The sequence below is a fragment of the Thermoanaerobacterium sp. PSU-2 genome, from assembly GCF_002102475.1.
Lineage (GTDB): Bacteria > Bacillota > Thermoanaerobacteria > Thermoanaerobacterales > Thermoanaerobacteraceae > Thermoanaerobacterium.
In genome coordinates this window covers 288,356-346,026 of sequence record NZ_MSQD01000001.1, presented here as the reverse complement: position 1 = coordinate 346,026, position 57,671 = coordinate 288,356, and the positions used below count along the sequence as shown (strand labels likewise).

The window sequence follows — 57,671 nt, the reverse complement described above, 5'->3', positions numbered from 1 at the left end:
CATAGAGCAAATGTATCAAGCGATCTAAATAAAATGTACAAGGATGGCAAGATAGATAAAATCGAAGGAAAGCCTGTCTTATTCAGCATAAGGCAAGATGAATTGACCAAAAATCTTAATACAGTGGAAGATGACGCTTTTAAAAAGATAATTGGTTCAAATCTAAGCCTTAAAAATGCTGTTCAACAAGCAAAAGCGGCTATCATGTATCCTCCACATGGACTTCATACATTAATATTAGGTGAAACGGGTACAGGCAAGTCGATGTTTGCGGAAACAATGTACGAATACGCCAAAGAGATAGGCAGGATCAAGACAAATGCTCCATTTGTGGCTTTTAACTGTGCTGATTATGCCAACAATCCACAGCTTCTCATGGCGCAGCTATTTGGAGTGAAAAAAGGGGCGTACACTGGTGCAGATAAAGACAAGATAGGGATAGTGGAGAAAGCGGACAAAGGAATACTATTTCTCGACGAAGTTCATAGATTGCCACCAGAAGGACAAGAGATGCTTTTTTATCTTATAGACAAAGGGATGTTCAGACACTTAGGTGAAACAGACGCACAGCATAAAGTGGATGTGCTTATAATATGTGCGACTACAGAAAATGTGGAATCAATACTTCTTAAGACTTTTACGCGGCGAATCCCGATGGTGATAAATTTGCCATCATTAAAAGAAAGAACTTATGAAGAGAGATTTGAAATAATAAAGAATTTTATGATTGACGAGGCATCTATAATCAAAAACGACATATCAATAACATCAAACGCATTGAAAGCATTTCTGCTTTATGATTGTCCAAACAACATAGGGCAGCTAAAAAGCGACATAAAGCTTTGTGCGGCAAAAGCATACCTTGGATTCATGATGAATAGGGACAAAGAAGTTGTTATACACACAGAAGATCTTCCACAGTATATAAAAAGAGGGCTTTTCAAATACAAAGAGGAAAAAGATAAAATCGATAAATTTGTAAAAGACGATAAAATAATGTTTTCTATAGACAAAATGGACATCATTCCATCTGAAGATAGTAAATCATTCAACTTTTACGAAGCGCTGGAAGAGAAGCGTAAATCTCTGGAGAAAAAAGGTATAAATGAAGATGACATAAAACTCATAATGAATTTGGATATAGAAACTTATCTAAAAAGGTATATTGATGAAGCTAAAAGGTACAATTTAGAGGAACTTTATAAAGTTGTCGACAAGAGAATTGTTGATATTGTGGATAATTTTCTGAATCATGCAGGAAAAATGTTAAAAAGAGAGTTTAGTGAAAAGACACTGTATGGTCTTTCTATGCACGTTGCCAGCTCAATCGAAAGGATATCAAGCGGTAAGAAAATAGAAAACCATCAATTAGACGATATAAAAAGGATATACAAAGATGAGTTTGAAGTTTCTAAAGAGCTTAAAAAATTGATAGAGAGAGAATTTGACATAGAGGTTCCAGAAGATGAAGTAGGCTTTATAACCATGTTTTTGTGCCTCGACATAAAACAAGAAAAAGATGAAGAAAAGGTCAGCGTCATAGTTGCAATGCATGGTGAGTCTACGGCTACATCTATAGCAGATGTTTCAAATAGATTGCTGGGGGAAAATTTTGTCGTAGGGTACAATATGCCACTTGACCAGAAGCCTGAAATCGCTCTTAACAACCTATGTGACCTAATTAAGAAGACGAATAAGGGAAAAGGTGTATTGCTTCTTGTAGACATGGGTTCATTAGTTTTCTTTGGTGATATGGTATACGAAAAAACAGGTATTCCAGTCAAGACGGTTGAAATGGCATCAACACCTATGGTATTAGAAGCAGGAAGAAAAGCATTATTAAATGCATCACTTGATGAAGTTTACGATTCTGCGCTTAATTTAAGCCCTTATATAGGAAGGATATATAAGGACAACTTTGAGATGCAAAATGGATTTAAAAATGACGTCATAATAACTGCCTGCATCACAGGTGAAGGCACAGCATTGAAATTAAAATCCATCTTAGAGAAAAAACTCGATCTGAAATCAGCAGGCATTGACATCATACCTTTAAATATAGAAGACAAAAGAGAATTTAAGCGAAAGCTACAGAATATAAAAAGGGAAAAGAATGTATTAGCAGTAGTAAGCGCATTTGACCCAGGCGATGATACAGTTAAATACATTTCAACTACTGATGTGTTTGACAACCGTAAATTAAGATCTTTAAAAGCTATGATTGATTCAAGAGATGCACTTGAAACCATAGACAACATGAAAGAGATAATCGCAGAAAACGTAAATATTGATGCGGGAAAATACATCAATGCGTTTAAAGAATTTTATCTAAACATTGCAGAAAACAATGTAACTCTCGATAATGACAAAATAATCGGTCTAATACTTCATCTTGCTTGTGCAATAGAACGTGTATTAAATGATGGCGAATTAATACGGATCAAAAACTGTAAATCAATCATAGAAAACAACACATCAAAATACGAAATGATAAAGACTGCCGTAAAACCAGTAAACGAAGCTTTTGACATGGCTTTATCAGATGATGAATATGTGAGCATAATGATGATAGTTTTTTCGCTTTAATACACATATGTGTATTGATTACGGTTACAAACAATACAGGTTAATACACATAGACATTAATAAGTGAAAAGGCTTACTGATATTGCAATTGCATAATTAATTTTAATTTGGCATGATTTTTGCATAAATAAAAAGCAAAGAAATCATTATTGAAATATTTTTGATAGTGATTTTGTCTTAAGAGACATAACTTTACTATGAAAGTGAGGGATAATATATGGATGACGAAATCAGCTTAGTGTCGATGACAATCATTGCAAACTCAGGAGATGCGCGTTCTTTTGCATTTCAAGCATTAAAAGAAGCCAAAGAAGGAAATTTTGAAAAAGCAGAAGAATTATTATCTAAATCAGAAGAGGTAGCACATGTGGCACACAAAGCGCAAACTGAGTTGCTATTTAAAGAGGCTAATGGGGAGAAGCAAGAAATTAATGTATTGCTTGTACATGCACAAGACCATTTTATGACAAGTATGCTTGCGTATGAACTTATTAAAGAAATTATATTTCTTTACAAGAAACTGTATGACGAGGAAAAGGTAAAATAATTAGGTATTTAAAAATATCGTGATAAGTATGTTTATAAATATGTAAAATATTAAAAATTTGTAAATTAGTAAAAAAGAGTAAAAAAGGAGGAGAAAAGTATGAAAATTTTATTAGTGTGCGCTGGTGGGATGTCAACAAGCATTTTAATGAAAAAAATGGAAAGCTATTGGAAGCAGGTTGGAGAAGAACTTGATATTAAAGCCGTAGGATTGGGGGAGTATCAAGATGTATATCAAAATTATGATATAATTTTGGTTGGCCCTCAAGTGTCATACCGCTTACAAGAAATAAAGGAAAATACAGGTTTGCCATGTGCTGCAATTCCGTCATTTGATTATGCTGTTGGTAACTGCCCTAATATTATGAAAATAGCTAAAGACCTATACTCAAAAAGATAAATTGAATTTTAAGCAAAAAAAGAAAAAGACATGAACAATATAAAATTATCATAAAAAAAACGTAAATTGGTTATTAAAAGCTTGTTTTATAAGGATACCTCCTATGTCTTCTATGTGTTAATATAACACATTATATATTGAATGTCAAAATTGGAGGTTAATCCTTTATAAATAAAGCAAAACTCGATACTAAATAAGTATAGAGTTTTGAAGAACAAAAATATAAAGGGGAGTGGTATAATGGAACATCTATTAGAAAACAAATTTATGATTAAACTTCAGGACTTTGGACAGAAATTAGGAAAAAACAGATTTTTAACTGCATTACAAGCTACTATGATGTCGTTAATGGGTATCATCATGGTTGGCGCTATATTCCAAATTCTTTCTTCGGTAGGCAGTGAAAGTATGTTAAATCTTTTTAGCACAAAAAGCAAGATTTATTCAATTCTATATCTGCCGTATCAATTTACAATGAATTCATTATCACTGTGGGTTGTTGCAATATTGGCATATAATTATGCTAAAAATTTAAAAATGAAATCACCTATAATGAACGCTGTTGATGCATTGGTAAGCTTTCTATTGGTATCTGGAACTTTAATTACAAATAAACAAGGAATTACAGGCATTGATATGACTTATCTTGGTGCTCAAGGAATGTTTATTGGCTTTGCAGTTGTATTTATATCTGTACACATTGAAAAATTCTGTGCTGACAAAAATATTCGCATAAAAATGCCTGATGTTGTACCTCCATTCCTACAAGACGGTTTTGCATCAATTATACCATTGTTATTCAGTGTCATTTTCTTCTTATCAGTGTCTACGATTGTTTCAGCAGCTACTGGAGGGGCTTATAATGTGTGTTCTGGATTTATGAAAGTATTAGAAATTCCTTTAAATGCTTTGACTTCACTTCCAGGTATGTTTATTCTGGGTATTTTCGCTGCATTATTATGGACTTTTGGAATTCATGGCACAATGATTGTTATTTCGATTATTTTACCTTTAATTATTCAAGCGGCAGCTTCAAATGCTGCGTTACATCAAGCTGGCAAACCATTAGTATTTTATCCAGTCACATTATTTTTAACAATAGCTATTGCTGGTGGTACAGGAAATACTTTACCTCTTGTATTAATGGGATTACGCTCTAAATCAGAACAAATTAAGGCGGTTTCAAAAATTGGTGCTGTTCCTGGATGGTTTGGAATTAATGAACCTGTTACATTTGGTATGCCAATAATGTACAATCCTATTCTTGCCATTCCTTATGTATTAAATATACCAGTTGTTATGTTTTGCACATATCTGGGATATAAATTTGGTTTCTTGCAACCCGCATGGATACCTATCACAGCTTTGCTTCCAATGGGATTTGGTTCATATTTATCGACATTAAGATGGCAAAATGCGATTTGGGATTATTTAATGTTGATTCCTTCTGCGATTGTTTGGTATCCGTTCTTTAAGATTTATGAAAAGCAATTAGTGGCAAAAGAAAAAGCTGCTGCTTTAGAAGAAGCAAAATATGAAAATATGGATAGTTAGAGAAAACTTTAAATAAAAGCACCAGCTCTGCTGGTGCTTTAGAATAAGAAATGATAGGAGGAATATATCATGGAAGGTTTTCCTAAGGATTTTTTATGGGGCGGTGCAACTGCTGCCAATCAGTATGAAGGCGGATGGAATGAAGGAGGGAAGGGGGTTACCACTGCAGACGTCATGACAGCGGGTTCTATTGCGGTTCCTCGTCGAGTGACTTATAAAAATATAAAAACTGGTAAAACAGGGTCAGTGGTTGCTTTGGGAGATGTAAAATTTCCTAAAGATTGTATTCCTGCAGTTATTGATGGTGAATACTATCCAAGCCATGTTGCAAGTGACTTTTACCATCGTTATAAAGAAGACATCGCATACATGGGCGAAATGGGCTTTAAGGCTTTTCGTTTAAGTATGAGCTGGGCACGTATTTTTCCCAATGGTGATGATGCTGAGCCTAATAAAGAGGGTTTGAAATTTTATGATGCAGTTTTTGATGAATGTGCAAAATATGGCATTGAACCACTGGTAACATTATCACATTATGAAACACCTCTTCAATTAACAATAAAATATGGCGGCTGGTCCAACAGAAAATGTATAGATTTCTTTGAAAATTATGCAAAGACAGTTTTTAAACATTATGAAGGAAAAGTAAAGTATTGGCTAACCTTTAACGAAATTAATTGTATGGAGTTTGCTCCTTTTCTTGCGGGTGGATTGTCTGATCCATCACCTCAAAACAAAGCACAAGCAGCTCATAATCAATTTGTGGCTAGCGCAAAGGCTGTGAAAGCTGCACATGAAATTAATGAGAATATAAAAGTAGGACAAATGCTGGCGTATCAGCCAATTTATGCCTATACATGTGATCCTAATGATCAGTTAAAGGTTATGGAAATGATGCAGGCAACATTATTCTATGCAGATGTACAGACGGGTGGACATTATCCGGCGTATCGGTTGAAAAAATATGAAAGAGAAGGTATTGTATTGGATACAGAACCTGAAGATTTTGAGCTTATTGAAAAGTATACAGCCGACTTCCTAAGTTTTTCTTGTTATGGTTCAACTACAGTTACAACACACGAAGATGTTGCTAAAAGTGGTGGTAATTTTATGATGGGAGTAAAAAATCCATATTTAGAGACAAATGCATGGGGATGGGCTACTGATCCAGCATGTTTGAGAATTGCATTAAATACTTTATATGATCGTTACCATAAACCTTTATGGATTGTAGAAAATGGCATTGGATGGGATGATAAAAAAGAGGAAGATGGAAGCATACATGATACTTACCGTATCGATTATTTGCGCAAAAATATTAAATCAATGAGAGATGCTGTGAATATTGACGGTGTTGATTTGATGGGATATACAATGTGGGGATGCATTGACTTGGTTTCTGCTGGAACTGGAGAAATGAAGAAAAGGTATGGATTTGTCTATGTTGTTCGTGATGATTTGGGAAATGGGACATTGGAAAGAAGCAAAAAAGACAGTTTCTATTGGTACAAAAAGGTAATTGAGACAAATGGGGAAGATTTAGATTAGCTGGGAAGGAGATTTATAATGAATCACTCAAAATTAAAACCATTTCCAAAAGATTTTCTGTGGGGAGCATCCACATCAGCATATCAAGTAGAAGGGGCATGGGATGAAGACGGAAAAGGACCTTCTGTCATTGATATGGGAAAGCATCCTGAAGGAACATCAGATTTTAAAGTAGCAAGCGATCATTATCATCGATACAAAGAAGATATAGCTTTATTTGCAGAAATGGGTCTTAAAGCTTATCGCTTCTCTATTGCATGGACAAGAATTTATCCAAAAGGTACAGGAGAAATAAATGAAAAAGGTATCGCATTCTATAACGATTTAATTAATGAATTGCTGTCACATAATATTGAACCTATTGTCACCATGTACCACTTTGATTTGCCTTATGCATTGCAAGAAAAAGGTGGTTGGTCAAATGGAGAAACGATAGATGCTTATGAGAACTATGCTAAAACATTGTTTAAATACTTCGGTGACAGAGTAAAATACTGGTTAACAATTAATGAACAAAATATGATGATTTTATACGGAGCAGTTCTTGGAACTGTTGATTCTAAAATAGAAAATCCACAAAAAGAATTGTATCAGCAAAACCATCACATGCTTTTGGCCCAGGCAAAAGCTATGAAGCTATGCCATGAAATGTGCCCAAATGCAAAAATTGGTCCTGCACCAAATATCATATCAATCTATCCGGCTAGCTCTAAACCAGAAGATGTAATTGCTGCTTCAAACTTTTCGTCAATTCGCAACTGGCTGTACTTAGATGCTGCTGTGTTTGGGCGATACAATAGTATAGCATGGAGCTACTTGGAGGAGAAAGGATATACACCTGTCATTCAAAAAGGAGATATGGAAATCTTAAAAAGCGGAAAGCCTGACTTTATAGCTTTTAATTATTATTCAACATCAACTGTAGCTGAGAGCAAAAATGATCTATCTGACAAGAATTCAACTGGAGATCAGCAGATAGCCATTGGAGAACAAGGTGTGTATAGAGGAGTTTCTAATCCTTATTTAGAAAAAACACAATTCGGCTGGGAAATTGATCCAGTAGGTTTTCGCAGTACATTGCGGGAAATAAATGAAAGATATAATCTTCCGCTGTTGGTAACAGAGAATGGATTAGGTGCTTATGACAAATTAGAGGAAGGCGATGTAGTAAATGATGATTACAGGATTGATTTTTTACGCAAACATATAGAACAAGCTAAGCTGGCGATAACCGATGGTGTAAACTTAATAGGATATTGCCCTTGGTCAGCAATTGATCTTGTCAGTACGCATCAAGGTATAAGTAAGCGTTATGGCTTTATCTATGTCAATAGAGACGAATTTGATTTAAAGGACTTAAGAAGGATAAAGAAGAAGAGCTTTTACTGGTACAAAGATGTTATAGAATCTAATGGGGGAAAGATATAATTAATTGCAAACAAGAAACATTGAATTTTTGATTTATTCTGCAAAAGGCGTAAAATAACCGTAGGATCAAAAATAACTACGGGAAGGAGAGTTCTTTAAATGTCTAAAAAAGGTTTGAAAATAGCCACCATAGGGGGAGGTTCAAGTTATACGCCTGAATTGGTGGAAGGATTTATAAAAAGGTATGATGAGCTGCCTGTAAAAGATTTATACCTTGTGGACATCGAGGAAGGAAAAGAAAAATTAGAGATTGTGGGAAATCTCGCAAAGCGAATGGTGGAAAAGGCTGGTGTGGATATTAATATTCACCTGACTTTAGACAGGCGTGAGGCAATAAAAGATGCAGACTTTGTGACGACACAGTTTAGAGTTGGACTTTTAGATGCTCGAATTAGAGATGAGAAAATACCTTTAAGATATGATGTGATAGGACAGGAGACGACAGGTCCTGGTGGGTTTGCAAAAGCTCAAAGGACGATACCGGTGATACTCGATATATGCAAGGATATAGAAGAATTATCTCCAGATGCATGGCTTATTAACTTTACAAATCCGTCAGGTATAATTACAGAAACAGTTTTAAAGCATACAAAGGTGAAAGTGATAGGCCTATGTAATGTTCCAATAGGTATGGTATATGGCGTTGCAGAAATGCTTGATGTAGATGTAAAGCGGGTGTCAATAGATTTTGCAGGGCTTAATCATCTTGTATGGGGTACCCATGTGTATTTGGATGGTGAAGACATAACAGAGAAATTGATAGATAGCTTTGCAGGTGGCAAGTCTATGTCTATGAAGAATGTGCCTGACTTACCATGGGAACCAGAGTTTATCAAATCTCTTGGAATGTATCCGTGCCCATATCACAGGTATTATTATCTTACAGATAAAATGCTGGAGGAAGAAAAGAAAGATGCAGCAACGATAGGGACAAGGGGTGAACAAGTCAAAAAGCTTGAAAAAGAGCTGTTTGAATTGTATAAAGATCCAAATCTCAATGTAAAACCACCACAACTGGAGAAAAGAGGTGGAGCTCACTATTCCGATGCAGCATGTTCACTGATAAACTCAATATACAACGATAAAAAAGACATTCATGTGGTAAATGTCAAGAACAATGGCACAATTTTAGATTTGCCAAATGATGTGGTTATTGAGACAAATGCCGTGATAGATAAAAATGGTGCACATCCAATAAATATAGGGCATGTACCGACAAAGATAAGAGGTTTGATGCAATCAGTGAAAGCTTACGAGGAATTGACAATAGAAGCTGGTGTGACAGGCGATTACTATACTGCACTTCAAGCTTTAACAATACATCCGCTTGTACCATCATCAACAGTAGCTAAAAAAATCTTGGACGATATTATCAGAGAAAACATAGATTACTTGCCACAATATAGGTAACAAAAAAAGCCGGGTTTTCCGGCTTTTTATAGACATTTTGTGAAACTAAATTACAAAATAATAAAATACACTTGAAATTTTATTTCACATGTAATATAATTATAAATAGGAAGAGGTGAAAACATTAACATGGCAGGAGATATAGAAAAAATTAAAGCAGTTATAAATAATCTAAAGCCGTCGGAAAAGAAAGTTGCAGAGTATATAATAAAAAATGCTGATAAAATTTCGGAACTATCTATAGGTGAACTTTCGAAAAATAGCGGTACAAGCGAGGCAAGTGTCGTAAGATTTTGCAAAAATCTTGGATACAAAGGTTATCAAGATCTTAAAATAAAAATTTCAGCAGATTATACATATAAAACAAAAAGCATTCAAGGTTTTGTAAATATAAACGATGATATAAATTCTATCGTTGTTAAAATATCAAAGAATAATATGCAGGCAATAGAAAAGACGATGGATATGCTTGATAGAGATGAGCTGCAAAAAGCTGCTGATGCTATATTAAATGCTAATAGAATAGATATTTATGGTGTTGGAGCATCTGCTATTGTTGCACAAGATATGTTACAGAAATTTATGAGAATAAATAAATCTTGTACAGCTTACAGCGATTCTCACATGCAACTTGCATCTGCTGCAAATCTAAGCAATGGGGATGTTGCGGTAGGAATATCTTATTCCGGTGAAACAATGGATACTGTAGATGCTTTGAAAATAGCGAAAAATTCAGGTGCTACGACAATTTGCATAACAAGATTTGGAAATTCATCCATAACAAATGTTTCAGATATCAAACTTTTTGTATATTCTACGGAAGCGATTTTTAGAAGTGGTGCAATGGCATCACGTATAGCACAATTAAATGTCATAGATATACTGTTTTCTGTAATTGCTTGTAGAAAATATGAAGATATAATTAAATATTTAGAAAATACAAGTGAAGCTGTTTCATCAAGAAAATATTGAAGGAGGATTTTATGTTAAATATATTCAGAAAAAGTTGCAGAAGATTATTGATAAAGGCACCAGTTGATGGCGAGATAGTAGATATAGTAGAAGTTCCAGATGAAGTATTTGCTCAAAAGCTTGTAGGCGATGGAGTAGCCGTAAATCCTAAATCGGATATTTTTGTATCACCAGTTGAAGGTGTCATAACAACTGTTTTCCCAACAAAACATGCAATAGGCATCAAGACAATAGAAGGAATCGAGATAATGATACACGTTGGTGTAGATACCGTAAAATTAAACGGAGAGGGGTTTACGACATTTATAAATGAAGGCGATAAAGTAAAAGTTGGAGATAAATTATTGCAAATAAATAAACTGATTTTAGAATCAAAGGCAAAGTCGCTCATATCGCCAATCATCATAATAAATACGGAGCGAATTAAAGAGATGAATAAAATCATTGGTAGTGTAACTGCTGGAGAAACAGATATTATAGAAGCAGTTATTTAATTGTTTAATCATGAATTAAATTTTCATAAATATAATTTATTTATGAAGTAATGTAACATGAAAGGGGGATAGTAAAGAATATCAAGTTTTCAAAGATAAAAAAAAGGAGGATGAAAAATGTCAAGAGAAAAAGACATAGCCGAAAGTATCATTAGGGAATTGGGTGGCAAAGAAAATGTCGTATCAATCACTAATTGTATGACAAGATTAAGAGTGTTAGCAAGGGATTATGACAAAATCAATTATGAATCACTTAAAAAAGTCGAGGGCGTCATTAAAGTCAACGAAGAAGGAGGAGAGCTGCAGATTATTTTAGGACCAGGATTGGTGTCAAAAGTAGCAGGTGAGGCATCTAAAAAAATAGGAATTAAATTGGGAGATGCACAAGAAATCAAAGCTGCAATAAATGAAAAAAACAAAACACCCTTTAAACTTCTTTTAAGAAGAATTGCCAGCATATTTATTCCTTTGATTCCAGGATTAATAGGTGGTGGATTAATACTTGGCATAACCAATGTTGCCACAAAGTTTAACTGGATTGCTGATAAAAATTTGCTGGCTATGTTAAGTTTGTTTGGAAGCACAATTTTCACTTATATGGGCATAATGATAGGCATGAATACTGCTAAAGAATTTGGAGGTTCACCTACGCTTGGTGGTATACTTGCGGGTATCATCTATAATCCTGTTTTGGCGGATATAAAAATAGGCGGCAGTGCACTTGTTGTCGGTAGAGGTGGAATAATCTCTGTATTAATTGCAGCCGCATTTGCAAGTTGGCTTGAAAAAAACATTAGGAAGAGGATGCCAAACAGTATAGAATTACTTGCGACTCCTTTATTGACAATTTTGATAGCAGGCTTTGCAACACTTTATGTATTGCAGCCACTTGGTGGGTTTATAGCCGATGCCATAGGCAAAGCTGTGACAGTTGCGATTGCAGGTAAAGCTGGTATATTTACAGGATTTATACTTGCAGGTACTTTCTTGCCGTTAGTTATGACAGGTTTACACCAGGGGCTTACGCCTATACACATGCAGCTTATTCAATCTACAGGTGTTACAATACTGCTTCCAATTTTAGCAATGGCAGGTGCTGGGCAAGTCGGTGCGGCAATTGCAGTATATGTCAAAACAAAAAGCAAACAGCTTAAAAAGATTATAGAAGGTTCAATACTTGTTGGAATTTTAGGTATTGGTGAACCACTTATTTACGGCGTTACTTTACCTCTCGGACGACCTTTTATAGGAGCATGTATTGGGGCAGCTTTTGGAGGTGCATTTGAAGCATTAAAAGTTGTAGGAGCAAGAGGATTAGGAATATCTGGTATACCTCTTGCTGCTTTAATAGAACCAAATAAAATAATTTATTATATTATCGGTTTAATTATATCATATATTGCAGGATTTATAGCAACTTATTTGCTGGGATTTGAAGATCCAGTAGATGAAGAGATAAAAGATACTCAACCATTTAGTTTTGATGCATAAAAAAAGGGGCGTTTTGCCCCTTTAAGGAGTTGATTGTATGGCATTTGGCGTATCTGTTTATACTACGGATGACTTTTCAAGTCAAAAAAATAAAGAATATATTAAAATGGCAAAAGGTTTGGGCATATGTTCTGTATTTACATCAATGCATATTCCGGAGATAGAATATGGAAGAAAAATAAATGAGATTAAAGATTTAGTGGAGTATATTAAATTATTAGACATGAAACTTACAATAGATATTTCACCTGTTACTATGAATATATTAGGGTCGTCACCAAACAACCTTAAATTATTTTATGAGTTAGGGATAAATTGTTTAAGGCTTGATTATGGATTTACGATAGATGAAATTGTTGAAATGACTAAAAATGAATATGGCATAAAAATCGAATTAAATGCAAGCACGATAACAAAACAACAAATAAATGATTTGATAAATAGGAATGCTGATTTGAAAAATTTAAACGCTTGCCACAATTTTTATCCTAAACCATATACAGGGCTTTCGTACGAGTTTTTTAGAGAAAAAACTTTGATGATAAAAAGCTATGGACTTAAAGTTTCGGCATTTATTCCATCTCAGAAAGGTAAACGAGGTCCAATATATGAAGGATTACCGACTCTTGAAATTCATAGAAATATAAAACCAGATATAGCCGCAAAACATTTAATCTATTCAGGGATTGATGATGTATACTTTGGAGATGCGTATGCATCTTTTGATGAGATGAATGATGTTACGTCAATTGATAATAATGTCATTGAATTAAAAATTAATTTAGTTAATGATATTATAGATTGTGAAAAAGATTTGATTTTTAATTGTATCCATACAAATAGGTCTGATTCATCAGAATATATTGTAAGATCAGAAGAATCAAGAGGATATGCAAAAATTGGAATGAAAATAAAATCCCATAACTGTATCGATAGAAAAAAATACTGTGTAACAATAGACAATGAAAATTTCAAAAGGTATTCTGGAGAGCTAAATATCTGCATGGTTGATTTACCTAAAGATGAAAGGGTAAATGTAGTAGGATATATATCTGAAGAAGAGCACATTCTAGCAGATTTAATCAAACCAGGCGCAAAATTCAAGTTTAGAAAGGGCTGATATCATGAACTTAGAAGTACTAATGACCGAAGGAAGGAATCCGGATACAGTGGATATAGATAAGTTAAGCACAGAGGATATGTTAAGAAAAATAAACGAGGAAGATAAAAAAGTTCCGATGGCTGTAGAAAAAGAAATACCAAATATTGCAAAAGCTATAGATATTGCAGCGGAAAAATTAAAAAAGGGCGGAAGGCTTATATATATTGGTGCTGGTACAAGTGGCAGGCTTGGAATACTTGATGCTTCTGAATGCCCTCCTACATTTGGCGTATCTCCAGAAATGGTACAGGGAATTATCGCGGGTGGAGACATAGCTATAAGAAAAGCTGTTGAAGGCGCAGAAGATAATATAGAACTTGGCAGATTGGACTTGATTGAAAGAAATTTATCGAACAATGATGTTGTGGTAGGAATTGCAGCCAGTGGAAGAACACCTTATGTTTTAGGATCACTTCATTATGCTAAAGAAATTGGAGCAGCGACAATAGGCATATCGTGTAATCCAAACTCTGAGATGAAAAATCTAGTTGATATAATGATAGCACCTGTTGTTGGACCTGAAGTTATTATGGGGTCCACTAGGATGAAAGCGGGAACTGCTCAGAAGCTTGTATTAAATATGATTTCTACGGGAGTTATGATAAAGATTGGTAAAGTGTACAGCAATTTGATGGTTGATGTACAGGCGACAAACGAGAAATTAATTCACAGGGCAAGGAGGATAGTTAAACTTGCAACAGGAGCTGATGACGTTGCTATTGAGAAGATATTAAATGAGACAGGCTATGATGTTAAATTGACTATACTAATGATACTTACAGGCCTTAAAAAGCCTGAAGCTCAGGAACTTTTGGAAAAGGCAGAAGGTCATATAGAAAAAGCGTTGAAAGAAAATAGGTTGAAAAGAAATTTTACTATCAATGCATAATGCAAATATGATGTATAGCGTTGTTTTTAGCTGAAGAAAATATTTTCTTCAGCTTTTAAATTCATAGCAAATTGGAATAATTTTTTAATATTGAGAGGATTTTTAAGATATATGTACATAAATTTTGGATAGAAGCAATTTTTGGGGTTTGTAATTGTTTTTATAAAGATATAAAATTATATTAAAAGTTGTCTGACATCTGATATATTACAATTAAAATCTTACACAAGTTTAAGTTTACACGGTCTTAACGCTTGCTTAATAATAACTTTACAATTGTCTGTTATATTAATCTTGTAAGAAGTTGCACCATTCATCAAAGCAGCTAAAATTTCTTGACTTTAAGTTAATGCACATCTACGTTTCCAATGCATCAGTGTTTAAACGAATATGACATAAGGGGGGATTGTGTTTATACTTAAAAATATTTTCAAATAATAAGAGGAGTAGGAGGGTTCATATGTTGAAAGGTAGAGGCAAAGTTTTAAGTATCATTTTGACATTTGTGATGGTATTTGGCATGGTATTTTCAAGTATGCCTCAGATATCATACGCAGCTACTTCAAAGACATTTGATTTTGTAGAAGTCACTGATTTCCATGGATATCTGCAAGCATCAGGCAAATTAAGCGATGGAACGCCTATCACTCAGGAGAGAGGATCGGTACTGGCAAAAAGGATAAAGGACATAAAGGCAGCAAATCCTGATACTGTCATACTATCTGGCGGAGATATGTTTCAGGGTACGCCTCTTTCAAACGTTTTGAAAGGGCAGCCTGTCATCGATATGATGAAAAGCATAGGCTTTGATGCGATGGCATTAGGAAATCATGAGTACGACTGGGGCATTAATTCTGTCATCGATACAGGAAACGCAGTCTTAAAAGGATCCACGATACCTGTTTTAGCAGCTAATGTATACGACAAAACTACAGGTAAACCTGTAAGTTACACGAAACCATACGTTGTAATTGAAAGAGATGGAGTAAAGATCGGCATCATCGGCATTGTTGATAACAAAGAATTCCCGTCTATAATTTTGCCATCTCTTATAACCAATGTGGATTTTAAAGATCCTGTGCCAATCGTAAATAGTCTTGCACAGCAGTTAAGAAATGATGGCGCGCAGATTGTAGTCGTCTTAGCACATATGGGAGCTACGACTGATAAGAATACAGGTGAGACAACAGGCAATCTCATTGATTTTGCAAAGAGCGTAAAAGGCGTAGACGCCATATTTGGCGGTCATACACATACGATTGTCACAACGAGAGTAAATGGAATTCCTGTAGGTGTCGCCAACAATGCAGGTATGGGCTTTATAGATCTTAAGATAACAGTAAATAGTGATGGAACTGTAAGCACAGGAGATATGGTTTACAACGATGATTACAGCTATTACAATACGAAGACACCGATAGTTGACGAAGATGTTCAAAGCATAGTCGATAAAGCCATACAAGATGCTGGACCACTATTTAGCCAAGTAATTGGCACTGCAGATGTAGATTTGACGAGAACTCAAAGTGCAAATCCTTTTGGAGATTCGATTTTAGGAAATTGGACGTCAGAAGTCGTTAAGGATGCTGTAAATGCAGATTTTGCTTTTGGAAACAATGGTGGCTTAAGAACAGACGTATTAAAAGGCGACATTACTGTTGGAACAATGTATACGTTGATGCCATTTGACAATACCATTGTTACAGTCAGCATGACAGGTGCAGAGATTAAGAAAGTATTGGAACAAGCTGTTCAGGATGGTGGCAAAGGGATTCAGGTTGCAGGTCTTTCATTTAAGTATGATCCAAATAAGCCATCTATGAATAGAGTATTTGACATGAAGAAATCTGATGGTACACCAATAGATATGAATGCAAGATATCTTGTAGCGACCAATAATTTCATGGGAACTGGAGGAGATGGTTTTACAGAATTTACTGATCCCGATGTACAGAAATCTTACATAGATACGCAGAAATTGGTGAGAGATGCATTTATCGATGCTGTAAAAGCACAAGGTCATATAACGGCAAAAATAGACAATAGGATATCTCCAGCTACAATGATAGCTTCTAATGAGACGACTATAACAGTCTTAGCCACATCTGACGTACATGGGAATCTGGTACCATGGGACTACAGCAGTGCAAAAGAAGCTAATCAGGGCCTTGCGAAAGTGGCAGGTTATGTTGACAAAGTAAGGTCTGAAAATCCAAACGTCGTATTAGTAGACAATGGTGATACGATTCAAGGCACGCCACTTTCATACTACTACGATAAAATTGACACGAAGACTGAATATCCGATGGCAAAAGCTATGGGTGCTATGCACTACGATACGTGGACATTAGGCAACCACGAATTTAATTATGGATTGGATGTATTAAACAGAGTAATCGCTGATATGGAGAAAGAAAACATTCATGTCTTGTCTGCAAATACTTACAAAGATGATGGTGCCAACTTTGTAGAGCCGTACTACATCAAGACGATAACTACACCTATGGGCGATGTTAAAGTAGGCATATTAGGACTTACAACAAAAGAAATTCCTTCATGGGAGGACAAATCTCATTATGCAGGGCTTAAATTCAATGATCTTGTAGAAGAGGCAAATAAATGGGTGCCTAAAGTGAGAGCTGCTGGCGCAGACATAGTTGTTGTTGCTATGCACTCCGGTGAGGAGAGCCCATCAGATACTATACCGGAAAATCAGGTAAAAGCTGTAGCTCAAGGTGTAAATGGGATAGATGCGATAATAGCGGGCCATACACATGCTGTAATACAAATGGATACATTTAAAAACCCAGAAGGCAAAGATGTAATAGTGACAGAGCCAGGCAAATGGGGGCAATACGTTTCAAGGATAGATTTCAACTTATCTAAAGATGAAAATGGGAAATGGGTAATTGACAGCAAGACAAGTAAAGCTGTCGCAATGGATAGCTCTATACAGCCTGATGAAAACATAATGCAGCTTGCAGAGCCATACCAAGAAGCGACGCTCAAATACGTAGGAACAAAGATAGGCACAGCTTCTGGTGACTTCTTAGGGAAAGATCAGTTGACAAAGGAAACGGCCTTGATGGATCTTATAAACAAGGTGCAAAAATACTATGCAAAGACAGATCTTTCAATAGCTGCACCATTAAGTAGCACTGCTCAGATATTAAAAGGCGATGTTACAATACAAGACATGATGAGTGTATATGTGTTTGAAAATTATTTATATGGAATAAAGATGACTGGCAAACAGTTAAAGGATTGGATGGAATGGTCTGCCCGCTATTATCAGCAGGTTAAATCTCCAGATGATCCTATAACAAAGGATAAGACCCTCAATATACCGGATTACAACCTTGATCAGCTTTATGGAGCAAGTTACACGATAGATCTTACACAGCCTGTCGGAAACAGGATTAAGAACCTTACGGTAAATGGTAAACCGGTGAAAGACGACGATGTGTTTACAGTTGCAATAAACAATTACAGATTTAATGGCGGCGGAGGTTTCATGAAGGCAGCAGGCATAACAAATCCTGTGATAGTCTTTGACTCAGCTAAAGCTTATGGTGATGATGGACAGGTAAGAAACTTGATGATAAGTTATATAAAGATGAAAGGAACTATAGATCCCGTTGTCGACAATTACTGGACGATATCTAAGACACCAGTTTCAGAAGGAAATGTTGTAAGTAAAGGCATTGTCACAGCGTCAGCTTTAAATGTGCGCTTAGGTACTGGTACAAATTACAAAGTTATAGGCGTATTAATGGCTGGACAATCTATCAACATAGTAGGCGAAAATAATGGCTGGTATCAAATTGACTACAATGGAAAGACAGGTTATGTATACGGCAAGTATGTAGCTTCGTCCCCAGATTTATCAAATGTAACCGTATTAAAATCGGTGAAGGTGACTGCTAAAGACGGACTTAATGTCAGATTAAATAATTCCATAAGCGCGTTAAAAATAGGAGCAGTACCGTACGGCTATGAATTAAAAGTAGTCGGCGAATACGACGGATGGTATAAGGTTCAGTATAACGGCATATACGGATTTGTTTACGCAAAATACACAAAATAGAAAGATAAACTTAGCAAAAAGGGAAAGCTTTAAGATGGCAGCTTTCCCTTTTGCCATACATAAACAGCATAAAAGTCAGTTGGATAGTGACAAATATAATGATAGAATAATAGGAGAATAAATATGATAATGTGGACTTAGCAAGAAGGGAATGAAGAGGAAGTTGTACATAGGAGACGTAGAAATCAAAAACAATGTGTTTTTGGCGCCTATGGCAGGTGTCACAGATAAGCCTTATAGGCGTATATGCAGTGAGATGGGTTGTGGATTTACATACACTGAAATGGTCAGCGCTAAAGGCCTTTACTATGGCAGCGAGAATACAGAATTCCTTACAGACATAGATGATGATGAAAATGTGGCGCTTCAGATATTTGGTTCTGATCCCTATATAATGGGTGAAATAGCAAAAAGATTAAATACATCAAGTGCAAAGGTGATAGATATAAACATGGGCTGCCCAACGCCTAAGATAGTAAAAAACGGTGATGGTTCGGCTTTAATGCTTAAACCTGATTTGGCAGAAAGCGTGATTAAAGCGGTAGTGAAAAACTCTATTAAGCCTGTAACTATAAAGATAAGGAAAGGATGGGACGATGCGCATGTAAATGCTGTTGAGATTGCTAAGATGGCTGAAAATTGCGGCGTAAAAGCTGTAGCGGTTCATGGCAGAACGAGAGAACAGTTTTACTCAGGCAATGCTGACTGGGATATAATAAAGAAAGTCAAGGATAATCTAAAAATACCTGTAATAGGCAATGGAGATGTGTTTTCACCGGAAGATGCAAAAAGGATGATAGACGAGACAGGCTGTGACGCAGTGATGGTTGGCAGAGGGGCAGAAGGGAATCCATGGATTTTCAAAAGAATACTTTACTATCTAAATACAGGTGAAATTCTGCCAGAGCCGACCGTAAGTGAAAAGATTGACATGATTTTAAGGCATCTTGACATGATGATAGAATACAAAGGTGAACAAATAGGAATATTGGAGATGAGAAAGCATATAGCATGGTATCTAAAAGGTATCCGCGGAGCATCCAAGATAAAGCAAATGGTATTTACGATGTCTAACTATAAAGAGGTTAAAGACCTGTTACTTAGCATTAAAAGTTCTATATAGAATTACGCCATGTATTTTGGGGGAAGATATCTTGTCATTAAAATATGTACTGTCATTATGTGTAATAGGATTTATTGCTGCATTTATTGATTCTATAGCAGGTGGAGGAGGCATAATAAGCCTTCCTGGGCTTATGGTTTTAGGGGTACCTCCTGCATATGCTCTTGGGACTAATAAATTTGCATCGACTTGTGCGTCTTTTACAAGCTCTATGACTTTCATAAAATACAAAGTATATGATATCAACTTATTGAAATACCTTGTTTTCGGGACATTACTAGGAGCAATTTTAGGTGTTAAAGCGGTTTTGTCATTGGACAGTTCAAAGTTGAGAATCATCATAATAATATTGATGATATTTGTTGCAATATATACATTGCTATCGAAAAATGTTGGTAATGTAAATAATTTTAAAGGTGTTAATAAAAAGACGATAGCAATTGGACTTATTATATCAATAGTTTTGGGCTTTTATGATGGCTTTTTTGGACCTGGCACAGGCTCTTTTTACATTTTTTTATTTATAATATTACTGGGGTATGATTTTAGAATAAGCGCTGGAAATGGGAAGATACTTAATTTTGTAAGCAATGTTACATCATTAGTTCTATTTGCTATAAGCAGTAAGATAATTTATTCTGCAGCAATTCCTATGGCAGTAGCTATGATAATTGGTGCCAGATTTGGCACGAAAGTAGCAATAAAAAATGGCGCAAAATTGATTAGACCTATACTCATATGTGTTGCTATTGCGTACGCAATAAAAATGGTATTTGATATTGTTAAATGAGACATGCACAAAACCCTTCTATGACAGCATAGATTATGAAGAAGGGGGATGTAGGAATGCTCATACTGCCTAACAGTAAGTATCTATCAAGTAGCAGTGAAATGCCGAAACAGATTGAAATATCTGGTGTGGATATTGAAGAGTTTAATTTTAAAGAAAACTTAAAGAGGAAAAACCTCTTTAAAAAGGAGGACTTTTATAAAAGATTTCTCACCTTAAATGGAGCTATCATGATATCAAAACCATTTGATGCAGGAGAAGTAAATAAATTTTATGTAAGTTTATACGATTTAATTAAAAATATCAACTCTGAAGAAGTATTTGGTGTGAAATTTCCTTCAAGAAGCAGTGAAAAGATTGTTTATAAAAACAGTATATCATTCGACAAGTTTACAATTGGAGACATAATAGTTGCTACAAGTCCGGGTTTTCACGTGCAAGGTGCAATAAGACATGCTGCGATATTTGACAGCAGGAGATATCATGGAAGCATCGACGATAAATGCCTATTGACGGCAGAACCAGACCAAGGCGTGATTTATGAGACAATAAGGTTTTACAGAGAAAATTTCAGTGAGGCATGGGGGCTGACAGTTCCAAAGGCCACAATAGAAGAAAGAGTAAAAGCTGTCGATGAAGTGTCAAAGTTTGTTGGAAAGCCATACAATTGGAGGGCTGACAAAAACGATGATGAAAACTGGTATTGCTCAAAAGTACCATGGTCCGCATACAAAAAATCATCAGGAATAGACATAGATGGAAATGGAGGCTTTTGGGTGTTGCCAATTGACATCTTCACATCAAAAGAAACAGAAGTGTTTGAGTATTCTAATTAATAAGGCAGGATTTTAACCTGCCTTTTAAAATGCAATTGAATGTTATAGGTTTGTGATGTATAATTTAGGAAATTATAATTTTGTTTTGTTATTATAATAAGGGGGATGTTTAATGGATCGCGGCAAGTGGAAATTCAGGATCGGCGGAGTGCTTTTAATATTGGTTGGGCTATGGAATGCGTTTGGGTTTGTGATGAAAATAGAATATGCCAAGTTTTCTTTTAGCATAAATGATATAGAGAATATTATTATCACCATATTGATGCTATATTTAGGATATATAATGGTAAGATACAGTTGATGAACAAAAATTATGATATCTTTTAGACTTGTAGAACCAAGATATGTGGAAAATGTATTAATGGCCTTTAATGGTCTTTTTTATTTTGAAAAAAATTTTATAAAAAACTGTAACAAATTCCTTAGAAATTTGTTTTATATTGTGAGAGAATGAATTTGTAAAATAAATTTAATCCAATTGATAAGTATTGCAAACATGGAAAGGATGTGATTGCAATAAAAAAGACAATATCAATATTTGTAATTATCCTCATGAGCATAATAATCTTCATAGTTTTACTCAGTGTATTTCAATATTATAAAAGCTTTTATGGATTAAAAGGTGAAATCATGCTTATGGAAGGTGAAGCTCCATCATTTCCCGTTTTAATATACGATATTAAAAATAACAAAAAATATGAAATCAGGAATATATTTTACGATGTCCAGTATGATGCAAATAATGGAAATAACTTGATTGCTGTCATTGATAACGAAATTTATAAGATAAATGAATATCAGCGTACAGGTTTTGCAAACAGACAACTATTATATACAGGAGAAAACGTCCGTTATCCTAAATTTGTTCCAGATAAAAACGCTATTAGTTTTACACAAAAAGACAAATTGACTTATTATGATTTGGATACTAAAAAATCAATTGTCATTGCAAAGCTTTTGCTTCCCGGATACGATTGGCTCGATTCAGATACGGTTTTATTTACGGAGGTAGATAATAGTGAGAGTTTAAATATTATGGCATATAAAATAAGCAATAACAAAACTTATGTTTTTAAAAAAGATGCAGCTTATCCATCACTATCATATAATAAAAAGTTTTTAGCGTATCAAAGAGGAAATGTCAGAAATGTAGTGTATATAGAAGAGATTAATGGAAGTCATCGCAAATCTGTAAGGGTAAATTCTATCGGTCTTCTTCCTTATAAGCCTTCATCTGATGGAAACTACTTGATAGGAGCAATGTACTATGCGGGTCATGCAGATGTCGTTATTATAAATGTGACTAATAACAAAATCAGAAAGATCTTTCCCGGCATTTTTCCATCTGTTTTAGATTGGAAAGAATGATATTGAATTCAGCATAAAAGACAGGTGATATTAGTGAATAGTTTAGTTCGAAATAATAAATACATTATTCATATAGTTCTATTGGCTATTTATATTATATGGATATTGAACTTAGATTACTTTTATCCTTTTATAAGATTTAAGTCTTTAAGATTAAACGATATTTTTTCTTTATGTATCCAGATAATACCTTTGATATTGTTAATAAATGGCTTTAGATTTAAACATATTTCTGCAAAGGTAGTGAATAGTGTGGTTTCAATAATATTAATAGTGATAAGTGCAACAATTGTAGCAATTATTTTATTTGCCACTATTACTCTTAATGTAAATGAAGCATTTATGCCAATTCATAATATTAGGTTTGAATCAAGCTCCGTTATAGTTTATAGATCAAATTACGGTGCAACTACGGATTTTGGAATAACAGTTAGACAGGAAAAAGAAGTCATAAAAGGTGTTTTGCTTGTTAAAAATTTATATAAGAAGCATCATATGTACGATATAACAATAAAAAAATTATATAATAATGCTGTAGAAATAAATAGTAAAAAAATATATTTAAAGCAAAATGTGTATTTCCCATAAATTTTTGTTGATATATTAATGGATTTTTTTTAGTTAGGAGGTTTTAGGAGTTGGAATTAAAAAAGAGATTGTTAAAAATTGTCGGGATATTATTTATCATCATTGGCTTATTTTGCATTATTGCCATCATTAAATCTATTGTATCTATGGATATAGAGCTTTTTGCAAATATGTCTAATATAATAGATGTGATTGCTACTTTGTTGTTTTTGTATGTGGGATATATATTTTTAAGATATAGCCAATAGAGAAAGACTTAAACGAAAATCTTAAAATCAGTACATTTTATTATCCCAGATAAAAACAAAAAAAGCAGGTTAGTTACCTGCCTTCTTTATACTTGCTAAACCCATGATTATGAGAGAAACTATTACAATGCTGCCGCCAGGCGAGAGATTTAGATAAAAAGACAGTATTATGCCTGCGAATACAGATATGAAGGAAAACAGTATGGCGTAAAAAATGGTCTGTCTGAAGTTTTTGGCGATTTTAAGGCTGGCTGCTGCAGGTATTACCATCAATGCCGATACCAACAAAGCTCCCACTATTCTCATGGATACTGCTACAGTTATGGCCACAATCATGGTAAATATTATATTAACCATGTTGACAGGAATACCTGATATCAAAGCGGCTTCTTCGTCAAATGTAATGTACAAAAGCTCTTTGTAGAAGATGTAAATAACAGCTATTATAACAATGCTTAGTATGAATGAAATCAAAACGTCTGTGTTGTTAATTGATATTATGCTTCCAAAAAGGTAATTCATTATGTTTGCAGGACTTCCGCTGGATAAACTTAAAAGTATTACTGCGATTGCCATTCCTGCAGACATGACAACTGCAATAGATATTTCCGAATATCTAAAGTAGGATTTTCTCAAGCGTTCAATTCCGAAAGATGACAGTACCACAAAGATTATAGAGCCTATTGTAGGATTTATACCTATGAGAAATCCTGCTGCTACGCCTGCCAACGCTACGTGAGATAATGTATCACCCATCTGTGAGAGCCTTCTTAATACCAAGAAACTGCCTACCAATGGGGCTATTATCGATATAAATCCGCCTGCAAGAAATGCCCTAATCATAAAGTCGTATGTAAAAATATTAAGCATTATAACACCTCAATCTAAAGTCGATTATTGATATTTTCACTTTGGTGATGGTGCATATCCAGTTTGACAGGGTATCCGTATATTTCAGCCAATTCTTTTTTTGAGAAGTCTAAAGTGTCGCATCTATCATATAGTCTGCCATTTCCCATGCATACGATTCGAGATACCTTGTCGGATATGGCCCATACATCATGAGTGACCATGATAATCGTTATTTTATTTTGTTTATTTAAAGTATCAAGTATTTTGTAAAGCGTGTCTTCTGATTTTGCATCTATGCCTGTTGTAGGTTCATCTAAAAATAAAATCTTAGGATCGCTGACAAGCGCTCTTGCTATAAATACCCTCTGCTGTTGGCCTCCAGACAGATTTCCGATAAGCCTGTCTTTGTAATCAATCATGTCGACAGTCTTTAAAGCGTTATTTACAATTTCCCAGTCGTCTTTGGAAAGTTTTTTAAATAGCCCTAATTTCCCGTAAAGCCCCATCGATACGACTTCTTTCACGCTTGCCGGAAATGAAGCGTTGAAAGAATAAGATTTTTGTGGGACATATCCTATTATGGATCTTTTTTTTATGTCCTTTACGTTTATCCCGTTTATAAGGACTTCGCCTGATGATGGCGTAAGATCTCCTATCATGATCTTTACGAGAGTGCTTTTGCCTGAGCCATTTGGCCCGATAAGGCCAACAAATTCGCCATCATCAATAGTTAGATTGATATTATTAAGCACCTTTTTATCATCGTAAGAAAAACTGACATCTTTAAGTTCAACAATTTTACTCATAAAAATCCCTTTCGTTAAATTAATAATTTAATGCTTTCTGAAGATTGTCTAAGTTTTGCTGCATCAATTTTATATAATCGTATCCTTTCTTCATTTCATCTTTAGTAAGCCCTTCAATAGTATTTAATGGAAGTACTTTTGCACCTGTTTCGCTGGCAATTGATTGAATAGGCTTAGGTGATGTCAATGGCTCTGTAAAGATGTACTTGATATTTTCTTTTTTTATAAGCTGTATGACTTCAGCGACTTTAGCGGGACTTGCTTCAGCTTCTTCGCTCATACCGACAATAGATACTTGGTTTAAACCGTAATCTCTTGCTATGTAATCAAAGGCGCTGTGGTATACTATAAACGTCTTTGTCTTAGTGTTTTTAAGTTTTTCAGTGTATTCACTGTCTAACTGCTTTAATGTATTTAACAAAGTATTATAGTTATCTTCGTAGTATTTTGCGTTTTTATTGTCAGCACTTACCAAAGCATCTTTTATATTTTTCGCCAATATCTGTGCTTCTTTTGGAGAAAGCCATACATGCGGATTTACAGCATTTCCGACTTTTATAGCATCAATACCGTTTGACACTTCTACAAATTTGGGTCCTGATACAGATGATTCTACTTTGCTTATCCATGAATCCATGCCAAGTCCTAAATACACGACGAGAGAAGCCCCTTCTATGTCTGCTATCTGTTTTGTCGTAGGTTCCCAATCATGTGGCTCCACGCCTGGCGGTATTATGTTTTGGACTGTTGCTTTATCACCGGCTATTTTTTTTGTAAGATCATATAAAGGATAAAATGTTGCATATACAGCTAATTTGCTGGGTTTTTTTGAAATTTTCGTATTGCATGACGTCAAGCTAAACACTATCAAAACTATCAAAAAAATTGAAATAAATTTTTTCATTTTCTATCCTCCTCGTGATTTTTGCAATTTTTGCAGTATCCAGTGATTTCGATTTTGTGGTCTACGACTTCAAAACCATCCAGTTTGTTTCGGCAAAGATCTATTGGACATATATTAAGTTCAAAGATTTTGCCGCATTTTAGACATTTCATTATATGTTCATGCATGTCTTTGTGGATTTCATACATAATATTGTTGCCTATAGTTGCTTCACTTAATACATTTATATCTTTTAGAAGACTTAAATTTCTGTATACAGTATCTAAACTTACTTGTGGAAATGAACTTTTTACTTTTTCGTAGATTTCCCTTACAGATAAGTAACCATTGGAATTTAGCATTATGTTTATGATAAGCTCTCTTTGGGGAGTTATCTTAAAGTTGTTGGATTTTATGGTTTTTAAAATATCTTCCTTTGTCATAATCCCTCATTCCTTCTAAATAAGAATATTTTACTATTTAGGATTATATAATTGTTTATCCCGTTTGTCAAGAAATTTTAATTATTTTTTAATCTGCATCTAATTTTATTTTAAGAATTGAAGGTTAAAATCTTAATACGAGGTGATGAAAATGAATTACGCTATTTTTCAAATTATCAATGGATTTGCAGGTCATTACACTGTATTAGATAAGGTGATGATATTTATTGCTTTGTATTCTCCTATTATATATGGGCTGCTGATGGTTATTCAATGGTTTATTGGAGGAGATGATGGGAAAAAGGTATCAATTGAGGAGTTCTTTGCTGCAGTCATAGCATTGAGCGCGAATTTTATCATTTCAAGATTTTACTTTGAACCAAGACCTTTTGTTACACATAAAGTGAATTTGCTTGTTAAACATCCAAGTGATGCGTCTTTTCCAAGTGATCACCTATCAGGAGGTTCTGCCATTGCATTCACTCAGTTAAAAGGAAATAAGCTTATTGGTGCTATCATGATGGTTTTGACGGTTTTACTGCTTATAGCGAGAGTATATGTTGGAGTTCACTATCCTGTGGATGTTGTGGCTGGATTTGTCATAGGATTTTTGATGAGCAAGCTTGTGAAATATCTAAAAGGCATTTTGGATCCCCTTGAAAATCAAATTCTTAAGATATGGCATAGATTTATAAAGATATGATAAATATTATTTTTATATTTTATTGACACGAAGGGGAATATATAGTATCATAGAATCAGGAATTGAGAATGATTATCAATGAAGGGGTGGTAATGATGAGCGTATACGACTTAAGACCAGGGCAAACGGCTTTAGTAAGTGGTATTTTAGGTGACGAAAAGTTAGCCAAAAGATTGCGTGCCCTTGGAGCAAATGAAGGCGTAAAAGTAAAAGTCAAAAGCTTTGCGCCCTTAGGAGATCCTATAATAATAAATTTTATGGGTTTTGATTTGGCAATTAGAAAAAGAGATGCAAAGAATATCGTTGTAAAAGACGTTATTTAAGAAATTGAAGGAGGGGGCGTATGGCAGTTACTGATTCAAAACGAATGACAACCGCCGCTTTGATTGGCAATCCCAATGTTGGCAAGACAACTCTTTTTAATTTGCTTACTGGATTAAACCAGCACGTAGGCAATTGGCCTGGTGTCACCGTTGAAAAAAAAGAAGGCTTTATAAATGACAATGTAAAAATTGTCGACTTGCCAGGCATTTATGCAATGGACACTTACTCCAATGAAGAGAAAATTTCCAAGTCTTTTCTGGAAAGCGGTCATGTTGATTTTATATTAAATATAGTAGATGCTTCAAATCTTAAGAGAAATTTGTACTTAACTATGCAACTTAAAGAATTCAACATACCTATCATATTGATATTGAACATGGTTGATGTTGCCGAGAAAAAAGGAATAAAGATTGATTATGTAGAATTGTCTAAATTACTTAGTGTCATGGTTGTTCCTATTGTGGCTTCAAAAGGAAAGGGTGTAGACGAGATTAAGGAACTTTTAGTGAATGACATTTTTTCAAAAGCAATCAATGATAATGAAAATCATTATCGTGACGATACACGCTTTAAAAGTGAAGCTGAAACGTATAAATATATAGAAGGCATTTTATCACAGTGTGTTACGTACACATCTGAAAATACAGTTACTATCACAGAGAGATTAGATAAAATCCTAATAAATAAATTTTTGGCTTATCCGATTTTTATAGCCATCATATATTTAATTTTTCAGTTTACTTTTAGCTGGGTTGGCCAACCATTGGCAGATTTACTGGACAGTTTTGTCAATGTTTGGTTTGTACCGCATGTTAACATATTGCTATCTGGTGCAAATGGCTGGTTTAAGTCACTTATCGTTGACGGCATTATTGGCGGCGTAGGATCGGTAATAGTATTTCTTCCTGTAATCTTAGCCTTGTTTTTGTGTATATCGTTTTTAGAAGACAGCGGATATATGGCAAGAGTAGCTTTTTTAATGGACAAGATAATCAGGAAAATGGGGTTATCCGGAAAGGCGTTTATTCCACTTATAATTGGCTTTGGATGCAATGTTCCTGGAGTGATGTCAACGAGAACTTTAGAGAGTGAAAAAGACAGAAAGATGACGGCTCTTCTTTTGCCGCTTATGTCTTGTAATGCAAGGTTGCCTATTTATCTGGTTATGGCTGGTGCTTTGTTTAAAGGCCACGAAGCTTTGGTTGTTGCATCTTTATACGCATTAGGCGTCATTATGGCATTTTTCGTAGGCATACTTTTCAAAAATACCATATTCAAGAAAGATGATGAGCCGTTTATAATAGAACTTCCTGAGTATAAGTTGCCTGAACTTAAGTCATTGGCAGTACACACGTGGGAAAAAGGCAAGGGATTCTTAAAAAAAGCAGGTACTATAATCTTTTCTGTGTCTATAATTGTTTGGATTTTATCAAACTTTAATTTTTCAGGTATGACGGAAATAGACAAAAGCTTTATCGCATATATAGGGAGATTCATAAGTCCTATCTTTATACCATTAGGTTTTGCTTCATGGCAAAATTCAGTATCACTTCTTACAGGAATAATGGCAAAAGAAGTGGTAGTAGGAACTATGGGGGTTATATACGGCGGAAATTTGACAAAGATTTTGCCGACAGTTTTTACGCCGATTTCAGCTATTAGCTTTCTCGTCTTTGTGCTTTTGTACACACCGTGTATATCTCTAATTGCCACAATGAAAAAAGAATACGGTGGAAAGATGGCAGCATTCTCTGTGGCATATCAGTTGGTCTTAGCTTGGGTAGTTTCATTTATAGTTTACAATGGCGGAAATTTAATTTTGAGAATATTTTAATAAAAGGAGTGGTCATATGATTATTGAAGTGATTGCAACTATAGCAATAGTGACGGCAGCGGTGTTTATTCTTTATAAAAACATAAAGAAAAGTGCTTCTGGACAATGCAACTGCGGTAGTTGTTCTTCCAGTTGTCCTAAATTTTCTGCAGTAAAGCAAAAAAAGTAGGGTAACCTACTTTTTTAAAGCACTCTCTTAGCAAAGCTTTCTATTCTTTCAAGGGCTTTCATAATCTTATCGATAGAATACGCATAAGATACCCTTATGAATCCGTCTCCTCCAGGACCGAACGCATCTCCTGGTACGACGGCTATTTTTTCTTCTTTTAAAAGCCTTTCACAAAATTCTTGTGATGAAAGGCCTGTTTTTTTAATTGAAGGGAATATATAAAAAGCTCCCTTTGGTTCAAAACAGTCAAATCCTATTTCTCTGAAGCTATTTACTATGAGGCGCCTTCTTTGATCGTAAGTTTTACGCATCTTTTCTATATCGTCTTCGCACTCGTATATCGCTTTTATGCCTGCGTATTGTGCCATTATGGGAGCGCATATTGTCGTATACTGGTGAATCTTATTCATAGCCTCTATGAAGCTATGCTCCGCTGCTATGTATCCCAATCTCCAACCTGTCATGGCAAAAGCTTTTGAAAAGCCGTTTAAAACGATAGTCCTTTCTTTCATATCAGGCAGTGAAGCTATGCTTACATGCTTTCCATCATAAGTAAGTTCGCTGTATATTTCGTCGGAAATGACTATCAAATCATGTTCTATTATTATGCCTTTTATAGCTTCTAAATCCTCTTTTTTCATGATAGCACCTGTGGGATTATTTGGATATGGCAGTATAAGTGCTTTTGTCTTACTGGTTATTTTTGATTTCAGATCATCAGGTGTTATTATAAAATTGTTTTCTTCATAGGTAGGTACGTATACTGGCACCCCTCTTGTAAGCTCTATGCAAGGTGAATAAGAGACATAGCTTGGTACAGGCACTAAAACTTCATCGCCATCATTTATAAGGCATCTAAGTGCTAAGTCTATGGCTTCGCTGGCGCCTACGGTTATCATTATTTCATTTTCAGGATCGTAATTTAAGCCGTAATGATTTTTTAGAAAGAATGATACGGCTTCTCTTAATTCTAAGAGTCCAAGGTTTGATGTGTATGTAGTAGCACCTCTGTCAAGCACATCTATGGCTTCTTTTCGCACAGTCCATGGCGTCACAAAATCTGGTTCGCCAACACCGAGAGAGATAATATCGCGAGAATTTGTAACAAGGTCGAAAAATTTTCTTATTCCAGAGGGAGGGATGTTTTTTACTACATCTGAAATGTATTTATTGCTCATGGTGTTACCACCAATCTTTTGTCTTCGGGACCGTCTGTAAAAAACACCCCATCTTGTTTGTATCTTTTAAGTATGAAATGTGTAGTTGTACTTAGTACACCGTCAATAGGAGCCAGTCTTTCCGCCACGAAAATAGCTATTTCCTTCATGGTTTTGCCTTCTACTTCTACTGATAGATCGTATCCGCCAGAGATTAAAGAGACAGATTTTACTTCATCGTATTGTCCAATTCTTTCAGCAATAGCGTTAAAACCTTGCCCTTGCTGTGGTGTGACTCTTACATCAATAAGTGCTCGCACTACTTCCTTTTCGGTTTTTTCCCAATTGACCAATGTGCTGTACTTTAATATAACTTTTTCTTCTTCAAGGCTTTTTACTATATCCTTTACTTCATCTTCGCTGAGCCCGGTGATTACGGATATTTGCTTGTCTGTCAAACGGCTGTTTTCATGAAGAAGCTCGACTATATCCATCTTTTTAGACATTTATGGCACCTCCCAAAAATAATGTTATGCACATTATAATACAAAAATTATAATAATTCAATCTATTAAAGTTTTAAATTTGCAACTTTCCTTTGAATTTCAATATCATCTTTGCAGGGTGGTATGACTTCTTTGCATATCTAAGCCCTGGGATTCCCAAATCTTGTTCCCTGTTTATATATTTGTACTCAGACATTAGCTTAGCAAAACACATGTTTATAAATGCGTACGCATCTTTAATCTCTGGGTTTGCCTTTTCTATGTGAGTCACTGCCGTTTCTGGATTTAATTTTTCTCCGAATGAATATGCTTCTATTTTTCCGTTTATCTTTAATACAATTCCTTTTACATTAAAAAAATCGTAGTTTTCCAGAACTTTTTTTATCGCATCAAATTCCTTTAGTATTCCAGGATTTTCCTCTATGTCTTTTAAGGAAATCCATTTTTCAGTAAAATTTAAACATTCTAAAGCATTTTCACTGCGAAGTTCTTCCAAAACATAATCATAAGTTCTCATAAATTTGTTTATATGATTTTTTTTATTGTGATATTTTCTACCAGAAAGATTGATAAGGTCTTGTGTATTGTACACGTAGTCAAAATTGTCTTCATCTGGTTCCATCTCAACATTAAAATTTTCTCTAATCTTAGTGGCAGAATCATTGTCAAAGCGAGTTAGATTGATTTCAGAGTAATCTTTTTTAAGCATTTCACAAAATTTTTCCAGTGCATTTAATGTATTTTCAGATGGACCTACAGGAGGAAATACATTATTGCCTGAAGCAATCAAAAGACACCCATCGATTATCTCATATTTAATGTCGTAAACATGATTCCACATAAAGAGATTTGTAAATGTGTATTCTGATATTTCTGGTGGATATGCACAAAAGTATTCATCAAAAATATTTTTATCTTCTATGGATAATGGTTTCAACTATTTTCACCTCTTGGATAATAATTATTTATTAAATATAGTTATTTGCACGTGTTAATATTATAACACACAGTTATTGAATAACAAAATTGACTTAAGCATTGTGATAATATAATATAGAAGAATGATAAAAAAATAATTAAGAGGTGTTTTTATGTACGACGAATTTGCTAAATTTTACGATAGATTAGGCTGGGATTCCTATGCTAAGGAGTTGTGGCCAGATTTTAAAAGATTTTTAGACAAATCTGGTTTTAATATTAAGACTATGTTGGATTTGGCATGTGGAACTGGGGTTTTTTGCATAGGCGCTTTAAGAGATGGCATAAATGTAGAAGGCCTTGATTTATCTGAGGAAATGCTTAAGAAGGCAGTTGAAAATTGTAGAAAGTATGGTTACGATATAAAGTTTCATCTTGGCGATATGAGCGATTTTGATTTAGGCAAGAAATTCGACCTTATAACTTGCACATTTGATGCTATAAATCACATGACGGATTTTCAAAAGTGGAAATCTATGTTTAATTGTGTTAAAAGACATCTTAACGAAAAGGGAGTTTTCATGTTTGACATGAACACATTGAAAGATTTAAGCGATAATTGGAATAATATCCATATAAGGAAGTATCCAAACGGTGATTACTATATTTCCAAAAGCATATCTTTTGGAGATAATGCTTTTATAACATTTACCGCCTTTTTAAAGAAAGAAGGAAGGCTGTATGAAGAATATGAAGAAACAGTTCACGAAATGAGTTTTTCATTAGACGAAGTTGTAAATGAATTAAAAATGGCTGGATTTAAAAGAGTTAACGTAATGAATAGAAAATTTGATATTGTTGAAGATGTAGATAGTTTAGATAGAGCTTTCATTCTCTGCAGCATTTAAGACAATGTGGCGATGTGATTAAAGGGATTTAGTGCAATAATATAATATTGGAATTAATAAATTTGGAATTAATAAATGGGAGATAGTGATATGTCAAAGATTGAATTGATAGCGCCTACACTTTTTGGAATCGAATCAGTGACGGCTGATGAGATAAGATCTTTAGGCTATGATGATGTAAAAGTAGAAGATGGTAAAGTTACATTTAGTGGTGATATATCTGCTATATGTAAGTCAAATTTGTGGTTAAGGACTGCTGAGAGGGTATACATTAAAGTTGGTGAATTTACGGCTACTACTTTTGATGAGCTTTTTGAAGGTGTAAAGTCTTTGCCGTGGGAAGAGTGGATTCCTGAAAATGGACAGTTTCCCGTCGATGGATACTCTCTTAAGTCGAAGCTTTTTAGTGTGCCTGATTGCCAGTCGATAGTGAAAAAAGCGGTAGTTGAAAGGCTTAAGAAGAAGTACAAAAGAGAGTGGTTTGAGGAAGATGGTCCAATATACAAGATAAAATTTTCATTAATGAAAGACAAAGCCGTACTGATGATAGACACAAGTGGAGAGGGACTTCATAAAAGAGGATATAGAGCTGTGTCAAATGTGGCGCCTTTAAGGGAGACTTTGGCGTCCGCCATGATAATGCTAAGCTATTGGAGGTACGATAGACCACTTATGGATCCATTTTGCGGATCAGGAACTATACCTATTGAAGCAGCGTTAATTGGTGCAAATATGGCTCCTGGGCTATATCGACAATTTGCATCGGAGAAATGGAGACAGATACCAAAAAAGCTGTGGACTGACGTGAGAAATGAAGCTTTTGATTTAATCAAAAAAGATGTAAAACTAAACATAAATGGATATGACGCCGATGAAGATGCAGTGAAATTATCCATAGACAATGCTAAAAAGGCTTGTGTCAGTGACTATGTAAAATTTTCAAAGCGATCTTTGAAAGATCTGAAAACCGATGATAAGTATGGGATAATAGTCTGCAATCCGCCTTACGGAGAAAGGATGGGGGAATTAAAAGAGGTAGAGAAATTGTATAGGGAGATGGGAAGAGTATTTACGAGGCTTGATACGTGGTCCTACTATATAATAACATCGCATGAAAATTTTGAAAAACTTTTTGGAAGGGATGCAAGCAAAAGAAGGAAGCTATACAATGGCATGATAAAAACCACATATTATCAGTATTTTGGGCCAAGGCCGCCGAAAAAATGACGCGTAAGCGTCTTTTGTTTTTGCGAAAAAATTTTAATAGTTGTGAAAAAGTTATTTGCGGCTCAATATAATTTTAATTATAATAAAATAAAATATCCTATTTTAAATAATCAATCTAAAATAATTAAATCTAATTAAAACTGGGGGGATAAATATAAGATGGCTCGCAAGGAAAACACTGGTAATTTAAATATATTAAGAAAAAAATCTCTTGACATGATAATAGATGACACACAGGACAAAAAGCACGCATTGAAAAAATCGCTATCATGGTTTGACCTTATTCTCTTTGGCATTGGCGCAATAATTGGCACAGGTATTTTCGTATTGACTGGCGTTGCGGCTGCAAAATATGCAGGACCAGGTCTTATATTGTCATTTGTTCTTTCAGGTATTGCATGCTCGTTTGCTGCGCTAAGTTATGCGGAGTTTGCATCTACATTTCCTGCAGCAGGATCTACGTATAGCTATAGTTATGTGGCACTTGGTGAAATATTCGCATGGATAATAGGATGGGACTTGATATTGGAGTATGCATTCGCTATACCTGCCATTGCATTAGGTTGGTCAGGGTACTTTACAAGTTTGCTTCACAGCTTTGGCATTAACATACCTGTATGGGCTGCAAATTCGGCAAGCTCTGCACCTGGTGGAATAATAAATCTACCGGCTATAGGCATAGTATTGCTTTTGGGAATAATTCTACTTTTTGGAACAAAAGAAAGTTCGATACTAAATAATATTGCTGTTATATTTAAAGTAATGGTGATATTGTTTTTTATAGCTGTCGCTGTATGGCATGTACATCCATCAAACTGGAAGCCATTTTTACCATTTGGATGGAAGGGAGTATTTTCAGGCGCTGCAATAATATTTTTTGCTTACATTGGGTTTGACTCTGTGTCGACGGCGGCCGAGGAGACAAAAAACCCTGAAAGGGATATGCCTATAGGAATTTTAGGGTCTTTAGGAATAAGTACAATTTTGTATATAGTCGTCGTTGCAATACTTACAGGTGTCGTATCATATACAAAGCTTAATACGCCTGAACCTGTGGCATTTGCACTAACAAGCCTCGGCATAAACTGGGCGTCGGGATTAGTTTCTTTTGGTGCGATAGCAGGAATAACGACGGTTCTTTTAGTTATGATGTATGGACAGACCAGGATATTCTTTGCTATGTCAAGAGATGGACTTTTACCGCCATTTCTTTCAAAACTTCATGAAAAGCACAAGACGCCTGTTGCAAGTACGATAATAGTTGCGCTATTTGCAGCAGTTGTTGCAGGATTTTTCTCTATCGATGAACTTGCAAAGCTTGTGAATATAGGAACCATGTTTGCTTTTGTCCTTGTATCGGTAGCTGTTATTGTTTTAAGGTACACAAAGCCTGAACTTCCGAGAAAATTTAGATGTCCATTTGTTCCGTTAGTGCCTATCTTATCCATTGCTTCAACTGTATTTTTGATGGTTTCACTGCCTCTTGAGACGTGGATAAGGTTTATAGTATGGTTTGTGTTGGGAATTGTCGTATATGTGTTTTATGGATATAGGCACAGCAAGCTGGCACAAAATGATTACAAAGGTGTGAAAACCGAAACCATTTATTAAAAAAAGTATGATTATAGAGCCTTGGATGACCAAGGCTCCTTTTTATTATGGGTGAATGGACATATACAGAGAAAATATGCCGTAAAATATCGCATAGTTTACGACTACGATTAAAAAGACTATAATAAATGCTTTAACAAAATTCTTCTTCAACATTAAATCCCCTCTATGTTAGTTTTTTCTCCATATATATTAGACAAATAATCATTAATTTTGTTACAGTTAAAATAAATTATTTTTTCAGTTTGATGCTATTGGCAGCTTTTATAAGTTCGTTCTTATCGATTTTCGACATTAAGGAGAATAAATTGTTGTCTTTACGCCATACGATAGTGTTTAAACCGTTTTTTTGAACTAAGATGCCCTCATAGCCGTTTATATCAATCTTTTGTGTTATAGCATTTTCCGTGTCAACCATCATGTCAGTGTTTTCGTTAGAGCTTTGACTGAAAATTATGAAATCGCCCTTGTCATTTGTGTATTGAATGATTTTGGTTACCTCCTGTGATTCTACCTTGCTTATCTTGAAGCCATGTGGCACGTATGAAAGATAATATTCATTTTCCCAGTTGGATGGAACCAGCGATGTGGAAGAAGACGTACTGGGTTCATTGTTTTCTTTTAATTTTATGTCTGTATAATCTTTTTTGATTTCAATTATGAGGTTAAAGACGCGAGCTCTAAAAGCAGAAACAGTCGTCATTGCCACAGTGAAGCCAATAAAAACCACAAAGAAGAATACCGCGACTTTTGGGAAGATCATTTTTGCCGATGTGAAGAATTTTTTGACTGCTTCTTTTCTTTTGTGATGTATTAACATCTTTCTAATTTTAATGCTTAATTCTTCAGGGTAAGGTATTTCTTCACCATTGGCTTCTTCCAGATCATTAATTATGTTGTTTACATGGCAAGCCCCTGCATATTCCAGCAATGCCTCAAATATTTTGCTTTCAGATTTTAGCTTTTCATCGTAAAGGTCTTTCATATTTCCACATCTCCTTTATACTGGTATAAAGCATCTTTAAGGCTTTGCCGCGCGCGATACAGTCTTACTCTTACATTGTCTTCTGTGATGTTTAAAAGATTTGCGATGTCTTTATTAGAGTATCCGTAGTAGTATTTTAGAGAAATAATGTCTGCGTACTCTGTCTTTAGCTCTTTTACTTTTTCAGATACTCTTCTAAAAATGTCATCATTTATTACCTTCTCGTCAAACGGCTCTGAGTCATCATGGAAAAACTCATCCGCATCTTCAATAAATAAATTTTTTTGCCGCTTTATTTTATTGTACATATTTATTGAGATGTTTCTAACTATAATAACAACTAATGCTCTTATTTTGTTACAGTCATAATCAGAAATTTTTTCGATATAATTGATAATATTTATAAAAGCAGATTGGACCGCATCTTGTGCCAATTGATAGTCGTTTAAAATGTTGTATGCCACTTTAAACATATCTCTGCTGTACTTTACATATATATCTTCGACTTTTTTTCTTTGACTTTCGTCTGTAATCGTGTCAAATAAGATAAACAATTTCCTCCCTCCCTCGTCCATGCTTGCCCATAAAAATTTAAGCATGTCAAATAGATTATATCATAAAACTTTTTCTGTGGGATATTTAACGATGTTAAAAGATTTAAAGATTATTTTTATGAAAAAAGATATAAGTTCACTCATACTGAGTATTTCTTTCTAAATTAACGTAAATTATTTTATTATATTAGAAGGAAAAAGTGTTACTATGATTTGGTTGATTCGTCTTTATATACGGAGGGAGGTTTAATGGTGCAAAATGATTTTTTAGATATGTATGAAAGCTATTTTGATGATGTGTATAGGTATGTGTATTTCAAAGTGGGCAACAGATGGGATGCAGATGATATTGTCAGCGACATTTTTAAAAAAGCCTATGAAAAGTACAGAAACCTTAATGCTAGTCCTAAATCGTGGCTTTTTACAATAGCAAGAAATACAGTTATCGACTTCTATAAAAAGGAAAAAGATATAGCTATAGGTGAAAGCCTTGAGCAATACGCCTATCCAGATATTTTTGAGGATAAATTTGATAAAGAGGCGGAGCTGAATTGCCTAAAGAAATCAATATACAGTCTGCAAAAGGAGGAAGTCGAAATCATAAACCTAAAGTATTTTTCAAATATGACAAACAAGGAATTATCGCTAATACTCAATAAAACAGAAGATGCAGTCAAAATGAAGTCATATAGGATTGTACAAAAGCTTAAAAAACTAGTCAATATATGTTTGGAGGGATAAAAATGGATGAGAATAGAATAGAAAATAACCTTAATAAAATAAAAGAGCAAATACCTGTTAATATGGAACTAAAGCGAAAGCTCCGCAAGAGATTTAAAAAAAATAACAATTGGATAAAAAGAACTTTTGTAGGAATGGCTGCTGTGGCATGCCTATTGACGGTGTTTTACTCCCTTGATATCAAGAAGATTCCTGACACAATCATTCCAAAAGTCAACGCAGCAGATCTCAAGATAGCTAATCAAATGTCGTTTGTGGATATCGGCGGAGGAGTCAACGGAAGAATTACTGAATATAATGGAACAATTTATATGCCAATAAGTGATAAAGGCTTATTTGAATACAACAAAGAAGGCTTTAAAAAGATTTCAAATAGGGAAATTAATTATGTTAGTGTTTCTAACGATGGCGATAAACTTGTTTACTCTTCAAACGGAAATATTTATTTGCTTGATCTTAAAACAAATAAAGAAACAGTAATATTAAAAGGTGATGAAGTGTCTATTTACTATGATGAACCTTCGTTTTCACCTGATGAAAATAAAATTATCTATACAAGAAAAGTCATATCACCAAGAGAGACACATGGATTTGATATAAAAGAGTCTTCTTTAAATGAAATAGATCTAAAAACATTGAAGTCCACTAAACTCGCAGACGGTTCATATGGCTCATTTATCAAAGGTGCTGATGCAATTGTATTTGAAAGGGACAATAAAATAATATACAAAGATTTGAATTATAACAAAGAAAAGATTGTCGATGATGGAAGATTCCCTTCCGTCTCTCCGGATGGCAATTATATTGCATACGAAAAAAGCGAGTTAAAAACAGATAAGATAAAAGATAATATAAGCGTAAAAGAATCAGTTTCAAATATATGGGTTACAGACACAGTAAATTTTGCCACTAAAAGACAGGTAACGTCTAATATATCTAATGAAATCGCTGTTGAAGATTGGCTAAAAAGCATAAAACCTTCTGATGAGGCTCAAACTTTCGAGACGAATGGGTTGTACAGCTATTTTGATCCTGTCTGGAACAGCGGCTCAAATAGCATATTTGTTCTCAAAAATGCAAATGTAGACACAGGCGGCAATGCTATGCGCTTAATGAAGATAGATATAAGCAAAGAAAAAATCAGTGCACAAGATGTTGTAAGAAGGTATTTACAAGCATTTGTAGTTAGAGACGATGATTTCGCGAGAATGCTTATGAAAAATCCGCCACAGCTGCTTACAATATCAAATCCTCACCCGGTGGGATACACAATACTGTCGTCAGGCACGGAAAACGGAAAGATATATGTAGATGCTGAGTTAAACTATGCATATACGATGGAAAGCTACTACTCTATAGAAAAATCGAGGTACTATCTGATACCCAACAGCAATGGATATATAATAGATAGCATAAAAAACTTAAGCAAAGCAGAATATATAAATAAGAATGGATCTTTGTACATGGCAGAAGGACAAAGCAATGTAAAACTATTTGACAAAACAGACATTCCAAAGCAGTATTTGCCAGACGGAGACTATAGACTTGGACCAATAGCGTACAGCAGCAAGACGAATACGCTTGTATTTACAATACAAAATACAGGTAAACCAAGTGTGAAGTTGATAAGTTATGAATTAAACGGCAAGAAATTTAAAATGATCGATAGCATTAATAGCGGCGGATTTTTTGAACTTAAGATCGATGAAAGCGGAAGATACCTTGCGGCAAACTATATAACAGCACAAAATACAGCGAAAACGTATGTCTACGATTTAAATGATAACAAAAAAATAGATTTGCAAACATTGATTAAAGACACAACCATTCAAGCTTTAAACTCAAATTTTTGGGATGGTAAAACGCTTATGTTTAATGTAAATACAAACCATCAGTATCTTTATTATAAATACAATCCTGAAAAGTTTGAAATAAGCATTCCATAATGTATAAGGTTAATGATACGAAAAGTATCCTTAACCTTATATACTTCAAAAAGCAAATCATGATGGGTAAAAAGATTTATTGCTAGAAAATTTTGATATAAAAATATATTAATGCCCTCAATAAGGCTATTTTTTATACTTAAAAAGTTTTTTTAAAAAATTGTAACAAATTCTTTAAAAATTTGTCTTATATTATGGAGAGCTAATTTAGCGAAAAAAGTTTTAGGGTGGTACGATTTTAGTCCTAAAGGTCTATTTGCTAATCTCTTAAAACAAGGATATTTTTGCACTTTGTGATAAAGATAGATACGCAATTGATTGTCTGAAGGAAGAAAGTGTAATACCATGGAAGATTGTAGATTATAGATTGGAGGACGTTTCAATGTCAATAAAAATTAAAAAGAAAACAATTATTTTCACAATTGTTGGCATCGTGATTGTATTACTGGGTTTGTATTTTATTTTCGCACACAAGGGAAATACCGTTAATTATACAACCATATCAACAAATATGAAACAATTACAACAAGACGAAGAAAAATTTTTTCTTAACAATGTGCAAGTAAGCAATTTATCAATACAAAGGTGTCAAATGGAGGTTTCCGATAAAGTAGGACAGGGATTAAATTTTATTGTGACATACACACTACCTGGAATAAATAATGCTATAAAAAATCATAAAATTGGATTTCAAATAATATATCCCAAGAAATATGCAGATTTGATAGGGAGTAATATGACGCCCATAGCTTATGTATATCCCAACAATAACAATAATCAGACAATGTCTTCTGTTCTTAGCATATATATGCCAGACATTTCTGACGATAAATTAGACAAATTGATAAAAGAACAGAATGATTTCACAATATACATTTACGTCGATCAATTAAAGAAAAAAGAAATTACAGTCCATAACGATATTACAAACTAAATCAATTTATATGAAAGGCAGAAAATATTAGATTTAATCAAAAAGCTTATAAAATTGATTATAAAATGGGACGGTGGGGAAGAAGACTTAATGTTACAAAATTTTGATATAAAAATGTTAGAGCAATAATCTGTATTTTTAATATTCGTATGATATAATAAAGGTAAGATAAAGAGAGATGGAAGGAAGAAGTATGAGCCAGAAATACGATATAACGATGAAAAATATTTTTTCTGATATGGCTGATGACATAATGAGCTATTTTTTAGGTCTCCAATACACAAAGATTGATGAACTAAATATAGAATTTGCAAGAGTAGAACGCAGAGACAGCGATATGATATTTAAATGTACTACTGACAAAGGAAATGTGGCTGTGCACATAGAATTTCAATCGAAAAATGATGAAAAGATGCCTTACAGGATGCTAAGATATTCCCTGGAGATAATGGAAAAGCATGATCTCTTGCCATATCAGATAGTAATTTATATAGGCAAAGATAATGCAAACATCAAAAGTAGCTTAAATTACGACTTTGGAGAACAGAACATATTAGACTATAAATATAGAACAATAAATGTTGGTGACATAAAATATACTGATGTTTTAAAGACAGACTATTATGACTTGTATTCCCTTCTTCCGCTGATGGACAAAAATAGAAGGAAAGAAGAAGGAGAAAAATATCTGGAAAGATGTGTTGAGGCTATAAAAGATATTCCATTAGACATAAACAAAAAGAAAGACATAGCGTTTAAGGCAGAGATATTATCGGGCATAGTCTTTAAAAAAGAAGTTATTGAGAAAGTTTTTTCGGAGGTGATGAGGATGTTTAGGATTGAAGAATCTGAGACGTACAAAATGATATTAGAAAAGGGCATTAAACAAGGTATTAGAGAAGGCATGGAAAAAGGTATTGAAAAAGGTATTGAAAAAGGCGAAAAAGAAAAAAGTATAAAAATAGCAAAGAAGTTGTTAAAAGAAGGTATGGACATCGACAGAATAGCAGAAATTACAGAGTTGTCAAAAGATGAGATAAAAAAATTGATGAATTAGGATCATAAACAGGCTTCAAGCCTGTTTTTTTATGTGGTTTATTTATGACCGAAAAACGGTGGCGATTTCGACAATATATTACATAGATTGACAAAGGGTGACAGAAAAATTGACCTAATTTAGCACCTTCCCAGATGACGATAATTGGTTTATAATATTATTAACAGAAATTGGCGCCATTTCCTGCAGATCTTTATGCTAATGTCATACCACATTATTATGATGAAAATTGGATTACACAACAAGCCGAGTACAATTATCGTATGGGTGATAGGATAACTGAAGAATATGGCTGGAGGTGATTTTATAAAAAATAAGCGCATAATAATCTTATGTTTAATAGCAGTAGTTGTATTGAGCTTTTTTATATATTATGATTACTACAGCTATAATAAAAGTCATTTTCAAATTTATCTATATCAAACAAACGATGCACCTAATTTGAATTATACGACGAAAAGCAAACATTTTAAAATCAATACAACGATTGAGATTGGGAAAAATAATAATACAAAGACGAATGGTTTGGATTCTGCTGAAGACATCCAAAAAACACAAGATTCAAATGAATTCACTTCACTGAATTATACTATAAGAGTTGAGAACATTAGTAAGGAAAAATTAAATAACATTAAAATTGTTGTATTTCTTGATAAAGGGCTTGAGCCTTATGTAGTATCTGGACTTGTGTATTTTGGAACACCAATTCAACAGAGAATAGATTTAAATGTACCAAATACAAAGAAAAAAGATAATTGTATTGATGTTAGCAGATCTACATGGCTACCCAATTTCTCTCAAATAGATGCAGATGAAAGGCAGAAAATATTAGATTCAATCAAAAAGCCTATAAAATTGATAATAAAATGGGATGGCGGGGAAGAAGACTTATTGCTGCAAAATTTTGATATAAAAATGTATTGATGTCCCTTAATGGGGCTATTTTTCTTGAACAGCTACTACATTCGCTATATGATGTGAGGTGATATCAATGAATCTGCATACGCAATTGTATTTAGGCAATTTAGGCAATCGCATGGTTTACATATATGAAATATTTCTTATTAATGTAGCTGTATTGGTGATTGTTTGGCTTGGCTTTTCGCTTTATAAATGGAGGCGATTTGGAAATAGAAATCTCATAAAATGGTGGGGGATAACGGCTGGTATTCTTTTTACTTTGGGATTGTGTATACTGATTTTTTCTAAGATATTTTCTGGGCCACAATATTTTGTCGCCTCCCAAACTGGCATCTACATTCCAAGATCAGTTAATGTGCTGGAGAATAACTATACAGGTGATAGGGATGAAGAATTGCATTATATCATTTTAAAGTTCAATAAGACCCAAATGGATGATTTCATAAAAGCTGCAGAAGAAAAAGGATGGAAGTTTGGTTCTGTCATCCCGTACTTATTAGCAAAATCACTGCCACAACCTAATTTAACGCTTGGGGAAAAATATCCATTTCCAAAAGTGAAAAAAGATGGATACTATTATTTATATACAAATACAAAGTCCAAAGGTTCAACTTCTTTTAGAACTAACTATACGACTAATAAACTATTCTTTTTGGATACTAAATCAGGGATATTGTACTTTTACTATGATAGTTTCGAACTTACATCGGATTTGCGTTTTGAAACTCATTAAAACAGTGTGCTTTTTGATACTGCACATTTCATTTGATAATTGGCCCTTTGGGCTATTTTTTTATACATAAAAATTTTTTTAAAAAACTGTAACAAAATGAGGAAGAAATTTGTCTATATATTCAGAGAGGAAATTAATCTCGTGAAATTTTCGTTATATAGATAATCTGTTTTATAGAAATTGGAGGCAGAGCGCGGGATGAAAAAATACAGAGAGTTTATCTTAAAGGCATTTATTTTGATTTCAATTATTTTAGCGGTATTCATCATGTTTGTGATTTTGGATATTACAGTAGTAAAAATTTATACAGGATGAGATGAAAAAATTCATGACAAATTATTGCAAAAAAAAGGCCGTTTATTTTCATTGACGCAATTTTGCATTAAAGATATAATATAGTTAAACTAAATATGGTCTTAAGGTCCGAAAGGTTAATAGGGAAAGCGGTGAGAAGCCGCTGCAGCCCCCGCTACTGTAAGCGATGATGAGGCTCAAAAAACCACTGGTGAAACTGGGAAGGTTGAGCTAAAGATGAGTCGCAAGCCAGGAGACCTGCCTTAAGATGTGAAAAACACCTTCGGAGGGGAGGTTGGTAATGTGATACATATTTGCTTTGGAAAATATGGGGCATACCTTCTCGGTATGCCTTAGTTTTTTGAGTTAATGTTTATGTGCTTTGGCTATGTTTCAAATCTTTATAAATAATTTAGGAGGAGAGATCTAAGTGAAAAAGTGGATTAAAAATATTTCGATTTTCATCATAGTAGCAGTTCTTTCATTAAGTCTTGTTTCATGTTCTCAAACTACAAAGGAAAAAGCATCTACTAATGCTAATTCTGTGAAGACGGAAGTTAAGGCTACATTCCCATTGAAAATTACTGATTTTATGGGTAGGCAAGTTACGATAAAAAAGGAGCCTAAGAGGATCGTATCCTTATCTCCATCAACGACCGAGCTGATTTACGCAATTGGCGCTGGCAAAAATGTTGTTGGTGTTACTAATTACGACGATTATCCGCCGGAGGTAAAAAGCGTTGCGAAAGTTGGAGGATATGAAGGGCCTAATATTGAAGCTATAATGGCTCAGAAACCTGATATAGTTTTTGCATCAAATCTTTCTGGGAAGGACCAGATGGAGACTATCGAGAAATCAGGCATACCAGTGGTGGTATTGGAAGCTCAAAACATAAACCAAATATATGATTCAATAAAGATATTAGGTGAGATAACAGGCAATGTAGAAAAGGGAAATGAAATAATAAGCAGCATGAAAGATAAAATTAAAGAGATCAATGATAAAGTGAAGGATTTGCCGAAAGTAAATGTGTTTTATGTTGTTGATACAAATGGGAACTGGACGGCTGGCAAGGGAACATTCATCGATGAGCTTATAACATTGGCTGGTGGAAACAATGTAGCCAGCGATGCAAACGGATGGGCACAGTACAGCATGGAAAAACTGGTACAGAAAAATCCTGATGTGATAATCACATCACCACATGCTGCAAACGCCAATGAAATAAAAAATATGGCAGGTTATAAGGATACAAAAGCGGCGAAAGATGGCAAAATATTTATAATATCCAACGATGACATTGTCACTAAGCCTTCTAATAGAATTGTCTTAGGATTGGAAGAAATTGCAAAAGATTTGCATCCGGAGGCATTTAAATAAATTGAAAGTGAGAAAAAGCTTTTATTTGATAATTTCTGCAATGGTTTTGATTGCATCCTTGATGTTTTCTGCATCAGTGGGTGCAGTCAAAATGCCATTAAAAAGCATTATTGATGTCATTTTTGGCGGTGGCAATGCTACAGACAAGATGATATTGTTAAATCTCAGATTCCCAAGAATAATTGAAGCTGCTTTTACAGGGATGGGACTTTCTGTGGCAGGTACATTCTTTCAAGGTCTTCTAAAAAATCCTATGGCAGATCCTTATGTTTTAGGCATATCATCAGGAGCTGCATTTGGAGCATCTATTGCCATTGTTTTGGGGTTTGGGCTTCTTGGTCTTCAATTTTTTGCGTTTGCGTTTGCTATCATGACTATTTACGTAGTGTACATCATATCCAAAAAAGGACCTTACATTAAAATGCAGACGATGCTTCTTGCAGGCATTGCCATCAGTGCTTTTATGTCATCTATTATTTCTCTCATGATGCTTTTAAACCATGATGAGATGTCCCAGATAGTCTTTTGGACAATGGGTGGATTTAGCCTTATTAGTTGGAGTCAGACTTTTTACACAGTGCCAATCATATTTATTGGGTGTATAACGTTATACGTGTTTTCAAGAGATCTCAATGTCATTATGACAGGTGAAGAGATAGCGGAGCATTTGGGAATAGATACTGAAAGAGTAAAGAAAATTATTTTGATTGTAGGGTCTTTAATAACGGCTTCTTCTGTTTCAGCAGGTGGTATAATTGGATTTGTAGGGCTTATAGTGCCACACATATCGAGGCTTATTGTAGGTTCTGACAACAGATTTTTAGTTCCTTTTAGCGGTATTTTGGGTGCAGCGTTTTTGGTGTTAGCTGACACACTGGCGAGGACTGTGATGGCTCCTGTAGAAATACCAGTTGGCATAATAACTGCTGCCTGCGGTGGTCCGTTTTTCTTATACCTTCTTGTCAAAAATAAAAATAAAGAGGTTAAGTGAAATGACAATAGTAAATGTTGAAGATCTCCATTATAGTTATGGCAATATTCAGGCTTTAAAAGGTGTAAATTTTAAGATAGATGGATATAAAATGGTTGGTATATTGGGAAGCAATGGTTCTGGCAAGACAACTCTTTTGAAAAACATTTCAGGTTATTTGAAGCCCAGCAAAGGCAATGTATTTATAATGGACAAAAGTGTCTATAAAATGCGTTCGAAAGATAGGGCGAGGATTATTGGCTATGTTCCGCAGGATATGTATTTTGACTTTGAATTTACATCTTACGACGTTGTGATGATGGGAAGGACTCCTTATTTAAGGAGATTTCAAAGAGAAACCGAAAAAGACGTAATAAGCGTAAAAGAAGCGATGATTCTTACAAACACATGGGATCTTAAGGATAGATACGTAAATGAATTAAGCGGTGGGCAAAGGCAAAGGGTTTACATCGCAAGGGCATTGGCTCAAGAGCCTAAGATTTTGTTATTGGATGAGCCGATTTCACATTTGGATGTAAAATATCAGATAGAAGTGCTTTCAATACTTAAGCAGTTGACCACAAAGGGAATACTCGTGTTTGCTGTCCTTCATGACATCAATTTATCATCTCAATTTTGCGATCTTATTTTGCTAATGAAAGATGGAGAGATTATATCAATTGGGACGCCAAATGAAGTTATAACTGAAGAAAATATGAAGACGGCTTTTTCTGTGAATGCAGATGTAATCAGAAATCCCATTACAGATACACCGCTTATTGTTATTTCAAAAAGACAAGGGGATGGTTTAACAAGTGGGTAAAGCATTTATGATAGCCGGGACTCATTCTGGTGCGGGGAAGACTACCATTACTATTGGCATAATAGGATATCTTTCTAGAAAGTACAAAGTCATTCCGTTTAAAATAGGTCCTGATTACATAGATACGGCATATCACAGATTTGCATCTGGCAATTTTTCGTACAATTTGGATGTCTACATGCTTGGAGATGAGTACGTAAAAAAGTCCTTTTTAAACCATGCTTTATCTGGGGATGTGGCAGTCATAGAAGGCGTCATGGGGATGTACGACGGAATCAATAATACAAGCTATGGCAGCAGTGCTCATGTGGCAAAACTTTTAAATTTACCTGTCGTACTTGTCGTAGATGCATCTGGAATGGCTGCAAGTGTTTCTGCCTTAGTTAAAGGTTATATAGAATACGATAAAGATGTAAAGATTAAAGGGGTAATATTCAACAGGGTTGGCAGTGAAAAACACTACAAGCTTTTAAAAGAATGTGTCGAAAGAGATTTGGGTATAAAGGCATTTGGATACCTTCCACAGGATGATATGATAAGTCTATCCGAGAGACATCTTGGTCTTATGCCTATATATGAGACAAATGGAGATCACAATTTCAGCATTTTGTACGATAGAATAGGTGAGTTCATAGATGTAGATGGCATTCTCGATGCATGCGATGTGGAATTGAAAAAAGATGATTTAGACGATGGAAAAGCGGCAGCAAAGACAAAAGAAGATATCAAGATTGCATTTGCATACGATGAGGCGTTTAATTTTTACTATCAGGATAGCCTAGATTCATTGATTGATGCAGGAGTAGAACTAATCCCATTTAGTCCTCTACGTGATGAAGCTATTCCTAAAGATGTGGTTGGAATTTACTTAGGTGGAGGATTTCCAGAAGTTTTTGCTGAAAGATTAAGCAAAAATCATTCCATGTTATCTTCAATTAAAGGAAGCATTGAAAAGGGAATGCCAGTCTATGCGGAATGCGGTGGTTTTATGTACCTTGCGAAAAAAATTGTTGATCTAAATGGAGATGGATACAATATGGTGGGAATATTCGATTTAGATGCCATCATGACGAAAAGATTAGTCAATTTTGGCTACGCTGAGGCGGAAGTCGTAAAGGACAATGTGTTATTTAAAAAAGGAGATGTCATCTTTGGTCATGTTTTTCACAACTCGAAGATGTCGGGGATACACGATGATTTTGCATATGAAGTGCATAAACCACATTCTGAAGAAAAGTGGCTGTGCGGATATGTGTACAAAAATTGTTTAGGTACTTATGTTCACATCAACTTATTGAAATACCCGAATGCTGTAGACAGATTTATAAACCATTGCAAAGATTATGGTCGGGAGATGGAAAAGTATGGCACTTAAGATAATGCTTCAAGGTACGGCATCATCTGTTGGGAAGAGTTTGTTGGTGGCTGCTCTCTGCAGGATATTTAAGCAGGACGGATATTCAGTTGCACCATTTAAGTCACAAAATATGGCTCTTAATTCTTTTATAACAGATGAGGGTCTGGAGATGGGACGAGCACAAGCTGTACAAGCTGAAGCTGCAGGCATAAAACCGTCGGTGCTTATGAATCCTATACTTTTAAAGCCAAGTTCAGACAAAAATTGTCAAGTTATACTAAGAGGAAAAGTTTATGACAGCATGGATGCATCTTGCTATCAGAGATTCAAGCCGAAACTTTTAAGCATGATAAAAGAGGATTTTGACAAGCTTAGCCAGTCGTACGACATAGTAGTGATTGAAGGTGCTGGAAGTCCTGCTGAGATAAATCTTAGAGAAAAAGACGTTGTAAATATGGGATTGGCGGAGTTGGTGGATTCACCGGTATTGATAGTAGGCGACATAGATAAAGGCGGTGTCTTTGCATCGATAGCAGGCACACTATTGCTTTTAAATGATGATAAAAGAGAAAGGGTAAAAGGCGTCATAATAAACAAATTTAGAGGCGACTTAGAGATATTAAAGCCGGGCTTAAAGATGCTGGAGGACATAATTAAAAAGGATGTCATTGGCGTAGTTCCTTACATGGATGTATATGTTGATGAGGAGGACAGTGCAACGGATGCTTATTACGGGAGAAAAAGCGGTGGGGCTATTGATATTGCGATTTTAAATCTTCCCCACATATCCAATTTTACTGATTTTGAACCATTGAAGAAGATTCAAGATGTAAATGTAAGGTACGTAAATAAAGGGGAGAAAATCGGCGACTGCGATGTATTGATAATACCAGGTACGAAAAATACAATAGGTGACCTTAAAGTGATTAAAGATGCCGGACTTCACCATGAGATTTTGAATTTGAGAAAAATGGGAAAGCTTATAATCGGCATATGTGGAGGATATCAGATGTTGGGAAAAAGGATATCTGATCCACAACACATAGAAGGACCTGTTAGTGAGATGGAAGGTTTAGGATTATTAGACATAGAGACAGTTATTTTAAATGAAAAGATCACAACACAGGTGAAAGCTCAAATTTCTGATGATTTGCCTGATTTTTTATCGCCGCTTAGAGAACTGTTTGTAGATGGATACGAAATACACATGGGCATAAGTTCTACAGGAGAAAAAAGTTTTTCCAATATCATTACAAGAAACGATGAAAAAATATCTGTCAGTGACGGATGTGTAAGCAGTGATGGGAAAGTGTTTGGTACGTATATGCATGGAATATTTGAAAACACGGAGTTCACAATGCGACTTGTAAATATTTTAAGAAGCTCAAAGGGATTAAAAGATATAGATTACATTGAAGACTACAGGAAGTTTAAAGAAAGAGAGTACGACAGGTTGGCAGATGTAGTAAGAAAGAGCTTAGACATAAATAAAATTTACCAGATAATGAAAGGTAGTCTTTGATATGGAAGTGATAGCTGCATATTTTTTAGATTTAATGATAGGCGATCCGCCAGGATATCCTCATCCAGTAAGACTCATGGGAAGACTAATCAGCTTTTTAGAGTGCAAATTTAGAAAGATTGCTAAAACTGAAAGGCAAGAAAGAATCGCCGGTTATTTCTTGTGTGCCATTGTTGTCTTTACAAGCTATATAAGCGGGTACTTTATCATTTACATTGTAAAAGAAATAAATGTCTATTTGGGCAAGATTTTAGATATGCTTCTCATCTACACTTGCCTTGCAACTAATGATTTAGCGAAATCAGCTATGAGAGTATACAATCCTCTTAAAAAAGACAACATTGTTGAAGCTCGGAAGATGTTGTCTTTCATTGTAAGCCGTGATACGGAAAATTTAGGCTACAGTGATATCATAAGAGGTGTCATTGAGACAGTGGCGGAAAACATATCTGATGGTATAATTGGGCCTTTGTTTTACGCTTTTATAGGCGGTACGCCGTTGGCATTGGCTTACAAGGCTTCCAGTACACTTGACTCGATGGTTGGCTATAAAAATGAAAGATATTTAAACATAGGATATGCTTCTGCAAAGCTTGACGATATTTTAAATTTCCTGCCAGCCAGGATAACAGGGCTTTTGATTGTAGCATCATCATTTTTGCTGAGATATGATTATAAAAATAGTTTTCGCATTTTAAAAAGGGATAGATTAAAGCACGAAAGTCCCAACAGTGCACACGGGGAAGCTGCTGTTGCAGGTGCGCTAAATGTGGAGTTGGGAGGGCTTAACTACTATTTTGGAAAGCCTGAACTGAAACCTAAGTTGGGAGATGGCAAAGAAGCACTTGAATTAAAACACATCAAGGATACTGTAAAGATAATGTATATGACATCTTTTCTGGGGTTTATTTTATTCTTTTCTTTTAAAACAATATTAACAGGAGGTATATAGATGAATACAAAGACAACAACGATTAAAAATGTTAAAACATTGACGCTTGTGGCTATGCTTATCGCCATGAGTGCCGTTGGTGCCATGATTAAAGTTTACAATACGGTGGCGTTTGATTCACTGCCGGGATATTTTGCGTCCCTTTATTTTGGAGGATACATAGGAGCAATCGTCATTTCTTTAGGCCACATTTTTACTGCACTTACATCCGGCTTTCCGCTTGGAATACCAAATCACATCATCATTGCTGTGTCGATGGCTGTATGTGCATATTTTTATTCATTGGCGTATAAGAAGTTTAACAGCTATGTGGCAGTCGCTGTTGGTACCATATTAAATGGGCCCGTTGCAACACTTATCTTTGTACCGCAGTACGGTTGGGGATTTTTCATTCAGATGGTGTTGCCGCTTACTATTGCATCTTTTGCAAATGTCCTTTTAGCGTCTATCATCTATAAGACAGTTTTAAAAATGATAAAAAGGTGATAGATGTATATGATAGAGAAGTACAGGGATGTTTTAATCATACACGAAGGCGATGTTGCATTCGCCGTATCATGTGACAGCACAGGTGCAATCGGGGAAAAGGAAAATGATGTTTTAAAGGTAGATGCTGAGATGGTAGGTAGAGCAGCCATAAAAGTTGCATTATCAGAGCTTTTGTGTATTGGTGCTTGGCCAATCGCAATATCAGATGCCTTGTCAAATGAAATGAATCCCACTGGCATTAAGATCATAGATGGAATAAAAAAAGAGCTTGTTGAAAATGAGATATATGACGTTGCTTTAACTGGCAGCACAGAGGAAAATTTCCCCTCAACTATGACAGGTGTTGGCGTGACAGCAATTGGAAGGGCAGCGAAAGAGGATTTGAAAGTGCGAAAGGCTATGGCAGGCATGGAAGTAGGACTTTTTGGTTACCCCCGTGTTGGACAAGAGGTTTTGCGTTTTAATGATATTCTTTCCCTTAAAGACTATGTGAAAATATTTAGATGCAATGAAATAGCAGAAGCAATTCCTGTAGGGTCAAAGGGAGTAAAGTATGAGCTTGATGTTCTTAAATTTACTTCTGGACTAGATTTATTAAGAAAATACGATGACGAGATTGATGATGAAAAGTCAGGTGGACCTTCCACATGTTGCATTGTAGTTTACAAAGAAGATGATAGGCAGATAGTTAAAAATCTCTTAGACAAGCCATTTATTCGGTTAGGAAGACTCTTTTGAGGTGAATTGAATGGATAAATACGAACATGGTGGCAATATTTATATTTACGATAAAGATGTGATAGATTTTAGCTCAAACATAAATCCTTTTGGCTTTCCGGAGTGTATAAAAGATTCCATTGATATTGCGGATTTGACAAAGTACCCTGATGTAAACTACACAAAATTAAAAAATTCTATTTCAAAATATACAGAGCTGAAAAGTGAAAATATAATAGTAGGAAATGGCGCTTCTGAACTTATCTACCTTTTTGTACGGGCATTTTCTATTAAAAAGCCTCTTATTCCATCACCTGCTTTTTTGGAATACGAAAGAGCAGCTACATTGTCAGGCGGAAATCCTTTGTACTACCGGATTTCTGAAAAAAATGGATACGTGATTGATGTAAATGAAATAGCAAATCGCCTCAAAGAAGTGGATTCTATCATCATAGGAAATCCAAACAATCCTACAGGAAAGGCATTAAAGCGAAAAGATGTGGAATACATGGTGAAGGAAGCGAAAAAGCTTGATTTGCCGGTGATGATAGATGAAGCGTTTATAGAATTTATATGCGATTATGAAGAATACCAGTCTTTAGATCTTATAAATGACTACGATAATCTTTTTGTAGTAAGAGCTGCCACTAAATTCTTTGGGCTGCCTGGATTGCGCTTAGGATACGGTTTTGGAAGTGAAAATTTGATAAAGAGATTGGAAGCTTATAAAGAGCCTTGGACGGTAAATGTTTTTGCTGATACAGCAGGGAGAAAGATTTTTGATGATGTCAAATTTATGAAAAATACGAGAAAATACATAAAAGAGGAAATAAATTATTTGACGAAAGAGCTTAAAAAGGTAGATGAATTAGTCGTTTTTGACACGCAGGTCAATTTTATGCTTATAAAGTTGAAGAACCGGCGAGTTAATGATTTAAAAGAAGAATTGTTAAAAAGAGGGATACTGATAAGAGATGCATCAAATTTCAGGTATTTGGACGATAAGTATTTTAGAGTGGCTGTAAAAAGCCATTGTGACAATGTAAAACTGGTAGAATCTATAAAAGAAGTTCTAAAATGATTTTTCCGAAAGAAGGTGTTTTTATTGGATTTGATTATGGTGACAGGTGGCGCAAGGTCTGGCAAAAGCCAGTTTGCAGAAAGCCTTGCTGTAAAATATGCTGGGAACAGTGTCCTTTACATAGCCACATCTATACCATTTGACGATGAGATGAAAGAAAGAGTTAGAAGGCACAGAGAAAGAAGGCCAAAGGAGTGGGAAACAGTAGAAGCTTACAAAGGCATTTTTGATATAATAAGAAGCACAGATAAGAAAGCTGTGCTTTTAGACTGTCTGACAGTGATGGTGTCTAATCTGCTTTTAGAGATAGATATGACGTGGGAAGAGAAAGATTTAGAAGATGTAGTAAGAGCCGAAGAAAAAATAAGCAGGGAAGTTGATGGCTTTATAAAAGCCTCTAAAGAGAAGGATAAAGATGTAATAGTCGTGACAAATGAAGTTGGAATGGGACTTGTCCCAGAATATAAATTGGGAAGGATATTTAGGGACATATCAGGTAGAATGAACAAAAAAATTGCTGAGAATGCCGATTATGTCTATTTTATGGTTTCAGGCATACCCTTAGAAATAAAAAATAATAGCTTACGGTGATGTGATGAATAAGATGGATGAGATAAAGGCTTTTATATTATCGTTTCAATTTATGACAAGGATACCTATTAATATTCAAATTGATGCAGATAAAAATGACTTTCACAGGATGGTCAAATATTTTCCCTTTGTAGGTGGGGTTGTTGGCTCTGTTGCAAGTTTCATGTTTTTTGCTTCTAAAAATATATTTCCCCGGGAAATAGCCGTCACAGTAGCTGTAGCATCATCGTACATTCTGACAGGTGCTATGCACATCGATGGGTTTGCAGACACATTCGATGGTCTTTTTAGCAACAGAAGTCGGGATAGAATGCTTGAGATAATGAAGGATTCAAGGCTTGGGACGAATGGAGTTCTCGCTTTGGTTTTTTTAATAATTTTAAAGATATTGCTTTTAAATGACATCAAAGGCAACATATATTCTACATTGATATTGATGCCTCTTATTGGACGTTTTTCCATAATTTTAGCAGCGTATGCATCGAAATCAGCGAGAGGTGGAGAAGGGCTGGGAGGACTTATCATTGGCAAAATATCTATCGTGGAATTAATATTAAGCTTATTATTTACATCGTTTGTTGGCATGATTTTTGTCCATTTTACAGTGTTGCTGAAGCTTTTAGCTATCTCATCAATTGTCACGTATATTATCACTAAGTACATATCTATGAGAATAGGTGGTATGACAGGTGATACATTAGGTGCTGTCAATGAATTTGCAGAGCTTGTGATTGCTGTTTCGATGTATCTAATGAGCGCCATAAAATTGTAGGTTTTTAAAAAAGTTCAGATAAAGCATGAATAATTTTAAGGTTAAATTTATCATCTTGATTATCATAACATATTGATGTATTATAAGTATGAAGGAGATGATGTTATGCGCACGACAATAAATGTATCTGAGGATATTCTCAAAGAAGCTGAAATGCTGTATGAGACCAACAACAGGTCGAAAGCTGTTGAAGAGGCGTTGAAGGATGCCATAAGGATGAAAAAATTGCAGCATTTGATGGAACTTAAGGGAAAGATAAACTTTTCAATAGATTCTTCAGACATTGAAAAATTAAGGAGCATGGAAATCGATGAAAGATAAAATACTTGTTGATACATCTGTATGGATAGAATATTTTAGGGACAAACGAGAGATTGTTGAGATTATCGATGATATGCTTTTGCAGGGCAGAATCTATATAACAGGCCTTATAATTGCTGAACTTCTTCAAGGAGTGAAGACAGAAAAAGAGAGAGGGATGCTTGAAAGGTATATTGATTCGATACCGACGGTATCATGTGATGATAAGGATTGGATTGGAGTTGGAAAACTTTCTTTTAAATTGAGGAGAGATGGCAAAACCATACCAATGTCAGATGTGCTTATTGCTTATTTAGCGATAAAAAATGATATGATGATATTCTCATTTGATGGACATTTTAAAATGATAGACGGCGTTAAACTGTTTGACCATATAGCCGTTTAACTGTATAATGGAGTAAAGACAGTTCGCAAAATCCTGTCTATAAACAAAACTACGGAGGAGATAAAATTGAACAGTAAAACTAAGAAGATAGTCTACGGAGCATTGATCGCTGCAGTGTACGCAGCCGTCACAGTGGCCCTTGCGCCTATAAGCTATGGGCAAGTTCAAGTAAGGGTTGCTGAAGCATTGACAATCATGCCTTTCTTTTCGTCGTATTCCATTTTTGGACTTTTTGTTGGATGCATAATTGCAAATATGATAGGCGGAAATGGAATATTCGATGTGGTTTTTGGCTCTTTAGCGACGCTAATTAGCGCTGTAATAACGTATTATATTGGCAAATCGAATCTTAGATATAAGCGGTATTTAGCACCGTTGCCGCCTGTTGTAATAAATGGAATCATCATCGGAATAGAATTAAATTTCCTTTACAAACTTCCTCTTGTAGCTTCGATGCTATGGGTTGGATTAGGTGAGATGATAGCGTGCTATGTGCTGGGATTACCATTGCTTTTGTACATAGATAAAAATGACAAGATAAAAAGCGTTATCGGATAGACTTAATACATATTTAATTTGAAATAGCTTTTACATCCTGATAAAATAAAATCAGGATTATTTTTTTGAGGAAGATGCTATGTTTGGATATATAAAGCCTTACAAACCTGAGATGAAGATAAAAGATTACGATGTTTTTAAGGCGTATTACTGTGGCCTATGCAAGGAAATCGGAAGAAAATATGGCGAGATAAGCCGATTGACTTTGAACTATGAGCTTACGTATCTTGCAATTTTTTTATCGGCCTTGTCTGACGAGGAGATATGCATAAGAAAAGAAAGCTGTGTGGCAAATCCGTTTAAGAAAAAACCTATTATGAAAGAAAACCCGTATATTGCTTATGCGGCAGATATGAATGCAATACTTATGTACTATAAATTTTTGGACGACAAAAAAGATGATAAATCTTTAAACGCAGCTTTATTGGAGTCTTTTTTTAAGACAAAATATAGAAAGGCGTATAAGTCATACTTAGAAAAGGCGGAAAAAATAAAAAGGTATTTAGAAGCTTTAAAGGGATTAGAAGAAACGAAGTGTTCATCTGTTGATGTGGCTTCTGAACCATTTGCCAATGTCATGAAAGAAGTGTTTCTAAAAGAGGATCTAAAAATTGGCGATGAAGATTATGCTAAAATCGGTCAAATCGCATATCACTTAGGAAGATTTGTGTATATTTTAGATGCCTACGATGATTTGAAAAATGATTTAAAAAACGGCAGTTACAATCCTTTTATATATCAGTACAATCTTTCTTACAAACAAACAGGCGATGATGAGCTGGAACATACACTGGATGAGATCAAGGAGTGGACAAAATTTAATTTGACTTTTACGCTTTCTACGATAGTTAAATTGTATGAGCATTTGAAGTTCAAAAAGAATGTTGGAATAATCGACAATATTTTTAGAGTTGGACTTTACATGGAATTTATGAGGGTTATGGAAGGAGATAAATCATGCAAAATCCGTACGAAGTCTTAGGACTTAAAGAGGGAGCATCAATTGAAGAAGTAAAAAAGGCATATAGAGAGCTTGTAAAAAAATATCATCCTGACCAGTATGCAGACAATCCACTTAAAGATTTAGCGGAGGAGAAACTGAGGGAGATTAACGATGCGTATAAGGCTATAATGGAAGGAGAAGCTTTTAGAAGTGATTACACCAATGATAGAACTTATGGAAGTGGCAATAGTTCATACAGTGACAGCAGTTCCATGTACTATGAAGTAATAAATGCTCTTAACAGAAATGATTTGTACGCTGCGGAAGCTATCTTAAACCGAATGACTGATAGAAGTGCACAGTGGTATTATCTCTACGGTCATGTAAATTACAGGAGAGGAAGATTTGGGGAGGCGTATAACTGCTTTAGGACGGCTGTCAACATGGATCCTGGCAATATTGAGTACCGTGAAGCATTAAACAACATGGAGATGCAAAGAGGTGTTTACCAAGGTGATGTTTACCGAAAGACGATGAACGATGATTGCTGTCAGACTCTTTTTGCTATATGGGCTTGTGACACATGCTGCGAATGTATGGGCGGAGATATGTTTAGATGCTTTTAGGGAGTTGATTTTATGTCAAGAGAGAGGTCGCTTTCTTTAGGGGGTATGCTTGCTGCTGTAAATGTGATTTTGCTTTTCATCTCTGCAGCAATGCCTACCAGTAGACTTTTTCTGCTGGTTTTATCTTCCTTTTCTGTATCTATAATGGTCATAGAAG

The 57,671-nt window shown here is 34.8% G+C and carries 59 protein-coding genes and 1 riboswitch (2 of these 60 running past the window's edge); of the genes, 50 read left to right on the top strand and 9 right to left on the bottom strand.

Going from position 1 to position 57,671, the window contains the following annotated elements:
* From BVF91_RS01865 to BVF91_RS01770, 20 genes are all read left to right on the top strand, one after another.
* A protein-coding gene (locus BVF91_RS01865; protein ID WP_085111832.1) for a sigma-54-dependent transcriptional regulator crosses the window boundary here: on the top strand, nucleotides 1-2,586 show its 3' portion. 117 nt of this gene lie to the left of the window's left edge; 2,586 of the gene's 2,703 nt are visible here — the last part of the coding sequence; the start codon falls outside the window, past its left edge; it ends in the stop codon at nucleotides 2,584-2,586.
* Nucleotides 2,587-2,803: 217 nt separating this feature from the next.
* Nucleotides 2,804-3,133 (top strand): PTS lactose/cellobiose transporter subunit IIA, encoded by a 330-nt coding sequence (locus BVF91_RS01860; RefSeq protein WP_085111831.1) that lies wholly within the window; start codon nucleotides 2,804-2,806, stop codon nucleotides 3,131-3,133.
* A gap of 99 nt (nucleotides 3,134-3,232) precedes the next feature.
* Nucleotides 3,233-3,532, top strand: a complete 300-nt coding sequence (locus BVF91_RS01855; RefSeq protein WP_085111830.1) for a PTS sugar transporter subunit IIB — start codon at nucleotides 3,233-3,235, stop codon at nucleotides 3,530-3,532.
* Between the two features lie 240 nt (nucleotides 3,533-3,772).
* On the top strand, nucleotides 3,773-5,086 hold the full coding sequence (locus BVF91_RS01850; protein ID WP_085111829.1) for a PTS sugar transporter subunit IIC: 1,314 nt from the start codon (nucleotides 3,773-3,775) through the stop codon (nucleotides 5,084-5,086).
* 69 nt (nucleotides 5,087-5,155) lie between these two features.
* Nucleotides 5,156-6,634 (top strand): family 1 glycosylhydrolase, encoded by a 1,479-nt coding sequence (locus BVF91_RS01845; RefSeq protein WP_085111828.1) that lies wholly within the window; start codon nucleotides 5,156-5,158, stop codon nucleotides 6,632-6,634.
* A gap of 18 nt (nucleotides 6,635-6,652) precedes the next feature.
* Nucleotides 6,653-8,062, top strand: a complete 1,410-nt coding sequence (locus BVF91_RS01840) for a glycoside hydrolase family 1 protein (protein WP_085111827.1) — start codon at nucleotides 6,653-6,655, stop codon at nucleotides 8,060-8,062.
* 99 nt (nucleotides 8,063-8,161) lie between these two features.
* On the top strand, nucleotides 8,162-9,472 hold the full coding sequence (locus tag BVF91_RS01835) for a 6-phospho-beta-glucosidase (protein ID WP_085111826.1): 1,311 nt from the start codon (nucleotides 8,162-8,164) through the stop codon (nucleotides 9,470-9,472).
* Nucleotides 9,473-9,601: 129 nt separating this feature from the next.
* Entirely contained in the window at nucleotides 9,602-10,444 is an 843-nt protein-coding gene (locus BVF91_RS01830) for a MurR/RpiR family transcriptional regulator (protein WP_085111825.1), read from the top strand.
* Nucleotides 10,445-10,455: 11 nt separating this feature from the next.
* Entirely contained in the window at nucleotides 10,456-10,938 is a 483-nt protein-coding gene (locus BVF91_RS01825) for a PTS sugar transporter subunit IIA (protein WP_085111824.1), read from the top strand.
* Between the two features lie 117 nt (nucleotides 10,939-11,055).
* The gene (locus BVF91_RS01820) at nucleotides 11,056-12,429 is read left to right on the top strand and encodes a PTS transporter subunit EIIC (protein ID WP_085111823.1); all 1,374 of its coding nucleotides are present in this window, start codon (nucleotides 11,056-11,058) and stop codon (nucleotides 12,427-12,429) included.
* 37 nt (nucleotides 12,430-12,466) lie between these two features.
* Complete coding sequence (locus tag BVF91_RS01815) at nucleotides 12,467-13,549, top strand: DUF871 domain-containing protein (RefSeq protein ID WP_085111822.1); 1,083 nt, start codon at nucleotides 12,467-12,469, stop codon at nucleotides 13,547-13,549.
* A 4-nt stretch (nucleotides 13,550-13,553) separates the two neighbouring features.
* Complete coding sequence (murQ, locus tag BVF91_RS01810) at nucleotides 13,554-14,480, top strand: N-acetylmuramic acid 6-phosphate etherase (protein WP_085111821.1); 927 nt, start codon at nucleotides 13,554-13,556, stop codon at nucleotides 14,478-14,480.
* Between the two features lie 460 nt (nucleotides 14,481-14,940).
* Nucleotides 14,941-18,567 carry a 5'-nucleotidase C-terminal domain-containing protein gene (locus BVF91_RS01805; protein WP_085111820.1) on the top strand — a complete coding sequence of 1,209 codons (3,627 nt, stop codon included), beginning with the start codon at nucleotides 14,941-14,943 and terminating at the stop codon, nucleotides 18,565-18,567.
* 151 nt (nucleotides 18,568-18,718) lie between these two features.
* Nucleotides 18,719-19,690: a tRNA dihydrouridine synthase DusB gene (dusB, locus tag BVF91_RS01800; protein WP_240495764.1), complete on the top strand. Its 972-nt coding sequence runs from the start codon at nucleotides 18,719-18,721 to the stop codon at nucleotides 19,688-19,690.
* A gap of 31 nt (nucleotides 19,691-19,721) precedes the next feature.
* A complete protein-coding gene (locus BVF91_RS01795) occupies nucleotides 19,722-20,480 on the top strand; it encodes a TSUP family transporter (RefSeq protein WP_085111819.1) in 759 nt (252 codons plus the stop codon).
* A 101-nt stretch (nucleotides 20,481-20,581) separates the two neighbouring features.
* Nucleotides 20,582-21,316, top strand: coding sequence for a YiiX/YebB-like N1pC/P60 family cysteine hydrolase (locus BVF91_RS01790; RefSeq protein ID WP_085111863.1), 735 nt, complete (start codon nucleotides 20,582-20,584; stop codon nucleotides 21,314-21,316).
* Between the two features lie 112 nt (nucleotides 21,317-21,428).
* Nucleotides 21,429-21,617, top strand: coding sequence for a hypothetical protein (locus BVF91_RS01785; RefSeq protein ID WP_085111818.1), 189 nt, complete (start codon nucleotides 21,429-21,431; stop codon nucleotides 21,615-21,617).
* Between the two features lie 329 nt (nucleotides 21,618-21,946).
* A complete protein-coding gene (locus BVF91_RS01780) occupies nucleotides 21,947-22,684 on the top strand; it encodes a hypothetical protein (protein ID WP_168170170.1) in 738 nt (245 codons plus the stop codon).
* Between the two features lie 252 nt (nucleotides 22,685-22,936).
* On the top strand, nucleotides 22,937-23,272 hold the full coding sequence (locus BVF91_RS13440) for a hypothetical protein (RefSeq protein WP_240495762.1): 336 nt from the start codon (nucleotides 22,937-22,939) through the stop codon (nucleotides 23,270-23,272).
* Nucleotides 23,273-23,322: 50 nt separating this feature from the next.
* Nucleotides 23,323-23,520, top strand: coding sequence for a hypothetical protein (locus BVF91_RS01770; RefSeq protein WP_085111815.1), 198 nt, complete (start codon nucleotides 23,323-23,325; stop codon nucleotides 23,518-23,520).
* A 69-nt stretch (nucleotides 23,521-23,589) separates the two neighbouring features.
* Here BVF91_RS01770 and BVF91_RS01765 read toward each other — a convergent pair whose 3' ends face one another.
* The 4 genes from BVF91_RS01765 to BVF91_RS01750 are packed head-to-tail and all read right to left on the bottom strand — an operon-like array spanning nucleotide 23,590 to nucleotide 26,504.
* On the bottom strand, nucleotides 23,590-24,390 hold the full coding sequence (locus BVF91_RS01765) for a metal ABC transporter permease (RefSeq protein WP_085111814.1): 801 nt from the start codon (nucleotides 24,388-24,390) through the stop codon (nucleotides 23,590-23,592).
* Between the two features lie 14 nt (nucleotides 24,391-24,404).
* Nucleotides 24,405-25,178, bottom strand: coding sequence for a metal ABC transporter ATP-binding protein (locus tag BVF91_RS01760; protein WP_085111813.1), 774 nt, complete (start codon nucleotides 25,176-25,178; stop codon nucleotides 24,405-24,407).
* A gap of 19 nt (nucleotides 25,179-25,197) precedes the next feature.
* Nucleotides 25,198-26,082, bottom strand: coding sequence for a metal ABC transporter substrate-binding protein (locus BVF91_RS01755; protein WP_085111812.1), 885 nt, complete (start codon nucleotides 26,080-26,082; stop codon nucleotides 25,198-25,200).
* On the bottom strand, nucleotides 26,079-26,504 hold the full coding sequence (locus BVF91_RS01750; protein ID WP_085111811.1) for a Fur family transcriptional regulator: 426 nt from the start codon (nucleotides 26,502-26,504) through the stop codon (nucleotides 26,079-26,081). The genes BVF91_RS01755 and BVF91_RS01750 overlap by 4 nt, the downstream gene beginning before the upstream one ends.
* Before the next feature lie 151 nt (nucleotides 26,505-26,655).
* On the opposite strand from BVF91_RS01750, the gene BVF91_RS01745 reads away from it, so the two are divergent.
* From BVF91_RS01745 to BVF91_RS01730, 4 genes are all read left to right on the top strand, one after another.
* Nucleotides 26,656-27,207, top strand: a complete 552-nt coding sequence (locus BVF91_RS01745) for an undecaprenyl-diphosphatase (RefSeq protein WP_085111810.1) — start codon at nucleotides 26,656-26,658, stop codon at nucleotides 27,205-27,207.
* A 95-nt stretch (nucleotides 27,208-27,302) separates the two neighbouring features.
* A complete protein-coding gene (locus tag BVF91_RS01740) occupies nucleotides 27,303-27,530 on the top strand; it encodes a FeoA family protein (RefSeq protein WP_041592123.1) in 228 nt (75 codons plus the stop codon).
* 20 nt (nucleotides 27,531-27,550) lie between these two features.
* Nucleotides 27,551-29,365, top strand: a complete 1,815-nt coding sequence (feoB, locus tag BVF91_RS01735) for a ferrous iron transport protein B (protein ID WP_143588957.1) — start codon at nucleotides 27,551-27,553, stop codon at nucleotides 29,363-29,365.
* Between the two features lie 16 nt (nucleotides 29,366-29,381).
* Nucleotides 29,382-29,534, top strand: coding sequence for a FeoB-associated Cys-rich membrane protein (locus BVF91_RS01730; RefSeq protein ID WP_085111809.1), 153 nt, complete (start codon nucleotides 29,382-29,384; stop codon nucleotides 29,532-29,534).
* Nucleotides 29,535-29,548: 14 nt separating this feature from the next.
* On the opposite strand, the gene BVF91_RS01725 is transcribed toward BVF91_RS01730, so the two are convergent.
* The 3 genes from BVF91_RS01725 to BVF91_RS01715 form a co-directional block, all read right to left on the bottom strand.
* The gene (locus BVF91_RS01725) at nucleotides 29,549-30,712 is read right to left on the bottom strand and encodes an aminotransferase class I/II-fold pyridoxal phosphate-dependent enzyme (RefSeq protein ID WP_085111808.1); all 1,164 of its coding nucleotides are present in this window, start codon (nucleotides 30,710-30,712) and stop codon (nucleotides 29,549-29,551) included.
* A complete protein-coding gene (locus tag BVF91_RS01720) occupies nucleotides 30,709-31,197 on the bottom strand; it encodes an Lrp/AsnC family transcriptional regulator (RefSeq protein WP_085111807.1) in 489 nt (162 codons plus the stop codon). The genes BVF91_RS01725 and BVF91_RS01720 overlap by 4 nt, the downstream gene beginning before the upstream one ends.
* 73 nt (nucleotides 31,198-31,270) lie before the next feature.
* A complete protein-coding gene (locus tag BVF91_RS01715) occupies nucleotides 31,271-32,134 on the bottom strand; it encodes a DUF2156 domain-containing protein (RefSeq protein WP_085111806.1) in 864 nt (287 codons plus the stop codon).
* 154 nt (nucleotides 32,135-32,288) lie between these two features.
* On the opposite strand from BVF91_RS01715, the gene BVF91_RS01710 reads away from it, so the two are divergent.
* From BVF91_RS01710 to BVF91_RS01700, 3 genes are all read left to right on the top strand, one after another.
* Nucleotides 32,289-33,023: a class I SAM-dependent DNA methyltransferase gene (locus BVF91_RS01710; protein WP_085111805.1), complete on the top strand. Its 735-nt coding sequence runs from the start codon at nucleotides 32,289-32,291 to the stop codon at nucleotides 33,021-33,023.
* Nucleotides 33,024-33,113: 90 nt separating this feature from the next.
* Nucleotides 33,114-34,250: a THUMP domain-containing class I SAM-dependent RNA methyltransferase gene (locus tag BVF91_RS01705; protein WP_085111804.1), complete on the top strand. Its 1,137-nt coding sequence runs from the start codon at nucleotides 33,114-33,116 to the stop codon at nucleotides 34,248-34,250.
* 159 nt (nucleotides 34,251-34,409) lie between these two features.
* Nucleotides 34,410-35,861: an amino acid permease gene (locus BVF91_RS01700; protein WP_085111803.1), complete on the top strand. Its 1,452-nt coding sequence runs from the start codon at nucleotides 34,410-34,412 to the stop codon at nucleotides 35,859-35,861.
* 232 nt (nucleotides 35,862-36,093) lie between these two features.
* On the opposite strand, the gene BVF91_RS01695 is transcribed toward BVF91_RS01700, so the two are convergent.
* Nucleotides 36,094-36,846 (bottom strand): DUF4367 domain-containing protein, encoded by a 753-nt coding sequence (locus BVF91_RS01695; protein WP_085111802.1) that lies wholly within the window; start codon nucleotides 36,844-36,846, stop codon nucleotides 36,094-36,096.
* A complete protein-coding gene (locus BVF91_RS01690; RefSeq protein ID WP_085111801.1) occupies nucleotides 36,843-37,400 on the bottom strand; it encodes an RNA polymerase sigma factor in 558 nt (185 codons plus the stop codon). The genes BVF91_RS01695 and BVF91_RS01690 overlap by 4 nt, the downstream gene beginning before the upstream one ends.
* A 252-nt stretch (nucleotides 37,401-37,652) precedes the next feature.
* Between BVF91_RS01690 and BVF91_RS01685 the strand changes: the two genes are divergently transcribed.
* The 23 genes from BVF91_RS01685 to BVF91_RS01575 all read left to right on the top strand — a co-directional run.
* Nucleotides 37,653-38,141 (top strand): RNA polymerase sigma factor, encoded by a 489-nt coding sequence (locus tag BVF91_RS01685; protein ID WP_085111861.1) that lies wholly within the window; start codon nucleotides 37,653-37,655, stop codon nucleotides 38,139-38,141.
* A 2-nt stretch (nucleotides 38,142-38,143) separates the two neighbouring features.
* Nucleotides 38,144-40,087: a PD40 domain-containing protein gene (locus tag BVF91_RS01680; RefSeq protein WP_085111800.1), complete on the top strand. Its 1,944-nt coding sequence runs from the start codon at nucleotides 38,144-38,146 to the stop codon at nucleotides 40,085-40,087.
* Between the two features lie 382 nt (nucleotides 40,088-40,469).
* Nucleotides 40,470-41,021, top strand: coding sequence for a hypothetical protein (locus tag BVF91_RS13250; protein ID WP_085111799.1), 552 nt, complete (start codon nucleotides 40,470-40,472; stop codon nucleotides 41,019-41,021).
* Between the two features lie 193 nt (nucleotides 41,022-41,214).
* A complete protein-coding gene (locus BVF91_RS01670; protein ID WP_085111798.1) occupies nucleotides 41,215-42,078 on the top strand; it encodes an Rpn family recombination-promoting nuclease/putative transposase in 864 nt (287 codons plus the stop codon).
* A 288-nt stretch (nucleotides 42,079-42,366) separates the two neighbouring features.
* Nucleotides 42,367-43,002 (top strand): hypothetical protein, encoded by a 636-nt coding sequence (locus BVF91_RS01665; protein WP_085111797.1) that lies wholly within the window; start codon nucleotides 42,367-42,369, stop codon nucleotides 43,000-43,002.
* Between the two features lie 67 nt (nucleotides 43,003-43,069).
* Nucleotides 43,070-43,732, top strand: coding sequence for a hypothetical protein (locus BVF91_RS01660; RefSeq protein ID WP_085111796.1), 663 nt, complete (start codon nucleotides 43,070-43,072; stop codon nucleotides 43,730-43,732).
* A gap of 402 nt (nucleotides 43,733-44,134) precedes the next feature.
* A riboswitch (cobalamin riboswitch) is annotated at nucleotides 44,135-44,306 on the top strand.
* Between the two features lie 150 nt (nucleotides 44,307-44,456).
* Nucleotides 44,457-45,407, top strand: coding sequence for an ABC transporter substrate-binding protein (locus BVF91_RS01655; RefSeq protein WP_085111795.1), 951 nt, complete (start codon nucleotides 44,457-44,459; stop codon nucleotides 45,405-45,407).
* A 40-nt stretch (nucleotides 45,408-45,447) separates the two neighbouring features.
* The gene (locus BVF91_RS01650) at nucleotides 45,448-46,398 is read left to right on the top strand and encodes a FecCD family ABC transporter permease (protein WP_206198997.1); all 951 of its coding nucleotides are present in this window, start codon (nucleotides 45,448-45,450) and stop codon (nucleotides 46,396-46,398) included.
* 1 nt (nucleotide 46,399) lies between these two features.
* Nucleotides 46,400-47,200 carry an ABC transporter ATP-binding protein gene (locus BVF91_RS01645; protein ID WP_085111793.1) on the top strand — a complete coding sequence of 267 codons (801 nt, stop codon included), beginning with the start codon at nucleotides 46,400-46,402 and terminating at the stop codon, nucleotides 47,198-47,200.
* Nucleotides 47,193-48,575 carry a cobyrinic acid a,c-diamide synthase CobB gene (locus BVF91_RS01640; protein WP_085111792.1) on the top strand — a complete coding sequence of 461 codons (1,383 nt, stop codon included), beginning with the start codon at nucleotides 47,193-47,195 and terminating at the stop codon, nucleotides 48,573-48,575. Before BVF91_RS01645 ends, BVF91_RS01640 begins: the two co-directional genes overlap by 8 nt.
* A complete protein-coding gene (locus BVF91_RS01635; RefSeq protein ID WP_085111791.1) occupies nucleotides 48,565-50,079 on the top strand; it encodes a cobyric acid synthase in 1,515 nt (504 codons plus the stop codon). Before BVF91_RS01640 ends, BVF91_RS01635 begins: the two co-directional genes overlap by 11 nt.
* A gap of 1 nt (nucleotide 50,080) precedes the next feature.
* Entirely contained in the window at nucleotides 50,081-51,031 is a 951-nt protein-coding gene (gene cbiB / locus BVF91_RS01630) for an adenosylcobinamide-phosphate synthase CbiB (protein ID WP_085111790.1), read from the top strand.
* On the top strand, nucleotides 51,032-51,517 hold the full coding sequence (locus tag BVF91_RS01625) for an ECF transporter S component (RefSeq protein WP_085111789.1): 486 nt from the start codon (nucleotides 51,032-51,034) through the stop codon (nucleotides 51,515-51,517). It begins immediately after the preceding gene.
* 9 nt (nucleotides 51,518-51,526) lie between these two features.
* A complete protein-coding gene (locus BVF91_RS01620) occupies nucleotides 51,527-52,258 on the top strand; it encodes an AIR synthase related protein (RefSeq protein WP_085111788.1) in 732 nt (243 codons plus the stop codon).
* A 10-nt stretch (nucleotides 52,259-52,268) separates the two neighbouring features.
* A complete protein-coding gene (gene cobD, locus BVF91_RS01615) occupies nucleotides 52,269-53,318 on the top strand; it encodes a threonine-phosphate decarboxylase CobD (protein ID WP_085111787.1) in 1,050 nt (349 codons plus the stop codon).
* Nucleotides 53,319-53,342: 24 nt separating this feature from the next.
* On the top strand, nucleotides 53,343-53,909 hold the full coding sequence (gene cobU / locus BVF91_RS01610) for a bifunctional adenosylcobinamide kinase/adenosylcobinamide-phosphate guanylyltransferase (protein WP_085111786.1): 567 nt from the start codon (nucleotides 53,343-53,345) through the stop codon (nucleotides 53,907-53,909).
* 13 nt (nucleotides 53,910-53,922) lie between these two features.
* Nucleotides 53,923-54,681: an adenosylcobinamide-GDP ribazoletransferase gene (gene cobS, locus BVF91_RS01605; protein WP_085111860.1), complete on the top strand. Its 759-nt coding sequence runs from the start codon at nucleotides 53,923-53,925 to the stop codon at nucleotides 54,679-54,681.
* Between the two features lie 105 nt (nucleotides 54,682-54,786).
* Nucleotides 54,787-55,002: a type II toxin-antitoxin system VapB family antitoxin gene (locus BVF91_RS01600; RefSeq protein WP_085111785.1), complete on the top strand. Its 216-nt coding sequence runs from the start codon at nucleotides 54,787-54,789 to the stop codon at nucleotides 55,000-55,002.
* Complete coding sequence (vapC, locus tag BVF91_RS01595) at nucleotides 54,992-55,387, top strand: type II toxin-antitoxin system VapC family toxin (RefSeq protein ID WP_085111784.1); 396 nt, start codon at nucleotides 54,992-54,994, stop codon at nucleotides 55,385-55,387. Before BVF91_RS01600 ends, vapC begins: the two co-directional genes overlap by 11 nt.
* A 66-nt stretch (nucleotides 55,388-55,453) precedes the next feature.
* Nucleotides 55,454-55,945, top strand: a complete 492-nt coding sequence (locus BVF91_RS01590; protein ID WP_085111783.1) for a QueT transporter family protein — start codon at nucleotides 55,454-55,456, stop codon at nucleotides 55,943-55,945.
* Between the two features lie 79 nt (nucleotides 55,946-56,024).
* Nucleotides 56,025-56,927, top strand: coding sequence for a DUF5685 family protein (locus BVF91_RS01585; RefSeq protein WP_085111782.1), 903 nt, complete (start codon nucleotides 56,025-56,027; stop codon nucleotides 56,925-56,927).
* Nucleotides 56,903-57,514: a J domain-containing protein gene (locus BVF91_RS01580; RefSeq protein ID WP_085111781.1), complete on the top strand. Its 612-nt coding sequence runs from the start codon at nucleotides 56,903-56,905 to the stop codon at nucleotides 57,512-57,514. Before BVF91_RS01585 ends, BVF91_RS01580 begins: the two co-directional genes overlap by 25 nt.
* A gap of 12 nt (nucleotides 57,515-57,526) precedes the next feature.
* Nucleotides 57,527-57,671, top strand: the 5' portion of a protein-coding gene (locus BVF91_RS01575) for a hypothetical protein (RefSeq protein WP_085111780.1). Its footprint extends 362 nt past the window's final position; 145 of the gene's 507 nt are visible here — the first part of the coding sequence; the start codon lies at nucleotides 57,527-57,529; its stop codon lies beyond the right edge, outside the window.

Coding starts and splice junctions, on each gene's coding strand:
- BVF91_RS01840 (WP_085111827.1), top strand. CDS start 6,653: ATGAATCACTCAAAATTAAAACCATTTCCAAAAGATTTTCTGTGGGGA.
- dusB (WP_240495764.1), top strand. CDS start 18,719: ATGAAGAGGAAGTTGTACATAGGAGACGTAGAAATCAAAAACAATGTG.
- BVF91_RS01860 (WP_085111831.1), top strand. CDS start 2,804: ATGGATGACGAAATCAGCTTAGTGTCGATGACAATCATTGCAAACTCA.
- murQ (WP_085111821.1), top strand. CDS start 13,554: ATGAACTTAGAAGTACTAATGACCGAAGGAAGGAATCCGGATACAGTG.
- BVF91_RS01580 (WP_085111781.1), top strand. CDS start 56,903: ATGCAAAATCCGTACGAAGTCTTAGGACTTAAAGAGGGAGCATCAATT.
- BVF91_RS01725 (WP_085111808.1), bottom strand. CDS start 30,712: ATGAGCAATAAATACATTTCAGATGTAGTAAAAAACATCCCTCCCTCT.
- cobS (WP_085111860.1), top strand. CDS start 53,923: ATGGATGAGATAAAGGCTTTTATATTATCGTTTCAATTTATGACAAGG.
- cobD (WP_085111787.1), top strand. CDS start 52,269: ATGGATAAATACGAACATGGTGGCAATATTTATATTTACGATAAAGAT.
- BVF91_RS01755 (WP_085111812.1), bottom strand. CDS start 26,082: ATGAAAAAATTTATTTCAATTTTTTTGATAGTTTTGATAGTGTTTAGC.
- BVF91_RS01600 (WP_085111785.1), top strand. CDS start 54,787: ATGCGCACGACAATAAATGTATCTGAGGATATTCTCAAAGAAGCTGAA.
- BVF91_RS01585 (WP_085111782.1), top strand. CDS start 56,025: ATGTTTGGATATATAAAGCCTTACAAACCTGAGATGAAGATAAAAGAT.
- BVF91_RS01765 (WP_085111814.1), bottom strand. CDS start 24,390: ATGCTTAATATTTTTACATACGACTTTATGATTAGGGCATTTCTTGCA.
- BVF91_RS01635 (WP_085111791.1), top strand. CDS start 48,565: ATGGCACTTAAGATAATGCTTCAAGGTACGGCATCATCTGTTGGGAAG.
- feoB (WP_143588957.1), top strand. CDS start 27,551: ATGGCAGTTACTGATTCAAAACGAATGACAACCGCCGCTTTGATTGGC.
- BVF91_RS01835 (WP_085111826.1), top strand. CDS start 8,162: ATGTCTAAAAAAGGTTTGAAAATAGCCACCATAGGGGGAGGTTCAAGT.
- BVF91_RS01790 (WP_085111863.1), top strand. CDS start 20,582: ATGCCGAAACAGATTGAAATATCTGGTGTGGATATTGAAGAGTTTAAT.
- BVF91_RS01700 (WP_085111803.1), top strand. CDS start 34,410: ATGGCTCGCAAGGAAAACACTGGTAATTTAAATATATTAAGAAAAAAA.
- BVF91_RS01710 (WP_085111805.1), top strand. CDS start 32,289: ATGTACGACGAATTTGCTAAATTTTACGATAGATTAGGCTGGGATTCC.
- BVF91_RS01815 (WP_085111822.1), top strand. CDS start 12,467: ATGGCATTTGGCGTATCTGTTTATACTACGGATGACTTTTCAAGTCAA.
- BVF91_RS01750 (WP_085111811.1), bottom strand. CDS start 26,504: ATGACAAAGGAAGATATTTTAAAAACCATAAAATCCAACAACTTTAAG.
- BVF91_RS01650 (WP_206198997.1), top strand. CDS start 45,448: ATGGTTTTGATTGCATCCTTGATGTTTTCTGCATCAGTGGGTGCAGTC.
- BVF91_RS01740 (WP_041592123.1), top strand. CDS start 27,303: ATGAGCGTATACGACTTAAGACCAGGGCAAACGGCTTTAGTAAGTGGT.
- BVF91_RS01825 (WP_085111824.1), top strand. CDS start 10,456: ATGTTAAATATATTCAGAAAAAGTTGCAGAAGATTATTGATAAAGGCA.
- cbiB (WP_085111790.1), top strand. CDS start 50,081: ATGGAAGTGATAGCTGCATATTTTTTAGATTTAATGATAGGCGATCCG.
- BVF91_RS01670 (WP_085111798.1), top strand. CDS start 41,215: ATGAGCCAGAAATACGATATAACGATGAAAAATATTTTTTCTGATATG.
- BVF91_RS01645 (WP_085111793.1), top strand. CDS start 46,400: ATGACAATAGTAAATGTTGAAGATCTCCATTATAGTTATGGCAATATT.
- BVF91_RS01660 (WP_085111796.1), top strand. CDS start 43,070: ATGAATCTGCATACGCAATTGTATTTAGGCAATTTAGGCAATCGCATG.
- BVF91_RS01680 (WP_085111800.1), top strand. CDS start 38,144: ATGGATGAGAATAGAATAGAAAATAACCTTAATAAAATAAAAGAGCAA.
- BVF91_RS01625 (WP_085111789.1), top strand. CDS start 51,032: ATGAATACAAAGACAACAACGATTAAAAATGTTAAAACATTGACGCTT.
- BVF91_RS01760 (WP_085111813.1), bottom strand. CDS start 25,178: ATGAGTAAAATTGTTGAACTTAAAGATGTCAGTTTTTCTTACGATGAT.
- BVF91_RS01785 (WP_085111818.1), top strand. CDS start 21,429: ATGGATCGCGGCAAGTGGAAATTCAGGATCGGCGGAGTGCTTTTAATA.
- BVF91_RS01780 (WP_168170170.1), top strand. CDS start 21,947: ATGCTTATGGAAGGTGAAGCTCCATCATTTCCCGTTTTAATATACGAT.
- BVF91_RS01805 (WP_085111820.1), top strand. CDS start 14,941: ATGTTGAAAGGTAGAGGCAAAGTTTTAAGTATCATTTTGACATTTGTG.
- BVF91_RS01730 (WP_085111809.1), top strand. CDS start 29,382: ATGATTATTGAAGTGATTGCAACTATAGCAATAGTGACGGCAGCGGTG.
- BVF91_RS01695 (WP_085111802.1), bottom strand. CDS start 36,846: ATGAAAGACCTTTACGATGAAAAGCTAAAATCTGAAAGCAAAATATTT.
- BVF91_RS01665 (WP_085111797.1), top strand. CDS start 42,367: ATGGCTGGAGGTGATTTTATAAAAAATAAGCGCATAATAATCTTATGT.
- BVF91_RS01620 (WP_085111788.1), top strand. CDS start 51,527: ATGATAGAGAAGTACAGGGATGTTTTAATCATACACGAAGGCGATGTT.
- BVF91_RS01845 (WP_085111828.1), top strand. CDS start 5,156: ATGGAAGGTTTTCCTAAGGATTTTTTATGGGGCGGTGCAACTGCTGCC.
- BVF91_RS01745 (WP_085111810.1), top strand. CDS start 26,656: ATGAATTACGCTATTTTTCAAATTATCAATGGATTTGCAGGTCATTAC.
- BVF91_RS01705 (WP_085111804.1), top strand. CDS start 33,114: ATGTCAAAGATTGAATTGATAGCGCCTACACTTTTTGGAATCGAATCA.
- BVF91_RS01720 (WP_085111807.1), bottom strand. CDS start 31,197: ATGTCTAAAAAGATGGATATAGTCGAGCTTCTTCATGAAAACAGCCGT.
- BVF91_RS01820 (WP_085111823.1), top strand. CDS start 11,056: ATGTCAAGAGAAAAAGACATAGCCGAAAGTATCATTAGGGAATTGGGT.
- vapC (WP_085111784.1), top strand. CDS start 54,992: ATGAAAGATAAAATACTTGTTGATACATCTGTATGGATAGAATATTTT.
- BVF91_RS01855 (WP_085111830.1), top strand. CDS start 3,233: ATGAAAATTTTATTAGTGTGCGCTGGTGGGATGTCAACAAGCATTTTA.
- BVF91_RS13250 (WP_085111799.1), top strand. CDS start 40,470: ATGTCAATAAAAATTAAAAAGAAAACAATTATTTTCACAATTGTTGGC.
- BVF91_RS01850 (WP_085111829.1), top strand. CDS start 3,773: ATGGAACATCTATTAGAAAACAAATTTATGATTAAACTTCAGGACTTT.
- BVF91_RS01830 (WP_085111825.1), top strand. CDS start 9,602: ATGGCAGGAGATATAGAAAAAATTAAAGCAGTTATAAATAATCTAAAG.